At 62.8% G+C, this 56057-nt stretch carries 55 protein-coding genes, 1 tRNA gene and 1 riboswitch (2 of these 57 only partly in view); of the genes, 33 read left to right on the top strand and 23 right to left on the bottom strand.

Annotation, left to right across the window (positions count from 1 at the left end; genetic code table 11):
- A protein-coding gene (hmgA, locus tag AC3WOG_RS03060) for a homogentisate 1,2-dioxygenase (protein ID WP_492576602.1) crosses the window boundary here: on the bottom strand, nt 1–10 show its start. 1337 nt of this gene lie to the left of the window's left edge; 10 of the gene's 1347 nt are visible here — the first part of the coding sequence; it begins with the start codon at nt 8–10; the stop codon falls past the left edge of the window.
- A 47-nt stretch (nt 11–57) separates the two neighbouring features.
- The gene (locus AC3WOG_RS03055; protein WP_492576600.1) at nt 58–1419 is read right to left on the bottom strand and encodes an MFS transporter; all 1362 of its coding nucleotides are present in this window, start codon (nt 1417–1419) and stop codon (nt 58–60) included.
- A gap of 330 nt (nt 1420–1749) precedes the next feature.
- Between AC3WOG_RS03055 and AC3WOG_RS03050 the strand changes: the two genes are divergently transcribed.
- A complete protein-coding gene (locus tag AC3WOG_RS03050) occupies nt 1750–2583 on the top strand; it encodes an EAL domain-containing protein (protein ID WP_492579701.1) in 834 nt (277 codons plus the stop codon).
- A gap of 96 nt (nt 2584–2679) precedes the next feature.
- Here AC3WOG_RS03050 and AC3WOG_RS03045 read toward each other — a convergent pair whose 3' ends face one another.
- Nucleotides 2680–3465 (bottom strand): IclR family transcriptional regulator, encoded by a 786-nt coding sequence (locus AC3WOG_RS03045; RefSeq protein ID WP_492576599.1) that lies wholly within the window; start codon nt 3463–3465, stop codon nt 2680–2682.
- A gap of 83 nt (nt 3466–3548) precedes the next feature.
- Between AC3WOG_RS03045 and AC3WOG_RS03040 the strand changes: the two genes are divergently transcribed.
- Nucleotides 3549–4739: an acyl-CoA dehydrogenase gene (locus AC3WOG_RS03040; protein WP_410833854.1), complete on the top strand. Its 1191-nt coding sequence runs from the start codon at nt 3549–3551 to the stop codon at nt 4737–4739.
- Between the two features lie 105 nt (nt 4740–4844).
- Here the strand turns inward: AC3WOG_RS03040 and AC3WOG_RS03035 are convergent, their stop codons facing one another.
- Nucleotides 4845–5483, bottom strand: a complete 639-nt coding sequence (locus tag AC3WOG_RS03035) for a peroxiredoxin (protein ID WP_492576597.1) — start codon at nt 5481–5483, stop codon at nt 4845–4847.
- Between the two features lie 357 nt (nt 5484–5840).
- Between AC3WOG_RS03035 and AC3WOG_RS03030 the strand changes: the two genes are divergently transcribed.
- From AC3WOG_RS03030 to AC3WOG_RS03020, 3 genes are all read left to right on the top strand, one after another.
- Complete coding sequence (locus AC3WOG_RS03030; protein ID WP_341313142.1) at nt 5841–6143, top strand: ElaB/YgaM/YqjD family protein; 303 nt, start codon at nt 5841–5843, stop codon at nt 6141–6143.
- 139 nt (nt 6144–6282) lie between these two features.
- On the top strand, nt 6283–6669 hold the full coding sequence (locus AC3WOG_RS03025) for a phage holin family protein (protein WP_492576596.1): 387 nt from the start codon (nt 6283–6285) through the stop codon (nt 6667–6669).
- A gap of 106 nt (nt 6670–6775) precedes the next feature.
- A complete protein-coding gene (locus AC3WOG_RS03020) occupies nt 6776–7255 on the top strand; it encodes a DUF3318 domain-containing protein (protein ID WP_492576594.1) in 480 nt (159 codons plus the stop codon).
- A 140-nt stretch (nt 7256–7395) separates the two neighbouring features.
- Here the strand turns inward: AC3WOG_RS03020 and AC3WOG_RS03015 are convergent, their stop codons facing one another.
- The 7 genes from AC3WOG_RS03015 to glyA all read right to left on the bottom strand — a co-directional run bounded on the left by AC3WOG_RS03015 (nt 7396) and on the right by glyA (nt 12206).
- Entirely contained in the window at nt 7396–7827 is a 432-nt protein-coding gene (locus tag AC3WOG_RS03015) for a type IV pilin protein (protein WP_492576593.1), read from the bottom strand.
- Between the two features lie 10 nt (nt 7828–7837).
- Nucleotides 7838–8284 carry a pilus assembly PilX family protein gene (locus AC3WOG_RS03010; protein ID WP_492579700.1) on the bottom strand — a complete coding sequence of 149 codons (447 nt, stop codon included), beginning with the start codon at nt 8282–8284 and terminating at the stop codon, nt 7838–7840.
- Between the two features lie 167 nt (nt 8285–8451).
- On the bottom strand, nt 8452–9258 hold the full coding sequence (locus AC3WOG_RS03005; RefSeq protein WP_492579699.1) for a PilW family protein: 807 nt from the start codon (nt 9256–9258) through the stop codon (nt 8452–8454).
- On the bottom strand, nt 9258–9704 hold the full coding sequence (locus AC3WOG_RS03000) for a type IV pilus modification PilV family protein (protein WP_492576592.1): 447 nt from the start codon (nt 9702–9704) through the stop codon (nt 9258–9260). The genes AC3WOG_RS03005 and AC3WOG_RS03000 overlap by 1 nt, the downstream gene beginning before the upstream one ends.
- Nucleotides 9701–10261, bottom strand: a complete 561-nt coding sequence (locus AC3WOG_RS02995) for a GspH/FimT family pseudopilin (protein ID WP_492576591.1) — start codon at nt 10259–10261, stop codon at nt 9701–9703. Before AC3WOG_RS02995 ends, AC3WOG_RS03000 begins: the two co-directional genes overlap by 4 nt.
- A gap of 208 nt (nt 10262–10469) precedes the next feature.
- Nucleotides 10470–10952: a transcriptional regulator NrdR gene (gene nrdR, locus AC3WOG_RS02990; RefSeq protein WP_115103844.1), complete on the bottom strand. Its 483-nt coding sequence runs from the start codon at nt 10950–10952 to the stop codon at nt 10470–10472.
- A gap of 6 nt (nt 10953–10958) precedes the next feature.
- Entirely contained in the window at nt 10959–12206 is a 1248-nt protein-coding gene (glyA, locus tag AC3WOG_RS02985) for a serine hydroxymethyltransferase (protein WP_492576590.1), read from the bottom strand.
- Nucleotides 12207–12372: 166 nt separating this feature from the next.
- Nucleotides 12373–12481, bottom strand: a riboswitch (ZMP/ZTP riboswitch).
- Between the two features lie 238 nt (nt 12482–12719).
- Here glyA and ydfG point away from each other — a divergent pair.
- From ydfG to AC3WOG_RS02930, 11 genes are all read left to right on the top strand, one after another.
- Entirely contained in the window at nt 12720–13466 is a 747-nt protein-coding gene (gene ydfG / locus AC3WOG_RS02980; RefSeq protein ID WP_492576588.1) for a bifunctional NADP-dependent 3-hydroxy acid dehydrogenase/3-hydroxypropionate dehydrogenase YdfG, read from the top strand.
- Between the two features lie 70 nt (nt 13467–13536).
- On the top strand, nt 13537–14016 hold the full coding sequence (gene ybgC, locus AC3WOG_RS02975) for a tol-pal system-associated acyl-CoA thioesterase (protein ID WP_492579698.1): 480 nt from the start codon (nt 13537–13539) through the stop codon (nt 14014–14016).
- A 155-nt stretch (nt 14017–14171) separates the two neighbouring features.
- The gene (tolQ, locus tag AC3WOG_RS02970) at nt 14172–14849 is read left to right on the top strand and encodes a protein TolQ (RefSeq protein WP_492576587.1); all 678 of its coding nucleotides are present in this window, start codon (nt 14172–14174) and stop codon (nt 14847–14849) included.
- Between the two features lie 10 nt (nt 14850–14859).
- On the top strand, nt 14860–15306 hold the full coding sequence (tolR, locus tag AC3WOG_RS02965; RefSeq protein WP_492576586.1) for a protein TolR: 447 nt from the start codon (nt 14860–14862) through the stop codon (nt 15304–15306).
- On the top strand, nt 15303–16286 hold the full coding sequence (gene tolA, locus AC3WOG_RS02960; RefSeq protein WP_492576585.1) for a cell envelope integrity protein TolA: 984 nt from the start codon (nt 15303–15305) through the stop codon (nt 16284–16286). The genes tolR and tolA overlap by 4 nt, the downstream gene beginning before the upstream one ends.
- 150 nt (nt 16287–16436) lie before the next feature.
- On the top strand, nt 16437–17729 hold the full coding sequence (tolB, locus tag AC3WOG_RS02955) for a Tol-Pal system beta propeller repeat protein TolB (RefSeq protein ID WP_492576584.1): 1293 nt from the start codon (nt 16437–16439) through the stop codon (nt 17727–17729).
- Nucleotides 17730–17762: 33 nt separating this feature from the next.
- Nucleotides 17763–18272 carry a peptidoglycan-associated lipoprotein Pal gene (gene pal / locus AC3WOG_RS02950; RefSeq protein WP_492576583.1) on the top strand — a complete coding sequence of 170 codons (510 nt, stop codon included), beginning with the start codon at nt 17763–17765 and terminating at the stop codon, nt 18270–18272.
- Nucleotides 18273–18291: 19 nt separating this feature from the next.
- Nucleotides 18292–19041 carry a tol-pal system protein YbgF gene (gene ybgF, locus AC3WOG_RS02945; RefSeq protein ID WP_492579697.1) on the top strand — a complete coding sequence of 250 codons (750 nt, stop codon included), beginning with the start codon at nt 18292–18294 and terminating at the stop codon, nt 19039–19041.
- A gap of 187 nt (nt 19042–19228) precedes the next feature.
- Nucleotides 19229–19304: transfer RNA gene (locus AC3WOG_RS02940), tRNA-Lys, on the top strand.
- A gap of 499 nt (nt 19305–19803) precedes the next feature.
- A complete protein-coding gene (locus AC3WOG_RS02935; protein ID WP_492576582.1) occupies nt 19804–20262 on the top strand; it encodes an STM2901 family protein in 459 nt (152 codons plus the stop codon).
- A 1-nt stretch (nt 20263) separates the two neighbouring features.
- Nucleotides 20264–20611: a DUF1493 family protein gene (locus AC3WOG_RS02930; RefSeq protein WP_492576581.1), complete on the top strand. Its 348-nt coding sequence runs from the start codon at nt 20264–20266 to the stop codon at nt 20609–20611.
- A 40-nt stretch (nt 20612–20651) separates the two neighbouring features.
- Here AC3WOG_RS02930 and AC3WOG_RS02925 read toward each other — a convergent pair whose 3' ends face one another.
- The gene (locus tag AC3WOG_RS02925; RefSeq protein ID WP_492576580.1) at nt 20652–21224 is read right to left on the bottom strand and encodes a tyrosine-type recombinase/integrase; all 573 of its coding nucleotides are present in this window, start codon (nt 21222–21224) and stop codon (nt 20652–20654) included.
- A gap of 347 nt (nt 21225–21571) precedes the next feature.
- Here AC3WOG_RS02925 and AC3WOG_RS02920 point away from each other — a divergent pair, with 347 nt between their 5' ends.
- The 4 genes from AC3WOG_RS02920 to AC3WOG_RS02905 all read left to right on the top strand — a co-directional run bounded on the left by AC3WOG_RS02920 (nt 21572) and on the right by AC3WOG_RS02905 (nt 24075).
- Nucleotides 21572–22009, top strand: a complete 438-nt coding sequence (locus tag AC3WOG_RS02920; protein WP_492576579.1) for a hypothetical protein — start codon at nt 21572–21574, stop codon at nt 22007–22009.
- Complete coding sequence (locus tag AC3WOG_RS02915) at nt 21952–22197, top strand: hypothetical protein (RefSeq protein WP_492576578.1); 246 nt, start codon at nt 21952–21954, stop codon at nt 22195–22197. The genes AC3WOG_RS02920 and AC3WOG_RS02915 overlap by 58 nt, the downstream gene beginning before the upstream one ends.
- Before the next feature lie 242 nt (nt 22198–22439).
- A complete protein-coding gene (locus AC3WOG_RS02910) occupies nt 22440–22901 on the top strand; it encodes a hypothetical protein (RefSeq protein ID WP_492576577.1) in 462 nt (153 codons plus the stop codon).
- A 355-nt stretch (nt 22902–23256) separates the two neighbouring features.
- Complete coding sequence (locus AC3WOG_RS02905; RefSeq protein WP_492576576.1) at nt 23257–24075, top strand: mechanosensitive ion channel family protein; 819 nt, start codon at nt 23257–23259, stop codon at nt 24073–24075.
- A 105-nt stretch (nt 24076–24180) separates the two neighbouring features.
- Here AC3WOG_RS02905 and AC3WOG_RS02900 read toward each other — a convergent pair whose 3' ends face one another.
- Nucleotides 24181–24852, bottom strand: coding sequence for a DedA family protein (locus AC3WOG_RS02900; protein WP_492576575.1), 672 nt, complete (start codon nt 24850–24852; stop codon nt 24181–24183).
- Between the two features lie 309 nt (nt 24853–25161).
- On the opposite strand from AC3WOG_RS02900, the gene mutL reads away from it, so the two are divergent.
- Nucleotides 25162–27207, top strand: coding sequence for a DNA mismatch repair endonuclease MutL (mutL, locus tag AC3WOG_RS02895; RefSeq protein WP_492576574.1), 2046 nt, complete (start codon nt 25162–25164; stop codon nt 27205–27207).
- A gap of 43 nt (nt 27208–27250) precedes the next feature.
- Complete coding sequence (gene miaA, locus AC3WOG_RS02890; protein WP_492579696.1) at nt 27251–28198, top strand: tRNA (adenosine(37)-N6)-dimethylallyltransferase MiaA; 948 nt, start codon at nt 27251–27253, stop codon at nt 28196–28198.
- Between the two features lie 952 nt (nt 28199–29150).
- Here miaA and purM read toward each other — a convergent pair.
- Entirely contained in the window at nt 29151–30206 is a 1056-nt protein-coding gene (purM, locus tag AC3WOG_RS02885; protein ID WP_492576573.1) for a phosphoribosylformylglycinamidine cyclo-ligase, read from the bottom strand.
- A gap of 93 nt (nt 30207–30299) precedes the next feature.
- Here purM and AC3WOG_RS02880 point away from each other — a divergent pair, with 93 nt between their 5' ends.
- The 7 genes from AC3WOG_RS02880 (at nt 30300) to panB (ending at nt 36597) form a co-directional block, all read left to right on the top strand.
- A complete protein-coding gene (locus AC3WOG_RS02880) occupies nt 30300–31376 on the top strand; it encodes an AI-2E family transporter (RefSeq protein WP_492576572.1) in 1077 nt (358 codons plus the stop codon).
- A gap of 74 nt (nt 31377–31450) precedes the next feature.
- Nucleotides 31451–32212: a DnaA regulatory inactivator Hda gene (gene hda, locus AC3WOG_RS02875; RefSeq protein WP_492576571.1), complete on the top strand. Its 762-nt coding sequence runs from the start codon at nt 31451–31453 to the stop codon at nt 32210–32212.
- Nucleotides 32205–32891, top strand: a complete 687-nt coding sequence (locus AC3WOG_RS02870) for a histidinol-phosphatase (protein WP_492576570.1) — start codon at nt 32205–32207, stop codon at nt 32889–32891. The genes hda and AC3WOG_RS02870 overlap by 8 nt, the downstream gene beginning before the upstream one ends.
- Nucleotides 32888–34474, top strand: coding sequence for a polynucleotide adenylyltransferase PcnB (pcnB, locus tag AC3WOG_RS02865; RefSeq protein WP_492576569.1), 1587 nt, complete (start codon nt 32888–32890; stop codon nt 34472–34474). Before AC3WOG_RS02870 ends, pcnB begins: the two co-directional genes overlap by 4 nt.
- Before the next feature lie 48 nt (nt 34475–34522).
- On the top strand, nt 34523–35065 hold the full coding sequence (gene folK, locus AC3WOG_RS02860) for a 2-amino-4-hydroxy-6-hydroxymethyldihydropteridine diphosphokinase (protein ID WP_492576568.1): 543 nt from the start codon (nt 34523–34525) through the stop codon (nt 35063–35065).
- On the top strand, nt 35062–35742 hold the full coding sequence (locus AC3WOG_RS02855) for a deoxynucleoside kinase (RefSeq protein ID WP_492576567.1): 681 nt from the start codon (nt 35062–35064) through the stop codon (nt 35740–35742). Before folK ends, AC3WOG_RS02855 begins: the two co-directional genes overlap by 4 nt.
- 39 nt (nt 35743–35781) lie before the next feature.
- Nucleotides 35782–36597, top strand: a complete 816-nt coding sequence (gene panB / locus AC3WOG_RS02850) for a 3-methyl-2-oxobutanoate hydroxymethyltransferase (RefSeq protein WP_492576566.1) — start codon at nt 35782–35784, stop codon at nt 36595–36597.
- Between the two features lie 25 nt (nt 36598–36622).
- Here panB and pabB read toward each other — a convergent pair whose 3' ends face one another.
- From pabB to grpE, 5 genes are all read right to left on the bottom strand, one after another.
- Nucleotides 36623–38509: an aminodeoxychorismate synthase component I gene (gene pabB / locus AC3WOG_RS02845; protein ID WP_492576565.1), complete on the bottom strand. Its 1887-nt coding sequence runs from the start codon at nt 38507–38509 to the stop codon at nt 36623–36625.
- 25 nt (nt 38510–38534) lie between these two features.
- Nucleotides 38535–39677, bottom strand: coding sequence for a molecular chaperone DnaJ (gene dnaJ, locus AC3WOG_RS02840; protein WP_492576564.1), 1143 nt, complete (start codon nt 39675–39677; stop codon nt 38535–38537).
- A 267-nt stretch (nt 39678–39944) separates the two neighbouring features.
- A complete protein-coding gene (gene dnaK / locus AC3WOG_RS02835; protein ID WP_492576563.1) occupies nt 39945–41900 on the bottom strand; it encodes a molecular chaperone DnaK in 1956 nt (651 codons plus the stop codon).
- Nucleotides 41901–42052: 152 nt separating this feature from the next.
- A complete protein-coding gene (locus AC3WOG_RS02830) occupies nt 42053–42490 on the bottom strand; it encodes a thioredoxin family protein (protein ID WP_492576562.1) in 438 nt (145 codons plus the stop codon).
- Between the two features lie 35 nt (nt 42491–42525).
- Nucleotides 42526–43116 (bottom strand): nucleotide exchange factor GrpE, encoded by a 591-nt coding sequence (grpE, locus tag AC3WOG_RS02825; protein ID WP_492579695.1) that lies wholly within the window; start codon nt 43114–43116, stop codon nt 42526–42528.
- 379 nt (nt 43117–43495) lie between these two features.
- Here grpE and AC3WOG_RS02820 point away from each other — a divergent pair, with 379 nt between their 5' ends.
- A complete protein-coding gene (locus tag AC3WOG_RS02820; RefSeq protein ID WP_165848039.1) occupies nt 43496–43657 on the top strand; it encodes a hypothetical protein in 162 nt (53 codons plus the stop codon).
- Here AC3WOG_RS02820 and AC3WOG_RS02815 read toward each other — a convergent pair.
- The 3 genes from AC3WOG_RS02815 to hrcA form a co-directional block, all read right to left on the bottom strand.
- Complete coding sequence (locus AC3WOG_RS02815) at nt 43629–44036, bottom strand: RNA-binding S4 domain-containing protein (RefSeq protein ID WP_341313175.1); 408 nt, start codon at nt 44034–44036, stop codon at nt 43629–43631. The two genes, AC3WOG_RS02820 and AC3WOG_RS02815, sit on opposite strands and share 29 nt — an antisense overlap.
- Before the next feature lie 8 nt (nt 44037–44044).
- Nucleotides 44045–45115 (bottom strand): ferrochelatase, encoded by a 1071-nt coding sequence (gene hemH, locus AC3WOG_RS02810; protein ID WP_492579694.1) that lies wholly within the window; start codon nt 45113–45115, stop codon nt 44045–44047.
- A 165-nt stretch (nt 45116–45280) separates the two neighbouring features.
- Nucleotides 45281–46300, bottom strand: coding sequence for a heat-inducible transcriptional repressor HrcA (gene hrcA / locus AC3WOG_RS02805; protein WP_492576561.1), 1020 nt, complete (start codon nt 46298–46300; stop codon nt 45281–45283).
- Between the two features lie 315 nt (nt 46301–46615).
- Here hrcA and AC3WOG_RS02800 point away from each other — a divergent pair, with 315 nt between their 5' ends.
- The gene (locus tag AC3WOG_RS02800) at nt 46616–47512 is read left to right on the top strand and encodes an NAD kinase (RefSeq protein ID WP_492576560.1); all 897 of its coding nucleotides are present in this window, start codon (nt 46616–46618) and stop codon (nt 47510–47512) included.
- 70 nt (nt 47513–47582) lie between these two features.
- Nucleotides 47583–49253, top strand: coding sequence for a DNA repair protein RecN (gene recN, locus AC3WOG_RS02795; RefSeq protein ID WP_492576559.1), 1671 nt, complete (start codon nt 47583–47585; stop codon nt 49251–49253).
- A gap of 41 nt (nt 49254–49294) precedes the next feature.
- Here recN and glnE read toward each other — a convergent pair whose 3' ends face one another.
- Nucleotides 49295–52141: a bifunctional [glutamate--ammonia ligase]-adenylyl-L-tyrosine phosphorylase/[glutamate--ammonia-ligase] adenylyltransferase gene (gene glnE / locus AC3WOG_RS02790; RefSeq protein WP_492576558.1), complete on the bottom strand. Its 2847-nt coding sequence runs from the start codon at nt 52139–52141 to the stop codon at nt 49295–49297.
- A gap of 132 nt (nt 52142–52273) precedes the next feature.
- Here glnE and AC3WOG_RS02785 point away from each other — a divergent pair, with 132 nt between their 5' ends.
- Nucleotides 52274–56057: the 5' portion of a YhdP family protein gene (locus AC3WOG_RS02785; RefSeq protein WP_492576557.1), read on the top strand. It continues 398 nt past the right edge of the window; 3784 of the gene's 4182 nt are visible here — the first part of the coding sequence; the start codon lies at nt 52274–52276; its stop codon lies beyond the right edge, outside the window.

Below are 56057 nucleotides of genomic sequence, written 5' to 3'. Positions count from 1 at the left end.
GGGTATCCATACAAGGTTCTCCGTTGATACTTGATGTGCCGACGTGAGCTGTCTACGTCAGGCCGTCTGCGGCGCCGCTGGACCGCGTTGCCGCGTCGCGCCGGCCAGCGCGATCACCAGCAGCGCGGAGCACAGCACCGGCACGGCGGCCGCATGAAAGAGCGATGTGTTCGACCAGTTCAGCGCGATCAGTTGCCCGCCGACCAGCGGTCCGATCACCGAGCCGATCCGTCCGATGCCGAGGCTCCAGCCGATGCCGGTCGAGCGCAGCGCGGTCGGATAGAAATGGCCGGCCAGCGCGTTGACTGCCGGCTGTCCGCCGACCACGCAGAAGCCGCCGGCGAACACCACGATCAGAAGCCACGGCAGCGCGTGCGCGACCGTGCCGATGGTGCCGACCGCCAGCGCCGCGCCCGCGAAACACACGAACAGCACGCGCACGAAACCAAAGCGTTCGATGAACCAGCCGAGCAGCAGCGTGCCGACCACGCCGCCCGTCTGCAGCACCGTGCCGACGATCACTGCCGTGCCCGGCGAGTAGCCGGCATCGCGCATCACGGTCGGCAGCCAGTTCGACAGGAAGTACAGATCGATCAGGTTCATGAAGCTGATCGCCCACAGAATCAGCGTGACCGGGCCGCGGCCCGTGCGGAACAGTTCGGCGACCGGCGCGCCGTCGTTGCCTTTCTCACGTACGACGACACGTGTGTTCGCATCGATTGGCAGCGCCGGATCGAACTTCGCGAGCCAACGCAACGCGCGCTCGCGGTGCCCCTTGAGCACCAGAAATTGCAGCGACTCCGGCAATGCGGCGAGCATGGCGAACGCGAGCAGCAAAGGCACCGCGCCGCCGACCCAGAACACCGCGCGCCAGCCATAGGCCGGAATCAGCGCGGCGCTGATAAAGCCGCCGAGCGCCGCGCCCAGCGTGAAGCCGCACGACACCAGCATCATGCGCTTGACGCGGTGCGCGGGCGTCGAGAACTCGCCGACCAGCGCCATCGCGTTCGGCATGATGCAGCCGAGCCCGAGGCCGGTGATGAAGCGCAACGCGATCAGCGCGGAGATCGTCGTGACGAACGGCGTGGCGAGCATCGACAGCGCGAAGAAGAGCGTCGCGCCGATCAGCACCGGGCGGCGGCCGATCCGGTCGGCCAGCACCGACAGGCCCAACGCGCCAAGCAACATGCCGAACAGACTCGCACTGAACACCGGCCCGAGCGCCGCCTTCGACACATGCCATTCGCCGATCACGCTCGGCGCGACGTAGCCCATTGCCTGCGCGTCGAAACCGTCGATCACGAGGCACAGCCCGCATAGCGCAAGCAGCATCAATTGAAAGGCCGGGTGATGCGTTTCGCCGAGCACGCGCTCGACTTCGATCACGTTGGCGGCGGCCGGGGCCGGTTTGGCGCTCATTGGGTTGTCCCCTCATCCTGACTGGATTGTTTGATGGCCACGCCATTGCGGCGAGACAAAAAAGCGCGCCTTCGATGCGGACGCAATCGCCCACCGCAGCAGCGCGGCAATTTACGAATGGTAAAACTAATTACGAATAGTGAAATTAACGTATACCCTGAATGGTCCGCCTGGAAGCCGGAGCGGCCCGTCGCACAAGCGTTCGGCCGATAACGTTATGAGCATTTTGTTCATGTACGCGCGGTGCGGACTGCTACCATCAAGAGACGCGGCAATCGAGTCGCGTTGCCGAGCGCCGAGCGCGCACCTACTGCCATCTATTCGCCCTTCATGATTCCGCCGACCATCCCCGACCTCATTGCCCGCGCCGCCAATCACCCGTTTCTCGGCGAACATCTGGCGATGGGAACAGGCGTGCATGGCGAAACCGCGCTGGCCCAATTCGACGGCATCCAACTCGGCAGCGCCTACGAGCCGATCTTCGATATCAGCGTGCATTCGTTGGCGCAGTCGCTTTCGTCGGGTCCTGAGGGCGTGGACCGTTTCGGCGATGAACTGGGCTTTCAGGCAGTCACGCAGCGTCTCGACGGCGAACCGTTCGACATCGTCGATCCATTCGAGCGCATCGCCGACGATCAGGAACTGGTCGCACTCGACCGCATGTCACGTGCGCTGCACGCAATCAATTTCTTCGGCACGCAGCGGCATGGGCTGCTGTTTTTGCGCGTGCATGAGCGCTTGCTGAAAAGCGTGAAGTACGACCACGGGCGGCATTTTTCGAGCGTGCTGGTGTCGTTCGGACTGAATCCGTCGCGCGTGGTGATCGAGTTGCCGGCGGCGGCGGTCGCGCACAAGACCTTCCTCGGCTATCTGACCAAGAGCTATCAGCGCTACGGTTTCAAGGTGGCGGGCAATCTGTCGAACGCGGGGCAGATTCTGTCGGTGTCCGATACGGCACGGCTCGACTTCATCAAGATGGATGCGGCGGTTGCATTGCGCGACTCGACGGTGAAGCCGCTAGTCGGCTATGCAAACCGGTTGCGGATTCCGCTGATCTTCAATCGCGTGATGGATGGGGTGCAGTTCGATGCGCTGCAACAGTACGATGTGCGCTTCGTGCAAGGGCCGCTGTTCAACGCGCATTATCACGATCGGGCGGCTTAACGCTTTGCGTTGCCGCGGCGTTTTAGTTTGAGTTTGAGTTTGCGTTTGCGTTTGCGTTTGAGTCTGCGTTTTGAAGGCAGCTTCTTACATCGCACTTCAACCCGTATCGCCCAATCGCCGCGCCAATGCTTTCAGGCGCGGCGCCACGTTTTCCCTAAACACCGCCTCTCCCATCGACGACGCCGGCCCGCTGCAACTGAGCACCAGCCAGCGGCCTTCACGCGGCTCGCGAAACGGCACCGCCACCGCATTCACGTCGTCGTGCCACGCGCGGAACGAAAAGCAGCAGCGCTCTCGCGCGAAGGCTTCGATCTCGACTTCAGCATCGGCCACTAACGCCGGGCCGTCTTTGCCGGCTGCCTTTTTCAGTTCGGCCAGCAAGGCCGCGCGCACGTCGGCAGGCTGTATGGCGAGATACGCGCGCCCCATTGAACTCGTCAACATCGACAGCTTCGAACCGGACGCGAGCCCGAGCGTCAGCGCGGTTTCACTGCGGATGGTCTCGAGATAGATCATGTCGAGGCCGTCGCGGCAACCGAGCGATACCGCCGCGCCCACTTCGCGTGCGAACGTGCGCATGTGCGGGCGCGCGAGTTCGAGCGTATCGGTGCCCGACAACAGCGCGAAACCGAGCGACAGCACACCGGCATCGAGCGCATATTTGCCAAGTGTTTCGTCCAGACGCAGATAGCCGAGCACGGTCAGCGTGTAGGCCAGACGGTTGACGGTCGCCTTCGGCAAGCCGGTTCGTTCGACGAAATCGCGGTTGCCGAGCATCGTTTCGCCGGGCTTGAACGCACGCAGCAGATCCAGTCCGCGTGCGAGGGCGACGACGAATTTGCGCTCGTCGAGCGGTTCGGAGAAAGTGGATACAGGCGTCATGAGGTGATACACTCGGTCGTGGTTTGCAAAACATTGTTTCGCATAGCGGAACTCAAGTCAAGCAAGGAATCAGGAGATACGTCATGGCCGAGGCCGCGCAGTTTCACTGGGAAGACCCGTTGCTGCTGGATCAGCAGCTCACCGAAGACGAGCGCATGGTGCGCGACGCCGCCGCCGCGTACTCGCAGGACAAGCTCGCGCCGCGTGTGCTCGAGGCGTTCCGTCATGAGAAGACCGACATCGAGATCTTCCGCGAGATGGGCGAACTCGGTCTGCTCGGTCCGACGATTCCCGAGCAGTACGGCGGCCCCGGTCTGAACTACGTGGCGTACGGCCTGATCGCGCGCGAAGTGGAGCGCGTGGACTCCGGCTACCGGTCGATGATGTCGGTGCAGTCGTCGCTGGTGATGGTGCCGATCTACGAATTCGGCTCGGAAGCGCAAAAGCAGAAGTACCTGCCGAAGCTCGCCACCGGCGAGTGGATCGGCTGCTTCGGCCTGACCGAACCGAACCACGGCTCCGATCCGGGCAGCATGGTCACGCGGGCAAAGAAGGTCGACGGCGGCTACTCGCTGTCGGGCTCGAAGATGTGGATCACCAATTCGCCGATTGCCGACGTGTTCGTCGTGTGGGCGAAGCTCGAAGAGAACGGCAAGGACGCGATTCGCGGCTTCATTCTCGAGAAAGGCTGGAAAGGACTGTCGGCGCCGACCATCCATAGCAAGGTGGGTTTGCGCGCGTCGATCACCGGCGAGATCGTGCTCGACGAAGTGTTCGTGCCGGAAGAAAACCGTTTCCCGGAAGTCAGCGGCTTGCGCGGTCCGTTCACGTGCCTGAATTCGGCGCGCTACGGCATCGCCTGGGGTGCGCTCGGCGCGGCAGAATCGTGCTGGTACACGGCGCGTCAGTACGTGCTGGACCGCAAGCAGTTCGGCCGGCCGCTCGCAGCAAACCAATTGATCCAGAAGAAGCTCGCCGACATGCAAACCGAAATCACGCTCGGCCTGCAAGGCGTGCTGCGCCTCGGCCGGATGAAGGACGAAGGCACCGCGGCAGTCGAAATCACCTCGATCATGAAGCGCAATTCATGCGGCAAAGCGCTGGACATTGCGCGGCTCGCTCGCGACATGCTCGGCGGCAACGGTATTTCGGACGAGTTCGGCATTGCACGGCATCTGGTGAATCTGGAAGTGGTGAACACGTATGAAGGGACGCACGATATCCACGCGCTGATTCTCGGGCGCGCGCAGACCGGGATTCAGGCGTTCTTCTGATGACGCGTTGCTAGTTGGCGTCGCGCAATAAAAAAGGCCGGTTCTTTCGAACCGGCCTTTTTTCGTTGCAGCGCCGCGGCTTTATACCGCAGCTTCCCGCGCAGCTTACTTGTTCGGCTGCGGCGTCATGCGCAGATACGGACGCAGCGCCTTGTAGCCCTTTGGGAATTTCTGCCTGATCACTTCTTCGTCCTTCAACGACGGCACGATCACCACGTCATCGCCCTGCTTCCAGTTGCCTGGCGTAGCGACCGAATGGTTGTCCGTGAGTTGTAGCGAGTCGATCACGCGCAGCACTTCGTCGAAGTTACGGCCGGTGCTGGCCGGGTACGTGATGGTCAGCCGCACCTTCTTGTTCGGATCGATCACGAACAGCGAGCGGACCGTGAGCGTTTCGTTGGCGTTCGGATGGATCATGTCGTACAGCTCGGCGACCTTGCGATTGCCGTCGGCGAGAATCGGAAAGCCGACATTGGCGGCCTGCGTCTCGTTGATGTCCTTGATCCATTCCTTGTGCGACTCGGCGCTGTCGACCGACAAGGCGATCGTCTTCACGTTGCGCTTTTCGAATTCGCCGGCCAGCTTGGCCGTCAACCCCAGCTCGGTCGTGCAGACCGGCGTGAAGTCAGCCGGATGCGAGAACAGCACGCCCCAACTATCGCCCAGCCATTCGTGGAACTTGATGCGGCCGACACTCGACTCCTGTTCGAAATCCGGTGCGATGTCGCCAAGACGTAGACTCATGTTGCAGCTCCTTGATGTATTCGGACATTCCGTGCGAGCGTTCGCCCGCAACGCTCCGCTAAAGCGCGCCTCGCAAAAAATACAGCATACGGGAGCGACGGTACACGGCGAACCAAGATTGCGTCAGTACTTTATGCGTTTTTGTAATTTTCAGTGCCTTGGTGGAAACTTTGCGGGACAGATCGACTCCATCTCAGGCAAACTTTGCTGCACGGTGTCCGTGATAGTGGAATTTTTTGCTCTACCTCAACCGGGAACGGTTCGTGCGGCGGTTCGAACGAATCGGGCACTGCGCTCGCCAGCGGCCGTTTCTTTGGTTACGATTCTCGCGTGGCGTGAAACGAAGGGGAGCTGTCAATGTCGGAAATCAACAAGGAGAGATTGATGTCGGATATCAAAACCGTCCTCGCGGACGCAGAAGATCTATTGAAGCAAGCCGCGAGCGCCACCGGCGAACGGGCGTCGGAATTGCGCGAAACGGCGCTTTCGCGCCTGAAGCAGGCTCGGGAGAAGGCGGCTGACGTGCAGGTCGTCGTGGTCGAGAAAGGCAAGAAGGCTGCCCGCGCCACCGACGACTACGTGCACGAACATCCGTGGGCATCCATCGGCATCGCCGCGGGCGCCGGCGTGCTGCTGGGGCTGTTGATCAACCGCAAATAAAACCTGGTCTCGCTGCCGGACGAATGACGACCGGCACACCAGCGAATCGAGTTGACCGGCGCGTGCCTGGCCGGTCCGCTTCTCTTGGCGCGCTCGTTCCCGCGCGCCGGTTAGGCCATCACGCGCAACGCTCACAGCCATGACGATCGATACACAATCGCAGCGCGGGGAACACAGTCCGTTGCGCCGCATCATCGGTTCCGTGTTTGCCATTCTGCAAACGCGGCTTGAACTGGTCGGCATCGAACTCGCCGAAGAAAAAGACCGTCTATTCGGCGTGCTGTTCCTCGGCCTCGCGGCCTTGATGCTCGCCACGATGGCCTTGATCGCCTTGACGGCGCTGATTGCCATCGCGTTCTGGGACACCTATCGCTGGCAGACGCTCGCCGGCATCACGGTGGTTTACGCCATTGCCGGATTGGCCTGTGCGCTGAAGGCGCGCAGCGGTTTGCGCAATGCGCCGATGACCTTCGAAGCCACGCTTGCAGAGTTCGAAAAGGACCGCGAAATTTTCCGTAAGCCGTGACACGGCCGGGAGCAACGGGTGCTTGAAGCGCCCTGCGCCTTCCGCATCTACCGCGAGCGTCTAGCAGCGCCGTTTTACCGCCCTCCACTACTGCCGCCGACACGCCATGAGCCAAAGCCATTCCGATACCGCTTTCCGCAACACGCGCCGCCAGGTCAAAGATCTGAGCGCGCCGCATCTGCGAGCGTTGCGCAAGGAACTGCTGATGGTGCGCGCCGATGTCGAGCGCGTGGAACTCGCTCAAGCGACCGTCGACCTGCGGCAAGCGGTCACGCATTTCAGCTGGCTCAAATTCATCGTGCCGGGATTCGGCGGCATACGCGCGGGCAGCGGTTCGAAAACTGGCTTCCTGAACGCAGGAACCATCGGCGCGCTGCTCAAACAGTACCCGCTCGTCAGTTCGATTGCGTCGATATTGTTGGCCAAGCCGCTGCGCGCCACTATCCTGGGTAGCGCCAAACCCGTGCTCAAGTGGGGCAGCCTCGCACTTGCCGGTTGGGAAGCGTACCGGATCTGGCAGCAGATAAAGAGCGATCCCAATAAGTCGACCGGTGGCAAAGCGGGGCCTGCCGACGGCGACTCCTGAACCGCGCGGCTACGATGTTCTCCGGATACCTGATTGATTGATCCGCGTGCGGTTTGACTTTGAGTCGGTGGCGCTGAAGGACCTCGGCGCGTTTCTCTGCCCGGCTTGAACTCACTAGCTCGCACTATTTAGCTCGTTCTCTAACTCGTGTTCCAGCATTCGCCGCTTGCCGGCGCCACGCCGTTTGCGCCACTTCTATTGCTTCGCAGACCCGTGGCATCGAGGGTAAAGATGCCGCAGGCGTCGTCCCGCATTGGACCGGCTTCGGTTGGCGCAGCCTCCACTGAGTACCCGCCGTTTGCTTCGTCCGCCGGCAGCACCCGTACCCGATAGACCGGCGTGCCGAATTGCGGCGCATGATCGAAGCCCGGCGGCAAGGTCGCGGCGCTGTCGCCTGTCGCTCCCTCGACAAATTGGGCTGCCCGATAAAGTGCGGATGCTGCATCGATTCGGTGCGTTCGCGCGACGTGGCTCCGGTACGACGGCACCGCAAACACCACTAGCGTCGCGGCTACCGCCAACGCGATCATGAGTTCGAGTAGCGTGAACGCGGATGTGTACGGTTTCGTCATGAACCTCCCCTCAGAATGGCCGTGCGGCAACGCGCCGCCAATGCCGCTCGATTCGCGCGCCATCGATCACGAGTTCCATCTGCAGCCATACCTGAGACTCCCTGGTCCGGCCGAAGCCACGCGCGCTCAGTAAATACGCCTGAGCATTGGCGCGAGTGCCCAGGCGCCACGCTTCGATCAGGCACTGCGGCGCACGCAGCGAGCCGGGCCATTGCGCGATGGGCGTGACGGCGCCTGCTTCAAAGGCGGCTTCGAGCTTCCATTGCGTAGGCTCGCCGGTTGCGGGCGGCGCGGCCGCAATCGGCTCAACTGCTGCAGCGGCAGCGACGTTGCGGGCGCATAAAGTCAGCGCCGAATCGGCAGCGTGAAACGCCTGCAAATAGTCGCGCACGTTAGTCGCGCCGCGTGCCGCCGCTAGCGATGTTTCGAACCAGGCGGCAGAGGTGGTCAACAGCATCGCGGAAATCAGCAGGACAATCGGCAAAACGGCGCCGCCAGTGCGGAGGCGGCAGATGCGATCGGTACGGCTGAGGCGGACGGTGCAAGCGTTCCCGCCTGCCGGATGAGCGCGTCGATATCGCACAGGCAACGCCGCGCGTCGACTCACGTAGCATCGTCTTCCCGTCACAGCGAATCCTCCGCTTGATTACGTATCGCGACTCGCCGCCAGAACGCCTGCCGCACCCGCGTGTCAGCGCCGACGACGCTCGCACCGTCGCAGTCGACGTAGCGCAAACGCCTCCCCAGCGGCGCACCTCGCACGAGTACACAGAGATCGACGGCAACGACCTTCGCCCATTGATCGGCGCTCACCGCCGACGCGTCGATCGCGCTCAGGCCGCCGGCCAGCCAGTACCGGAGCCGCAGGCGCTCGACGCCTTCGACCAGCGGCTGTGCAGAACCAGCCTTGCCGTTACCTTCGCAGTACAACTCCGGTTCGCCCGTCGAGCCGCTGACCCTGGCGAAGTAGCGATTGACGACCGATACGCCCTGGCCACCGAGCGCCGCGCTATTGTTGGTCACTGACTGCCCCAGGCAGTCGGTGGATTGGCCGGTCGCCGATGGCCACGTCGAAATGTTGTCGCCGACATAGCGAACCGCGACGCCGTCGGAATGACTCGCCAACGCCTCGCAGGCGAGACTGTTGTCCGCGCCGACTGGGCGGCCACTCGAACAACCGAACAACGGTGGCGGACTGTTGAACCTGGCTGCATCCGCAGGCACGAAACCGGCCATCTGAAGCTGCTGGCCGATCAGCGTGAGCGCAATCAGGCCGGCTTCGCGGACCCGCACCGAATCGCCCGCGCGCTCGAATGCAATCCGCTGTGTTGTATAGAGCGACACCGCGCCCGCGGTCACCACCAGCCCCAGCGCGATTGCGATCACGAGCTCAACCAGTGTATGGCCGCGTGCAATATGCAAACGCTGCATCATTTCGCAAACGCCAGCGCAACGCATGAGGAGCCTGCGGGAACGTCCGCGCCGCCACAGGACTCGGGCTTGTCGATTACGTCGCCGGAGCGCGGCATGTCGCGCAGCATCGCCCACGTCACGCGCACGACCGACACACCGCCGCTTTCGCGCACAGAGGCCTCGCCGCGTGGCAACAGAGACGCCGCACGCGCGCTCCATTGCCTGACCACAGACTCGCCCGCAGACGGCGCGCACATCGCCTCAGCCACGGAATCGGCTATCCACGCGGCGTGCTCGCGCATTGCCATCGCGCGCGCTTCACGTGCGGTCCACAATTGACCGGCGATCAAGCCGAGAGCGGTCACCGCCATCAGTGCTACGGCGAGCATGACTTCGATCAGCGAGCTGCCGCTGCGCTTTACTGAATAGCGGAGCAACCATGGGTTCAATGAATATCGATTCATGACGACGCTCCGCATGCGCCCTCGACGATCCGCGCACGGCCACCCGCCGCAATACGGATGCAACGCCGCCACTTGTCGCCCTGAGTCGCTTTCGACGGCACGCGCGGCGCGATGTCGAAGCTGCGAAAGGTGCCGATCAATTGCCCGGCCGGCGGCGTGAACGTGAGATTCGTCTGCGTCCCGGTGATGCTGACCGCCGCAAGCTGCGGGTGCGCGCGCAGCAGCGAAAGCGCGCCGCCGCGCTCAGTCAGGACTGCCCAGCCACACGACCAGCCGGTAACGCCATCGCCGCACGCTTGTCCCGCGGCAACACAACGCCGCGCAGCGTCGATCCGGCAGACGGTGACGCGCGCCCCGCGCCGCAATGCTTCGCTGCGCGCATAGGCCAGTGTTGAAACGAGCGCTTTCGCGCGCGCATCGACCCGATCCCGCACGTGCCACGCCACAAAGGACGGTGTCGCCATCACCGCGATCACTGCCAGCAATGCGACGACAACCAGCGTTTCGATAAGCGTAAAACCGCGGCGCGCCCGCAAACAGACTGCGTTCCATTTCATCTGCATCCCTGATCGTTGCAAAGAATGCAGCCAATCTAGCGATTTGGAAACGCGTCAACAATCGGCCGAATGGCCAGCTGGCACTCAGACGCTATCCCGCGCAAAAATGCACGCGTGACGAACCATAACGGGAGCCGAGATGCTGATGCGCGAACCAACACGAGAGAAGAAAACAGAGACTCGAACGCAAGTCCGGGAACAGCGCCAATCAGCGCTTGCGGGGAGGTTTGGGAGGCGAGGAGGCGCGGCGAAATTCTTCGATCACGTCTTCGAATTCGGAGACGTCTTCGAAGCGCCGGTAGACGGACGCGAAACGAACATAGGCAATCGTGTCGAGCGCGCGCAACTCGTTCATCACGAGTTCGCCGAGGCGCTCGCTGCGCACCTCGCGCTCGCCGCTACCGAGCAATTGATACTCGATGCGGGCAACCGCCGCATCGATCTCGTCGGCTGCCACTGGGCGCTTGCGCAACGCCAGTTGCATGCTCGCGACGATCTTGCGGCGGTCGAATTCCGTGCGGCTGCCATCCTTCTTGACGACCGACGGCAACGCCAGCTCGACCCGCTCATACGTCGTAAAACGTTTGTCGCAGGCCGGGCAGCGGCGACGCCGGCGAATCGTCGCGCCGTCTTCGGATACGCGGGAATCCACAACTTGCGTATCGGCGTGCCGGCAGAAGGGGCAGTGCATGACGGCTTAACGGTAGACCGGGAAGCGCTGGGTCAACTCGGCGACCTGCGCGCGCACGCGTTCGATCGTGGCTGCGTCTTCCGGATTGTCCAGCACGTCGGCGATCAGGTTACCCACTTGCTCCGCTTCCTTGACGCCGAAACCGCGCGTGGTCATGGCGGGCGAGCCGAGACGCACGCCGCTCGTGACGAACGGCTTTTCCGGGTCGTTCGGAATCGCGTTCTTGTTGACCGTGATGTGCGCCGCGCCCAGCGCCGCTTCCGCAACCTTGCCGGTAATCTTCTTCGCGCGCAGGTCGACCAGCATCACGTGGCTTTCGGTGCGGCCCGAGACAATGCGCAGACCGCGCTTGACCAGCGTTTCAGCCAGCACGCGCGCGTTTTCGACAACTTGCTGCTGATACGCCTTGAATTCCGGCGACAGCGCTTCCTTGAACGCGACGGCCTTACCGGCGATCACATGCATCAGCGGACCACCCTGAATGCCCGGGAAGATTGCCGAGTTGATCTGCTTTTCGAACTCCGCCTTCATCAGGATCACGCCGCCGCGCGGACCGCGCAGGCTCTTGTGCGTGGTGGTGGTGACGAAGTCGGCGTGCGGCACCGGGTTCGGGTAGACGCCAGCGGCGATCAAGCCGGCGTAGTGCGCCATGTCGACCATGAAGTACGCGCCAACCGACTTCGCGATCTTCGACATGCGTTCGAAATCGATACGCAGCGCGAATGCGGACGCGCCGGCCACGATCAGCTTCGGCTTGTGCTCTTGCGCAAGCTTTTCGGCCGCGTCGTAATCGATGTCTTCGGCTTCGTTCAGCCCGTAGCTCACCACGTTGAACCACTTGCCCGACATGTTGACCGGCGAACCGTGCGTCAGGTGACCACCGTGCGCGAGGCTCATGCCCATGATCGTGTCGCCCGGCTTGAGCATGGCGAAGAACACGCCCTGGTTCGCCTGCGAGCCGGAGTTCGGCTGCACGTTCGCGGCTTCCGCGCCGAACAGTTGCTTGACGCGGTCGATCGCCAGTTGTTCGGCGACGTCCACGAACTCGCAGCCGCCGTAGTAGCGCTTGCCCGGATAACCTTCGGCGTATTTGTTGGTGAGTTGCGAGCCTTGCGCAGCCATCACGGCCGGGCTCGTGTAGTTTTCGGACGCGATCAGTTCGATGTGCTCTTCCTGACGGCGGTTTTCCTGCTCGATGACTGTCCAGAGTTCAGGATCGACGTTGGCGATGGTGCTTTGGGCTCTGTCAAACATACGGATTCCGTTGAGTGTGTTCAGGTTGACCGGATCGTGCGCCGAATCTTGCGTAGAGGGTACGCGGCGCTGCTGGCGGCTGGGCCAGCCCTGACGTGGCGGATGGAGAGACGCCGCACACGCGAGGCAGGACAGCCACCGTCAGCGCAGATAAACGCGCGCGGATCACGGCTGCCCAGGCGAACGGCAAAACGGCACCCTGCGCTTCACGGTGGGTTGCTCCACCTTGAACCCGATTGGTTGTATCGGTTCTATCGCCAGTCACGCAGGGATGAGCGCGTTAGTTTATTGGAAGAGGATCGAATAGGCAACCGCCTTGCTGCCGCCCCGGCGGGCGCTCGCGGGACATGCCGCAGCGCCGGCGTGCGGGTTCCGCAAACGTCTGACAAAAGTTCGCTGGCAAGCCGGGCCGAGCCCCTGCCACAGCCGCTTGTGCGGCTCGTTCATTCTTGCCGCGGCGCCGCATTGGAAGTAGGCTTGGGACCTTTCTCTCTTACCGACCAGGGAACTGCAATGATCGTGTTTGTCACCGGAGCGTCCGCGGGATTCGGCGCTGCTATCGCCCGCGCTTTCGTCAAAGGCGGCCATCGCGTTGTCGCCACCGCGCGTCGTAAGGATCGCCTGCATGCACTAGCCGACGAACTCGGCGACGCGCTTTTGCCGTTCGAACTCGACGTGCGCGACCGCGCGGCCGTCGAAGCCGTGCCGGCCTCGCTGCCGGCCGATTTCGCCGCGATCGACGTGCTCGTCAACAACGCCGGCCTCGCGCTCGGCGTCGAGCCGGCGCAAAAAGCGAGTCTGGACGAGTGGAACACCATGATCGACACCAATTGCACGGGCCTCGTCCAGGTCACGCACGCGTTGCTGCCCGGAATGGTGGCGCGCAACCGCGGCCACATCTTCAACCTCGGCTCGGTGGCCGGCCGCTGGCCGTACGCGGGCGGCAACGTTTATGGCGCGACCAAGGCGTTCGTCCGCCAGTTCAGCCTGAACCTGCGCGCCGATCTGGCCGGCACCGCACTGCGGGTGACCGACATCGAACCGGGCCTGTGCGGCGGCACCGAGTTCTCGAACGTGCGTTTTCGCGGCGACGACGAAAAAGCGGCCAATGTGTACCAGAACGTACAACCGCTGACGGCCGAAGATATCGCCGACTCGATCTACTGGATCGCCACGCGCCCGGCCCACGTCAACATCAACACGATCGAGTTGATGCCGGTGGCCCAATCGTTCGCCGGTTTGGCGATTCATCGCGGCTGAAATCGCGGCTAACGCCCGCCAGGCGGGGCGCACATCTTGAAACAGACCTCGGGGTGTGCGTTCCGGTAAAATGCGCCGCATGAATATGTCGACCAGTCAGCCCGGCACGGAAATCGGCTTCACGTGGCCAATCCGCGTGTATTACGAAGACACCGACGCCGGCGGCATTGTGTTTTATGCGAACTATCTGAAGTTTTTCGAGCGGGCGCGCACCGAATGGCTGCGCGCATGCGGCGTCGACCAGAACCGGCTCGCGGGCGAAACAGGCGCGCTCTTCATCGTGCGCAGCACCGCAGTCGACTACCGGGCGCCGGCCCGGCTCGACGACATCGTCAAGGTAGTCAGCCGGATCGAGCGTCTTGGCCGTGCGTCGGTCGATTTCGCGCAGGAGGCGTGGCGTGACGGCACGCTGCTTGCGGCCGGCTCCATCCGGGTCGGCTGTGTCGAGCGCACCGCGCTGCGGCCGGCCGCGATTCCGCCATCCGTGCTCGCCGCCTTGCGGCGCGGGCCGGACGTGAGCGACGGCGGCATGTCAACGAACAACGTCTGAACCCCGTTGTTACGGGGCCATTGAACTCGTATCGATCAAGCAACACAAAGCATGGTTCGGCTTGCAGTGTCGCCGATGCTTCCGTTTTGCTCACGGCAAGCTTCGGGTGACTTTGCAGCCGGACGCCCCCTTCCGGGACGTTAAAACGAACCTTTATGAACACTACACAAGATCTGTCGATCGTTTCTCTCGTACTCAACGCGAGCCTGCTGGCGCAGGCAGTCATGGCGCTGTTGCTGCTGTTGTCGCTGTTGTCGTGGACTTTCATCTTCCGCAAGTGGTTTGCGATCCGCCGGGCGCGCGTGCAAACTGAACGTTTCGAACGCGATTTCTGGTCGGGCGGCGACCTTCAAGCCCTCTATCAGAGCGCCGCGAACAACCGCCACACGATCGGGGCGCTCGAACGGATTTTCGAGTCCGGCATGCGTGAATTCCTGAAAGGTAAAGAAAAGCGCCTGAACGATTCGGGTGCGATTCTCGATGGCGCACGCCGGGCAATGCGCGCCGCGTTCCAGCGTGAAATGGACGTCCTCGAAGCGAACCTTGCGTTTCTCGCGTCGGTCGGTTCGGTCAGCCCTTACATCGGCCTGTTCGGCACGGTGTGGGGGATCATGAATGCGTTCCGCGGCCTCGCCAACGTGCAGCAGGCCACGCTTGCAAACGTTGCGCCGGGCATTGCCGAAGCGCTGACCGCCACCGCAATCGGCCTGTTCGCGGCAATTCCGGCCGTGGTCGCCTATAACCGTTACGCGCACGATATCGACCGTCTGGCGATCCGCTTCGAGACCTTCATCGAAGAATTCTCGAACATTTTGCAGCGCCAGGCACAGTAAGGAGTCCACGATGGCAGGCTCTCGCCCCTCCAGCATGCGCGGTGGCCGTTCGCGCCGCGCGATGGCCGACATCAATGTCGTGCCGTACATCGACGTGATGCTCGTGCTGCTCGTGATCTTCATGGTGACCGCGCCGCTGGTCGCTCCGTCGATCGTCAATCTGCCGACCGTCGGCGGCGCCGCGCCGCAGCAGCAAACCCCGCCCGTAATCGTCAATATTCGCGCGGACGGCAATATGAGCGTCAAATACAAGGACGACGCGGGCGTGCAGCAGCAGGAAGACATGACAAAGGCCGATCTGAACAGCTTCATCACCGATCGCGCGCAGTCGCACGCTGACCAGCCGGTCGTGATCGCCGCCGACAAAACAGTGAAGTACGAAGTCGTGATGAACGTGATGTCCCAGTTGAAAGCTCGGGGCGTCAAGCGCGTTGGATTGCTCGTCAAATCACAATGATCCGCAAGCATTCCGAAACCCCGCTCCAGCCACCGCGTGAACGCGGCACCGGGCGAGCCTTTGTGTTCGCGCTGGTGATGCATGTGCTGCTCGGGTTCTTCCTGTACCACGGCATTCAATGGCAGAACAGTACGCCCGAAGGCGCGGAAGCCGAACTGTGGACCGAAGTGCCGGATTCGGCGATTCCGCGTCTGCCCCCGCCGCCGCCCGTTCCGGTGGCCCCTGCCCCGCCGCTGCCCGACGAACAGGCCGACATCGCGCTGCAGGAGAAGAAACGCCAGCAACAGGAAGCCGCTCGCCAGGCGCAACTGGCAGAGCAGCAGCGTCAACAGAAGCTGCAGGCTCAGCAGGAAGCCGAGGCCAAGCGTCAGCAACAGCTTGCTGAACAGGCGGCGCAACTTGCCGCGCAGAAAGCCGCGGCTGCCAAACAGAAGCAGCAACAGCAGCAATTGGCCGAGCAGCAAAAGCAGCAGCAATTGAAAGAACAGCAGCAAGAGCAGCAGAAGCAGGCTCAGGCTGACGCGCAGAAGAAAGCCGACGAGCAGAAAGCGGCGAAGGCCAAAGCACAAGCTGATGCTGCCGCGCAAGCGAAGAAGCTCGACGCGGAACGTCGTGCGCGGCTTGCGCAGATGCAAGGCATGGCCGGCGGCGCAGGCTCGACCGGCAACGGACTCGCGAAGAGCGGCACAGGCAGCGGCTCGGGTGGCACGGCGACGTCGCCGGGTTACGCCGACAAGGTGCGCCGTGCGGTGCGTCCGAACATCTCGTGGGGCGGCGAAACGGAGGGTCTGGAGACGGTCATCTCCGTGCGTTGCTCGCCGACGGGTACCTTGCTGAGCGCGACGATTTCGCACGGCAGCGGTAATCCTGCCTGGGACGACGCGGCGCTGCGAGCCGTTCAGCGTTCCGATCCGATGCCTCAGGACATCGACGGCAAGACGCCCGCCAGCTTCAGGATTACGTTGCGGCCGGCCGGCTGATAACGGGGCGGAGCGCAACTTGAAGGCCAGTTGACAGCAGACACAGCGCCCCGCCTGGCGTGGCGCGCCCGGGAACGAATTGGATGTTTTCCGGTCTCTCTGCTGTCGTGAAGTGTTAGTAAAATCGTTTTTTTGGGGAATCCATACAGCATGAGTTTGATGACCAAGCTAGGCCTGCGGACACTTGTAGCGTCGTGCCTGATCGCTGTGGGCGGCGCCGCCCACGCACAACTCAACGTCCTCGTGACGGGCGTCGGGTCCACCCAGTTTCCAATCGCAACAGCGAATTTCGCCAATGAAGCGAACTCGCCGCAGCAGGTCAGCACGATCGTGCGTCAGGATCTGCAGCGCAGCGGCAAATTCACGAACATCGACGCGGGCGGCACGCCGGTTTCCGAAACGGATTCCGTCGATCTCGGCAGCTGGAAGGCCAAGGGTGCCAATGCGTTCGTGTCGGGCAGCGTGAACCGCCTGCCGAATGGCCAGTACGAAGTGCGCTTCAAGCTGTACGACACCGTCAAGGGCGAAAGCCTCGGCGGCCTCGTGCTGGTGAGCCCGGAAAGCGGGCTGCGCATGAGCGCGCACAAGGTCGCGGACTACATTTACGCGAAGCTGATGGGTGGCCGCGGCGCGTTTGCCACGCGCCTGTCGTACGTCATCAAGACGGGTGGCCGTTATCAGTTGCAGATTTCCGATTCGGACGGCCAGGACGCGCATATCGCGCTGTCGAGCCCCGAGCCGATCATCTCGCCGGCGTGGTCGCCTGACGGCACCAAGGTCGCGTACGTTTCATTCGAAAAGAAGAAGCCGATTGTCTATATCCACGATCTGCCCACGGGACGTCGTGTGGTCGTCTCGGACCAGAAGGGCAATAACAGTGCGCCGGCATGGTCGCCGGATGGACGCACGCTGGCCGTCGCGCTTTCGCGCACCGGCAACACGCAGATTTTCGCCGTCAATGCGGACGGCAGCGGCCTGCGCCGCTTGACGCAAGGCAGCTCGATCGACACTGAACCGAGCTTCTCCCCTGACGGCCAGTCGATCTATTTCACCAGCGACCGTGGCGGCGAACCGCAAATCTACAAGATGTCGGCCCAGGGCGAAAACGCCGGCGCCGCGCAGCGCGTGACCTTCACGGGCAGCTACAACACCAGCCCGCGCGTGAGCCCGGACGGCAAGCAGCTCGCGTATATTTCGCGCGTCGGCGGCGGGTTCAAGCTGTTCATCCAGGACCTGCAGGGCAACACGGCCACCGGCCTGACCGATACAACACATGACGAATCGCCGAGCTTCGCGGCGAACGGTCAGTACATTCTTTACGCCACACAGGTGAACGGCCGTGGCGTGTTGGCCGCTGTATCGACCGATGGCCGCACTCGGCAAGTCCTGTCCGTTCAGGGCGGCAGCGTACGGGAGCCGTCCTGGGGCCCGTTTATGCAATAACGTTTATGCAACAACACACAAGGAGAGCAACAAATGATGTCTAAACTTCGTTTCGTATTTGCCGTATTGATGGTCGGTGCGCTGGCCGCATGTCACTCGGGCGTCAAGCTCGATGAAAACGCCAACAAGGGTGGCGCAATCGGTACGCAACCGAACCCGACCGATGTCGCACAAGTCAATGTCGATCCGCTGAACGATCCGAACAGCCCGCTCGCCAAGCGCAGCATTTACTTCGACTTCGACAGCTACTCGGTCAAGGACGACTACCAGTCGCTGCTGCAACAACACTCGCAATACATGAAGAGCCATCCGCAACGCCACGTCCTGATCCAGGGCAACACCGACGAACGCGGCACCAGCGAGTACAACCTGGCACTCGGCCAGAAGCGTGCTGAAGCTGTGCGCCGTTCGCTGTCGCTGATGGGCGTGACTGACTCGGAAATGGAAGCCGTGAGCCTCGGCAAGGAAAAGCCGCAAGCAACCGGTCATGACGAATCGTCGTGGGCACAAAACCGCCGCGCCGACCTCGTGTACCAACAGTAAGTAACGGGTGATGAGCCGAATGACGCATCGTTTCTCCTGGCTGCGGTTTGCCGCAGCGGCCTGTGTCGCGGGCACGGCTTTCGCGGCCGTGCCCGCGCACGCGGGTATCTTCGACGACGATCAGGCCCGTCAGGCCATTCTCGATCTGCGTTCGAAGACCGATAGCCTGTCGAGCCAGCTGTCGGCCGCGCAGCGCACGATCCTCGATCAGTCCAACCGCCTCGACCAGATGAATCAGCAGGTCGCGACGTTGCGTGGACAGAACGAGGACATGGCCAACCAGCTCGCCACGCTGCAGAAGCAGCAGAAGGACTACTACACCGATCTGGACACGCGTCTGAAGAAATTCGAGCCGCAGCAACAGACGGTGGAGGGCGTCCAGGGCGAGGTGCAGCCGGGTGAAACGGAGTCGTTCAATGCGGCCTCACAACAGTTTCGCAGCGGCGACTTCAAGAATGCGGCAGCCTCGTTTCGCAGCTTCATCTCCAAGTTCCCGAACAGCCCCTACCAGCCGACCGCGCAGTACTGGCTCGGCAACGCGCTGTACGCACTGCGCGACTACAAGGGCTCGACGGCAACGTGGCAAGGCGTCGTAAAGAATTACCCGCAGCATCCGCGTGCGCCGGAAGCGCTGCTCGCGATTGCGAACAATCAGCTCGAGCAAGGTCAGAAGGCTGCGGCCAAGAAGACGCTGGAGCAGATCGTCGCGCAATACGGCGGTTCGGACGTCGCGCAAACGGCACAAAGCAAGCTGTCGCAGATCAAGTAGTCGTTTGGCGTTTAGCAGTTAGCGGTAAACGCGTAGTGTCCGCGGTCAAAAGCCACGCGCGCCTCTCGCCGGAAAGCCCGGGGTAGTCATACCTCGGGCTTTTCACTATCCGCAGTGCCGTGCGCCGAAATGGCCGTGACGGGTTGACAGCCCTCAGGGACTATCGCTATAATTTCGCTTCTCTTTTGGGTCGTTAGCTCAGCTGGTAGAGCAGCGGACTTTTAATCCGTTGGTCACAGGTTCGAATCCCGTACGGCCTACCAAAAGATTCAAGGGCTTACACGCGTCTGCGTTGTAAGCCCTTTTCCTCTTGGGGCCCGACTTTGCGCGAGACCTACCAACAGAACATCAAGTACTTCGAGCCGCAATGTAAAGCAAACTACTTTACCGTGGGTAGCTTTACAGTGGGGCCAAACGGGGTACCCTTTACTTCGTGGGGACCCGCCCTCCAGTGACTCTCGGAGGCTCCCATGTGGAAGTGCATCCGCTGTCATCACCTCATCGCCTTCAAGTCTGTCCTCACGGACATTGACTCCTTTGGTATCTACTTCATCTGCCCGTACTGCAAGCGCCGGAATCAACTGGAGAGCTTGGGCCGCATTCGTGGCGCATTGACTCTCAGACAGACCGGACGCTAGGGTCGTCACCCCCTGGGACTTTAATCGGGGGCTGTTGCGGTACCCCAATATCTGACAATTGCGTTTTGACTGCACCATGCAGGCTATGCTAGTTTCGTCCAGTTAAGTTTTCTTCGGACGAAATATGAGCACCCTTACTGCTGCTCCTGCCCCGGTCAACCTATACCGGTACGGCATACACCAGAACCTGACGCCTCCTGAACTGTTCTTCCTCGTCGCCATTGACGAAACCTGCAAGCAGTTGGGGGTGGACGACATTGAGGCGGTGGCGGCGATTCTGGCCGGTCAAAACTGGATTCCTACTCGGGCCAAACCGATGGGGGCTACGAAGGGGACCTCTCTCGCTTCCATCATGTCGCGCCGATATCTCGACTTCAATCTGAGCCGTAAGGTCCTCCCGACTCTCACAAATGCCAGCGTGCGGCGCCTCAAGGTGGTAATGGTTCGAAACCTCGGGACATTCGTCGGCAGGAGTATTCCGGTCGTGGGATGGGTCATTGTCGCTAACGACGTCGTGCGTATCGGCGTCAACTCCGTCATGCACTACAACCGACTCGTGAGCCCGGCAGACAGGATTTTCTGACATGACGAATACCACATGGCTGGAGCTTGAGTCATTCATCAGGAGTGAGACTGGCATTCGAGCAAGCAAACCCGTGAAGCCCTCGGATAGCCTGGAGAACGATCTGGATATCACTGGTGATGAAGCCGATGACTTCATGGGCAAGTTCTTCGAGAAGTTCAAGGTGGAGCCTGGTGACTATGATTTCCGGCGTTACTTCTCAGAGGAGGGGTTCAACCTCTTTGCGATCATTGCCATGCCGTTCTCTAAAAAGAAGCGCGAGAAGTATGACAAGGAGCCGCTGACTGTTGCCATGCTTGAGCGAGCTATCAATTTGGGCGTCTGGGATAGCAAGAAGCTGGGGCTCTAATTAGGGGCTCCACCGCACAGGGTCGTCACCCCCTGGGACTTTATTCCGCGTGCAGCCCGTCGAGCACCGCTGCGGCCTCCAGTCCCGCGCTATCGGGACACAAGTGGGCGTACTTCTTCGTCATGCTCTCGTCGGCGTGGCCCAGCAAGTGCGACACCTTCAGCAGAGAGACGCCCGCCTGAACCAGCCGTGACGCGAAGGTGTCCCGGAAAGTGTGAGGCGTCACCTTGCCCTTCGAGAGGTCCCGGTTCAGCCCGCAGTTGTCGATCGCTCGCTGGATGCCATCCGTCGCATGGCCACGAGGCTTGTCCTCCGTCGTGTACTGCCACCCTGCCGCAGTCATCGCCGGGAACACGTAGCTCTTAGGCCAGGTGAGGTCGGTGGCGATCAGTTGACCGTGCCGAGACTCCTCCAGACCACGGCTAACAACGTCGCCGTTCCTCGTCTCGCGGACCAGGGTTCGCCGGTACCGCTCGATGCCCTTGGCGACCTGGTAGTGCTCCCATTCCCGCTGCGCTTCTAAGTCGTTTGCCCCTACAGGGACGGGGATTGCCGTGGGGAAAAACGTGGGGGCTGTATCTATTTGATCCGATTCGCTAACAGATGCGACCATCGAATTCTCCTTTGCAATCAACGTTGTGTCGCGTCAGCGACGTTCTTTTAATCCGTTGGTCACAGGTTCGAATCCCGTACGGCCTACCAAAAGATTCAAGGGCTTACACGCGTGTGCGTTGTAAGCCCTTTTCTTTTTGCGGCGCACTTCCCCCTCCCCCACACATTCGCCGCAATAGTTCGCGACCCCACAGACTGCCCGCATCGCCCGCACGCATGATCTTTACACGACGCCAATAGAGCGCCCGAAAAAGACCACGAGACCGGGCAGCAAGGCAAAACGACCGCGCCGCCCACACGCCCGGGGGGGCGCCCATGAAAACTACAAAGTTAATCTGGGTAGTAGGTTTGGCGATATCGATCGAAACCGTGTCCGCTCAGGAGATATTCCTTCAGGGCGGCACGCAAGGGGCCGGGATCGGCGCGGCGCTGAACGTCACTTCATGGTTCGGGTTGCACGCCGACTTCAACGCGCTCAATTTCTCGCACAACTTTACGGTGGGCGGGAATCGTTACGAGGATGGCGCGCGCCTTCGCCAGGGTGGTGTCTACGGCGACCTGTTTCCGTGGTCGAACTGCGGCTTCCGCGTCACCGCCGGCCTCCGTTTCACCGACGACGAAGTCAGCGGCAATTCCGTCCCCACAAACGGCACCTATATGTTCAAGGGCAAAACAAGCCGGCGTTTCCCGGCGAGTATGCGACGGCCACCGTCAAATACCCGACCGTCATGCCATACCTGGGCATCGGTTACGGCTTCCAACCCGCAGCGAAAGGATTTGGCCTGATTGCCGAACTCGGCGTCGCTTACGGCATACCCCACGTTTCCTACACGCTGTCGCCAGCCCTCGCTCAGGCGGCCGGCCCGGCGATGAGCCAGGACATCGTCGCGACAGGGTTGCAGCAACTGAGGGACAAAGCCTCGCCCTACCGCTGGTATCCGACACTGCAAGTCGGTGTTTCGTACCACTTCTGATTGCACGCTGGAACCCGTCCGGGACGCATCGGTTTGCGCCGACCAGGCGCGCGAGATAAGTTCGCTGCTGCAAAGCGCCTCTCAAGTAGGCATCGTCGTTTCGACCTAACGCGACATATTCCTACAGTCTGATTCAAACGCACGCATGCGGACGGGAGCGTCATCCGACAACACACCAGCTCAACAAAAGACAATACAACGGACTCCGAACGTTGATATTTATTGAGACGTAAAGACGTGCAATGATCGCCGCCGGTTCTGCGAAACACGCCGCAACGCTGCGTGAGCAGCCGCTTTGGCAACGCCGCAGATTCCTGCGCCTTCATTCCGTCAACATGACCAATTTTCTGTTCGATCTCCTCTCGAACCTGGTTTGTCTAGCGATCGTGCTGGTCGCGTGTCGTCTGTGCAACCGGCTCGTTCCCGACGCCACGCTCAATGGTGCGTATGTTTTCGTCGCACTGGCGTCGGCCGCCTGGCTGCTCGATGCGGCGCTCACCTTTCTGGTGTTCGCCGATGTGCAAAACCGCTACGGCAAGTTCAGTACATCGTCCGCATTCGTCGAGCGTGCCGGCGCGTATGCGCTTGCAGCCGTTGCCGCACTGGCCTGGGGGTATATAGCTCGTCGCACGCGGCCCGCCAAAGCCGGTGACACCTCGACCGTCCGCACCTCCCCCTATTCCGAATCGCATCTGCCGATGTAACCCAACGCGCCGCCCTTAGCACGGTAATTTGCCAGCGGCGACGCCGCGGCAAGAAAGCACACTGATGCGAGGCAAAGGGAAACCCCAGCACCATAGCCGCAAGCGCGACGACAACCACTACAAGCTCACAGGCACGCCTGGCTCAACCCGTTCGAAGTGGAGCCGCCGCGCAGTCCGTTTTCCCCAGCCAGGCAATCCGCATAACAGACAGGAACGGTCCTTGCGCACGCGAGAGCCGTCGGCTATAACTTCCGAAGACCGCGTGTTGCTGCCTACGCCCGTTGCCGGGCATTTGCCGTTGTATTGCGCCACCTCCGTTCAATCAGTCGAAGGCAATTTAACCAACGAGGACATCTTGGATCTCGAAACCGTACGCGTGTTCATCATGACCCGGGGCATCGACCTCGGCACCAAGGTAGTCGGCGCGATCGTCTTGTGGATCGTCGGCCGCTGGATCATTGGCCTGATCACCGGCATGCTCCGCAAGATGCTGGCGCGCAACGGCCGCGTCGATCCCACGCTGGCTCATTACCTCGGTTCGATTCTCGGCGCCCTGCTCAACCTGCTGCTGATCCTTGCGATTCTGCAGGTGTTCGGTGTCCAGACCACCTCGTTCGCCGCGTTGCTCGCCGGTCTCGGCCTCGCGATCGGTACCGCGTGGGGCGGCTTGCTCGCGCACTTCGCAGCGGGCATCTTCATGCAGGTGCTAAGGCCGTTCAAGGTCGGCGATTTCGTCATGGCGGGCGGCGTGACCGGCACAGTCTCGGAACTCGGCCTGTTCGGCACGACCATCGTGACGCCCGACAACGTGACGACCATCGTCGGCAACAACAAGATCTTCTCCGACACGATCTCGAACTACAGCGCGCTGCCGGTGCGGCGCGTCGAGTTGACCGCGAAGATCGCCAACGGCGTCGATCCGACTGACGCGATGAGCCGGCTGAAGACGGCCGTGACGAAGATTCCGAACGTTGCCGAGAGTCCCGCGCCGGACATCGAGGTGCTGAGCTTCACGCCGGAAGGACCGTTGTTGTGCGTGCGGCCCTACACGAACAACAACACTTACTGGCAGGTCTATTTCGACACCAATCGCGCGATCATTCAGACCTTCAAGGATGCCGGCTATCCGACACCGGAAACCCCGCTTGCGCCGCGCGCAGTGAGCTCGCAGTGACCTGAAGGATTGCCTGAGCGAAGGGTTTCTCTGCAATGAAATGAAAACGGCGTCGCGAGTTTCGCGACGCCGTTTGTTCGTCTGGGCCACACGCTATCGGAAGTGTCAGCGGCTGTCCGTCTTGGCTGCGTTCTTGCGCGTCACCTTCCACAGTGCGCCGAGCAGAACCGGCACCACTGCCGCGCCGATACCCACCAGCACGATCACATTCAGGTACTGACGAATGAACGGAATGTTGCCGAAGAAGTAGCCGAGCAACACCAGCAACAACACCCACAACAGTGCACCAACGATGTTGAAAAGCTGAAACCGGCTCACCGTCATCTGCGAGGCGCCGGCAACGAACGGTGCGAAGGTCCGCACTACCGGGATGAAACGCGCCAGCACGATGGTCTTGCCGCCGTGCTTCTCGTAGAAATCATGAGTCTTTTGCAGCGCGGTGCGGTCGAGGAAGCGCTCCAGAAAAGGTATGTGCGAATTGAACACCCGTGGTCCGATGGCCCGCCCGATCATGTAATTGACCGTATTGCCAGAGACCGCCGCCACGAGCAGCAGCACGATCAGCAAACCGATATTCATTCCGCCGGTCGCGCAAAAAGCGCCGCCGATGAACAGCAGCGAATCACCCGGCAGAAACGGCAATACGACAAGCCCGGTTTCGCAAAACACGATCAGAAACAGCACCGCGTAGACCCAGGCGCCGTACTCGTGGATGAAGACTCCCAGAAACTTGTCGATGTGCAAGACAAGGTTTGCGAACTGCAGCAGCGTGTCCAAAAAGCGTCCTTTATAGAGCGAATGTGTGCGAGAGGCGAGAACAGCCGTGTTAGCGGGCCCGCGAGCGATGCGCGGCGAGCGCAAGCTTACCGCCGGAAATTGACCGCGTCATGATACCGAAAGTGCCCGGAAGCGATTAAAAATCTGCGATGGGTAGGCAACTTCGATTCCGTGCGGCGGCTTGGATGCCACGCTCTCCCACCCATGACCGTCTTGCTGCCGGGTCGTATCGCTCGGGTCGCCGGACCACTCAGTCCAGGGTATTCGGCCCGCGTCCGGTTCCTACGCGCGAATCGCTATAATTTCGCCATGTCCGAATTCTCCGAAACGCCCGCCGACACCAACGCCCCGGCCGCAGCTCTCGCCGCCGCGCCCGTCCCACGCCCGTTGCGGGCGATCCAGCCCCTTCCCGACCAGCTGATCAGCCAGATTGCCGCCGGCGAAGTGGTCGAGCGGCCGGCTTCGGTGGTCAAGGAGTTGCTGGAAAACGCGCTCGATGCCGGCGCGCAGACCCTGCGCATCGTGCTCGACGAGGGCGGCGTCAAACGTATCTCGATCACCGACGACGGCTGCGGCATCCCCGAAAGCGAACTGGCGCTCGCGCTGATGCGTCATGCGACCAGCAAAATCCGCTCGCTCGCCGAACTCGAGGCCGTTGCCACGCTGGGTTTTCGCGGTGAGGCGTTGGCGTCGATTGCGTCGGTTGCGGAGATGTTCATCACGAGCCGCACCGCCGATGCGCCGCACGCCGTGCGCATCGACGCGCAAACCGGTGTACTGAGCCCTGCTGCCGGCACCCAAGGCACCACGATCGAAGTCCGCGAGCTGTACTTCAACACGCCCGCGCGCCGCAAATTCCTGAAAAGCGAGCAGACCGAACTCGGCCATTGTCTCGAGCAGATTCGCCGTGCCGCGTTGGCACGGCCGGACGTGGCGATTTCGGTACTGCATAACGGCAAGGCGGTCGAACACTGGAACGCCAGCGAGCCGCCTGTGCGGGTCGCGAAAATTCTCGGCGAGACCTTTGCGACGGCCCATCTACCGCTCGACGAATCGGCCGGACCGCTTGCCGTCTATGGCTGCGCCGGCCTGCCGACCGCGAGCCGCGGACGCGCCGACCAACAGTATTTTTTCGTCAACGGCCGTTTCGTGCGCGACAAGCTGCTCACGCATGCCGTGCGCGCCGCGTATGAAGACGTGCTGCACGGCGACCGGTATCCGTCCTATGTGCTGTTTCTCGATCTGCCGCCTGAAGCGGTCGATGTGAACGTCCATCCGTCGAAGATCGAAGTGCGGTTTCGCGATTCGCGCTCGATTCACCAGTTCGTGTTCCACGCGGTACAGCGCGCGTTGGCGCGGCATGCGGGCGCGTCGCCGGAAACCACGGCGGGCGGGCATGCAGCTCACCTCGAAGCCGCGGCGGGCGGTCCGGCTTCGTTTGGTGCGACGCCGCTCGGAGGCGCGGGTGCTGGCGGCTTCGGCGCGACGGGCACGGGCACGGGCGCTGGTGCAGGTGCAGGTGGTCTCGGTGGTGGATTCGGATCTCAGCAGCCGGGCAATACGTGGATGCGGCAGGCGCGCATGACGCAGGGCACGCTGCCGGTTGCGCAACCGCTGGCCTTTTACGACGCGCTGTTCGGCCGTAAAGACACGAACGCCGGCACCGCCGACGGCGCGACGCTGTTCGAGGCGCGCGACTCCGCAGCCGAAGGGCCGTCGCCGTATAACGCGTCCGCGCCTTATACAGCCCCCGCTTTCCACGCATCCGACGAGCAACCGCTCGGTTTCGCGCTCGGCCAGATTCACGGCATCTATGTGCTTGCGCAGAATGCGCATGGACTGGTGATTGTCGATATGCACGCCGCGCACGAGCGCATTCTGTACGAGCAGTTCAAGAGCGCGCTGTCGGATCGCACGATTGCCGTGCAGCCGCTGCTGATCCCGCAGACGATGCAGGCCGATCCGATCGAAATCGGCACCGTCGAAGAAGAGCGCGACACGCTCGACGCACTTGGCTTCGACCTCGCCGTGCTGTCGCCGACCACGCTCGCGATCCGCGCAGTGCCGGCCTTGCTGAAAGACGCCGATCTGCAGGCGCTCGCGCGCGCGGTCCTAACAGACTTGCACGCGTTCGGCGGCTCGCGTGTGCTGACCGAGCGCCAGCACGAGCTGCTCGGCACACTGGCGTGCCATCACGCGGTGCGGGCGAACCGGCGTCTGACGCTCGATGAAATGAACGCACTGCTGCGCCAGATGGAAGCGACCGAGCGCGCCGACCAGTGCAACCACGGGCGTCCGACCTGGTATCAGTTGACACTGTCCGATCTCGATCGGCTGTTTATGCGCGGGCAATGAGGGTGAGCCTGATCACGTTTCTTCCGCGCGCGCCGGCTTGCCTATGACGTCACGTACTCCCACGCCGGTCCCTTGCCTGCTGGGCCCGACCGCGTCCGGCAAAACCGCTGCCGCGCTGGCTTTGGCCGCACGGCGGCCGGTGGAAATCATCAGTGTCGACTCGGCGCTGGTTTATCGCGAGATGGATATCGGCACCGCGAAGCCGACGGCGGAAGAGCGCGCGCTGGCGCCGCATCATCTGATCGATATTGTCGATCCGGCTGACGCCTATTCGGCGGCGGATTTTCGCACCGACGCGCTGCGCCTGATCGGCGAGATTAGTGCTCGCGGACGGACACCGTTGCTGGTCGGCGGGACCATGCTGTACTACAAGGCGCTGACGCAAGGCTTGAACGACCTGCCTGCCGCCGATGCCGACGTGCGGGCGACGCTCGACGCCGATGCCGCGCGCGAAGGCTGGCCGGCTATGCATGCGCGGCTTGCCGCGGTCGACCCTGTTACCGCTGCGCGCCTCGCGCCGAACGATTCGCAGCGGATTCAGCGTGCGCTCGAGATTTTTATGCTGACCGGGCAGGCGATGTCTGTTTTGCTGGCGGCGCCCCCACGCTTTGATGATGCTGCGCAGGCTTGGCGGTTTGTGCCGATTGCGTTGGAGCCTTCTGATCGGAGCGTGCTGCATGCCCGCATTGAGCGGCGGTTTGATGCAATGTTGGCTGATGGGTTCGTCGATGAAGTGATGAGGTTGCGCGAGCGCGGGGATTTGTCGGCGGAGATGCCGTCGATGCGGTGTGTCGGATATCGGCAGGTTTGGGAATATCTCGATGGAGTGGTCGATTATTCGACCATGCGGGATAAGGGGGTTTTTGCTACCCGGCAATTGTGCAAGAGGCAGCTCACCTGGCTGCGCGGTATGCCTGAGAGGGTTGTGGTTGATTGTTGTGATGCTGGCGCTACCGCGCGGGTTGTTAGTGTTGTTGATGAGTTAATTTGAGGTTTTTTTGCCTGCGCGGCGCTTTGGTTGTTCGCCTGCGGCGGTGGCTTTTTCTTGGCTTTTTTGCCTTCCCCAGCAGGTTGTGTCTGTTTGCCTACGGCGTTGCCTTTCCTTGTTTTGTTTTTGGTTTATTAGCGTTCCCCCTGTGCGGGGGGCACCTACTTTTCTTTGCCTGCCGCAAAGAAAAGTAGGCAAAAGAAAGCGGCTCACACCGCTAGTTTTTAAGCGGGTCCCCTGGCTTGGAGGAGGCAGTGGAGCATCTGGAATCTGTGTTCTCGCGCACTCCGCGCTGGTGACAAGGCCGTCATCCTTCCGGCGGCGCTGCGCGCGCCGTAGCGGTACTTCTTAAAACCGACGGGGCGTGCACGCCTCCGGCATCATCCTTCCGGCCTTGCACTGCGTGTTCGCCGGAACAGTCCGCAAGGGACACCAGTGGTTTTGTTTGCGCGCGCTGGAAGCCGTCGGCTTCGCCTCGGCGCGGCGCCGAAGTGATTTGCGGTTTGTAGATTGCTGGAAAGGTAAAACGCCCGGCGGCTAATTCGGCGGGACGCAGAATATTGCTACGGCTTGAGAAATACCGTACGCGGCGGCCGCCTTAGCGTGGCGCGGAAACGACCAGATGGTTTTGTGAAGTACCGCCAATTGCCGAAACGAGCGGCCGGTTTGATGAAGTACCGCCACGGCGCGCGTAGCGCCGCCGGAAGTATGATGGCCTTGTCACAGGCGCGGAGTGCGCGAGAACACCGATTCCAGATGCGCCACTGCCTCCTCCAAGCCAGGAGACCCGCTTCAAAGCTAGCGGTGTGAGCCGCTTTCTTTTGCCTACTTTTCTTTGCGGCAGGCAAAGAAAAGTAGGTGCCCCCCCGCACAGGGGGAACGCTAATAAACCAATAAGAAAAGAAAAAGCCACCGCCGCAGGCGAACAACCATAGCGCCGCGCAGGCAAAAAGAATCAAACAACTACAGTTTGAGCCTCACCAACCGCGCTCTCGCGAATAACCCCAATCTTCCAAACCTGCTCGCCGGCGGCAGCCAAAATCCCAATAGCCGCATCTGCATCTGCGGCAGAAACAACAACAGCCATCCCGATCCCGCAATTAAACACCCGATGCATTTCAGCATCAGCCACACCACCATGCTTCTGCAACCACGAGAACAACGGCGGCATCGGCCACGCCCGATGATCCAGCTCGGCCGTCAAACCTTCACGCAAAACCCGCGGAATATTCTCAACCAGCCCACCGCCGGTGATATGCGCCATCCCCTTCACGGCAACCTGCTGCATCAACGACAGCAAAGGCTTCACATAAATATGCGTAGGCGCCATCAGCGCATCAGCCAACGGCCGCCCATCGAAATCCGCATTCAAATCAGGCTGAGCCCGCTCAATAATCTTCCGCACCAGCGAAAAACCATTCGAATGAATCCCGCTGGAAGCCAACCCCAGCACAACATCACCCGGGGCAATCGTGCTGCCGTCGATAATCTTGCTCTTTTCGACCGCGCCGACCGCGAAACCGGCCAGATCGTACTCGCCGTCCGGATACATGCCCGGCATTTCAGCCGTCTCGCCGCCGATCAGCGCGCAACCAGCCAGTTCGCAGCCATGCGCGATACCCTTGACGACCGTCGCCGCAGTGCCGACGTCCAGCTTGCCGCATGCGAAATAATCGAGGAAGAACAGCGGTTCGGCACCCTGCACGAGAATGTCGTTGACGCTCATCGCCACCAGATCCTGGCCGACCGTGTCATGCTTGTTCAGTTGAAACGCCAGCCGCAGCTTGGTGCCGACGCCGTCGGTGCCCGACACGAGCACCGGCTCGCGGTATTTCTTCGGCACCTCGAAGAGCGCGCCAAACCCGCCGATGCCACCCAGCACACCGTCGCGCATCGTCTTTTTGGCAAAGGGCTTGATCGCGTCGACAAGGGCGTCGCCCGCGTCGATGTCCACGCCGGCGTCGCGATACGACAAACCTTGGGCGTCAGGGGCGGATTTCGGTTGATTCATGGGGAAGAGCGAGAAGGTCGGTAAAATGCGATTTTACCCGATGCCGGCCGGTTGGCTGGACTTTCACCCGCGCCAACCACCTGGGAAACAATTTTGCAGCAAAACTCTTCGATTCTGACGCCCGTTCAGCGCCGCGCCTTCATCTGGCTAGCCATCGCGCTGGGCGTCGGCATTCTGCTCTGGCTACTGAGCCCGGTCCTCACGCCATTTCTGCTCGGCGCGATTCTCGCGTACATTCTGCAACCGGGCGTCGCGTGGATGGTGCGCCGGCGTGTGCCGCGCAGCCTCGCCGCCTTGCTGATGATGCTGCTGTTCTCGCTGATGATGACGCTGCTCGTGTTGCTGGTGCTAGCCGTCGTCCAGAAGGAAGGCCCGCAGTTGAAGCAGCAGGTACCGGTACTGTTCGCGCATGTCAGCGCATGGCTGCAACCGAAACTCGCGCTGCTAGGCCTCGCCGATTCGCTCGATTTCGCCAGCATCCGCGATCTCGTCATGGGGCAGCTGGAAGGTAGCGCGCAGACCGTCGCGCGCTATGCCTGGACCTCGATCCGCACCAGCGGCAACGTGATGATCACGCTGGTCGGCAACGTCGTGATGGTGCCGCTCGTGCTGTTCTATCTGCTATACGACTGGAACCGTATGCTCGCGCGCATGCAGATCGTGGTCCCGCGCCGTTGGCTCGACAAGACCCTGCAACTCGCACGCGACATGGACCAGATGCTCTCGCAATACCTGCGCGGCCAGTTGCTCGTGATGGGGGTGCTCGCGGTCTTCTACGCGGTCGCGCTGAGCATCGCCGGCTTCGAGATCGCGCTGCCGGTCGGCATCTTTACCGGCCTTGCGGTGTTCATCCCGTACATCGGTTACGCAACCGGTCTGGCGCTGGCGCTGCTCGCGGCACTGCTACAGTTCGGCGACTGGTACGGTTTCGGCGCGGTCGCGGTGATTTACGGCGTCGGCCAGATTGTGGAGAGCTTTTTTCTCACGCCGCATCTGGTCGGCGAACGGATCGGCCTGCACCCGCTCGCGGTAATCTTCGCGTTGCTCGCGTTCGGTCAGCTGTTCGGCTTTTTCGGCGTGCTGCTTGCGTTGCCGGTCAGCGCGATTCTGTCGGTGGCGATGCGCGAGTTACGTCAAAGCTACCTGACGAGCACGCTTTACAACAACTGACTGCTCATTGACTATTTTTGGCCCGATGTACGGGCCATCCGCAGCCTTAGCCTCATTTTCGGCATTAACCTACTGTGCTTCGTCAACTGACGCTCGATCTCGGCACCCCGCCGCCATCGACATTCGACAATTTCTTCGCCGGCGCCAACGCCGAGCTGGTCACGCGGTTGCGCGAGCTGGATAACGCGCTCGCGGCCGGCCCGGTTGCCGATCGCACCTTCTACATCTGGGGCGAGACCGGCAGCGGCCGCACCCATCTATTGCAGGCGCTCGTCCACGAAGCGCCGCCGGGTCATGCGCGCTATGCCGGTCCGCAAAGCAGTCTCGCCGCCTTCACGTTCGACCCGCGCGTCGCGCTGTATGCGGTCGACGATTGCGACGGTTTGTCCGCGGCCCAGCAGATTGCCGTATTCAACCTGTTCAACGAAGTGCGCGCACATCCGACCAGCGCACTGGTCGCCGCCGGCAGCGCCGCGCCGATCGGCATGACGGTGCGCGAAGATCTGCGCACGCGCCTCGGCTGGGGTCTCGTGTTCCATCTCGCGCCGCTGCCGGACGAAGGCAAGGCCGCGGTGCTGAAGCACGCAGCGCGCGAACGCGGCATTGCACTCGCTGACGACGTCCCCGCCTACCTGCTCACGCATTTTCGCCGCGACATGCCGAGTCTGATGGCGCTGCTCGACGCGCTCGACCGCTTCTCGCTCGAACAGAAACGCGCGGTCACGCTGCCGCTGTTGCGCACCATGCTGGCGTCGCCCGACGCCGACGAGCGGCGAACGGCGCCCGCCTCATCCGCGTCACCCGCCGCTTCAAGTAAAATAGGCCCCCATGGCTAATCTCGCACTCTTCGACCTCGATCACACGCTCATCCCCACCGACAGCGACCACGAATGGGGCCGCTTCATGGTGAAACACGGCATGGTCGACGCCGAAAATTTCGCCCGTGAAAACGACCTTTTTTTCGCGGACTACAAAGCCGGCAAGCTCGACATTCACGCCTATCTGATCGCCATGCTCACGCCGCTCGCGAAATACACGCGCGCGCAGCTCGCCGACTTTCACGCGCAGTACATGCACGAAGTCATCAAACCGGCAATCTTTCCCGTCGCGCTGGAACTGGTCAAACAGCATCGTGAGGCAGGCGATCTCTGCTGCGTGGTCACCGCCACCAACGAGTTCATCACCCGCCCGATCGCGCAAGCCTTCGGCGTTCAGGCACTGATCGCCTGCGAAGCGGAAACCGTCGACGGCCAGCCGCATTCGCCGTACACCGGCCGCCCCACCGGCACGCCGAGCTACAAGGAAGGCAAGATCGTCCGTACCGAGGCATGGCTCGCTTCGCTCGGCAAGACCTGGGCAGACTTCGAGCACAGCTATTTCTATAGCGACTCGCACAACGACATCCCGCTGCTCGAAAAGGTCACCGATCCGATCGCGACCAATCCCGACGACACATTGCGCGCCCATGCGCAGGCCAAAGGCTGGCGCATCCTCGAACTCTTTCAACCCACGTGATCAAAAAACTTATCCGCAAGCTATTCGGCCAGGACTCGGCGCCCGCTGACAACACCACGCCCGCCGAAGCCGAAGCCGACGAAACCGGCGGCACATCGGCGCACACCACGTCCGGCGCAGCCAAAGCGCGCCGCAAACCAGCGCCGCGCCCCGCTGCCAAAACCGTACACGATCCCGATGTGCCGGTCATCATTCCGCACGACGTCCACGGCATCGATCCCTCGCTGATTTCGAGGAACGCGATTCGCGTCACCGAAGGTTTGCAGCAGGCCGGCCACCGCGCGTTCATCGTCGGCGGTGCGGTACGCGATCTGCTGCTCGGCATCGCGCCGAAAGACTTCGACGTCGCCACCGACGCCACACCCGAGCAGGTGCAGAAGCTGTTCCGCCGCGCACGCATCATCGGCCGCCGGTTTCAGATCGTGCACGTGCAGTTCGGTCAGGAAATCATCGAAACCTCGACGTTCCGTGCGCTGGTCGATCCGCCCGCAGCCGACGCCGCGCCGCCGCGTCGCCTGAAGCGCGACGAGCTCGATCGCCGCACGCACGCGGTGGACGCAAGCGGCCGCGTGCTGCGCGACAACGTCTGGGGCGAGCAGCACGAAGACGCCACGCGCCGCGACTTCACGATCAACGCGATGTACTACGATCCGGCCACGCAAACCGTGCTGGATTATCACAACGGCATGGCCGACATGCGCGCGCGCCTGCTTCGAATGATCGGCGACCCGTCCACGCGTTATCGCGAAGATCCGGTGCGGATGCTGCGCGTAGTGCGTTTCGCCGCGAAGCTCGACTTCGAAATCGAAGACGCGACCCGCGCGCCGATCGCCAAAATGGCCGATCTGATCAACAACGTGCCCGCCGCGCGTCTGTTCGACGAAATGCTCAAGCTGATGCTGTCGGGTCACGCGCTCGCCTGTTTGAAACGCTTGCGCCAGGAAGGTCTGCATCACGGCCTGCTGCCGCTGCTCGACGTGGTTCTCGAGCAGCCCACCGGCGAAAAATTCATCACGCTCGCGCTCAACAACACGGACGCCCGCGTGCGCGCCGGCAAACCGGTGTCGCCGGGCTTCCTGTTCGCCACGCTGCTATGGCACGACGTGCAGCAGCGCTGGCAGCAATTTGAAGCGAACGGCGAATATCCGGTGCCCGCCTTGCATCGCGCGATGGACGAGGTCCTCGACATGCAAACCGAGAAACTCGCGATCCACAAGCGCTTCTCGTCGGATATGCGCGAGATCTGGGGTCTGCAGCTGCGCCTCGAGAAACGCTCGGGCCGCAGCGCGCTGAAGCTGCTGGAACACCAAAGATTTAGAGCGGGGTATGATTTCCTCCTGTTGCGCTGCGAATCGGGCGAACTCGATGAGTCGGTCGGCGCATGGTGGACGGAGTTCATCGAAGGGGACGTCGCCGCGCGCGAGACATTGCTCACGCAAGGCGGGAAGGACCGGAGCCCGAGAAAACGACGGCGGCGCAGCAGTGGCGCCAGAAACCGCAAAACGGGTGACGGAATGGAGGGCGGCACGCCAGCCGAACGCACAGCCAACGAAGCGGGCCATAACGGTTCACACGAAGACTGAAGCAGCGTTCTCTGAAGCCGTCGAACAAAAGTCGCAGGAAGTTATGCCATGACGGTTGCTTATCTCGGCCTCGGCGCGAATCTCGGGGACGCGCGCCAGACCCTGAAAGACGCGGTGGTGTGCCTCGCACAACAGCACACCATCACCGTGCTCGCCAAGTCGAGCCTCTATCGCACTGCCCCGATCGACGCGGGCGGCGACGACTATTACAACTGCGTCGTGAAGGTCGATACGACGCTCCCCGTGCGCCATCTGCTCGCGCTGTGCCACAAGATCGAGCATCAGTTCGGCCGTGAGCGGCCGTTTCGCAATGCGCCGCGCACGCTGGATCTGGACATCCTGCTATACGGCGATCAATCGATCGACGAAGCCGATCTGATCGTGCCGCATCCGCGTCTGATCGAACGCGCTTTTGCACTCGTGCCGCTCGTCGAAATCGATGCGGCGCTGATCATCCCGCAGCATGGCCGCGCCGATGCACTGCTTGGCAGCGTTGCCGATCAACGTATCGAAAAGGTCAAATCGCCCTGTCAGTGCCCGATGCTCAATGCATTGGCTGCCGGCACCGCGGACAAGGGTCGTTGCGAATGAACACGCCGCCGCTCACCGTCACACCGCCGCACCTGCGTCCGCCAGTCGGCTATCTCGCGATTGAAGGACCGATCGGCGTCGGCAAAACGTCGCTCGCGCGGCGCCTGGCCCAGCGCTGGTCGATGCACGAACTGTTCGAGCGGCCGCAGGACAATCCCTTTCTTGAACGCTTTTATCGCGACACCGCGCGTTATGCGCTGCCCACGCAATTGCATTTCGCATTGCAACGCGCGCAACAGGCGCAAGAAGTTGCCGCGGTGCATCTGTCCGGCTCGCCGCTGATCGCCGATTTCATGACGCAGAAGAACGACATCTTCGCGCGCCTGACGCTGCAGGAAGACGAGTGGCAGCTGTACCGCGCCCTCGCCGCACGAATCGACGTGAGCGCGCCGGCGCCGGATTTCGTCGTCTATCTGCAAGCAAGTCCCGAGGTGCTGTTCGCACGCATTCAGAAGCGCGCGGTGCCGATGGAATTGCAGATCTCCGATGCCTACCTGCACGCGCTGTGCGACGCATACAACGCGTTTTTCTATCACTACGACCACGCGCCGGTGCTGACGGTCAACGCTGAGCATCTGAATCCGCTCGACTCGGACGCGGACCTTGCGCTACTCGCCGATCGCATCGAAACCATGCGCGGCCGCAAGGAATTCTTTGTCAAAGGCACGTCGCTGTAAGCAGCACGGCCTCCTCTTCTTTCCCAACGGATTTTCCCCATGACCTATTTGCAGGAAGCGAGCCGGAACGCCATCACCGTGCCGAAACTGCAGGCGATGCGCGATGCCGGCGAGAAAATCGCCATGCTCACCTGTTACGACGCGAGCTTCGCCGCGCTGCTGGATCGCGCAGGCGTCGACGTGCTGTTGATCGGCGACTCGCTCGGCAACGTGCTGCAAGGCCAGACGACCACCCTGCCGGTCTCGCTCGCGGACATCGCGTATCACACGACGAGCGTGGCGCGGGCGCGGCCGTCGGCGTTAGTGGTCGCCGACTTGCCGTTCGGCACCTATGGCACGCCGGAGGATGCCTTCAGGAGCTCGGTGGAATTGATGCGCGCGGGCGCGCAGATGGTGAAGCTCGAAGGCGGCGAATGGCTCGCGGACACGGTGCGCTGTCTGGTCGAGCGTTCGATTCCGGTATGCGCGCACGTCGGCCTCACGCCGCAATCGGTACACGCGTTTGGCGGCTTCAAGGTGCAAGGCAAAACCGAGGCGGGCGCGAGCCAGTTGCTGCGCGATTCGCTCGCCGTGCAGGACGCCGGCGCGCAACTGATCGTGATAGAAGCGATTCCGACGTTGCTCGCGAGCGAAGTCACGAAGCAACTGCGGATTCCGACGATCGGCATCGGCGCCGGCTTGGACTGCTCGGGTCAGGTGCTGGTGCTGCACGACATGCTCGGGATTTTCCCCGGCAAGCGGCCGCGCTTCGTGAAGGATTTCATGCAGGGGCAGCCGAGCATTCTGGCTGCGGTTGAGGCGTATGTGCGAGCGGTGAAGGACGGCTCGTTTCCCGGGCCGGAACACACGTTCTGACCACCTCAACAGGGAATCGGACTCGTCAGTCCTTAAGCTTTGCCGGTACCGCACCTCGCAGTGCATTGCACACCAGAAGCGCCTCGGCGTTCTGCACGTCGGTTCGACTCAGCACACGCTCAGCGGCGTGAAGGTCGGCGTCATCGAGCAGCACACCCCGCATGATCCCGGGCAATACGCCCGACTCTAGCGGCGGCGTCCACCAGCGCCCCGCCACTTTCACAAACACATTCGACCGACCGCCTTCGGTCAACTCGCCTCGCTCGTTGAAGAACAGCGTGTCGAATGCGCCTTTCGCCTCGGCTTCGCGCCAGCCGCGATCGTATTCCGCGCGACGGGTGGTTTTGTGACGCAGCAGCGGATCGTTCGCGTCGGTTGCGGCAAAACCGTGGTCAGCCGCCAGCCACACGCCGACAGTTGGCTCGGCTAGCGGCGCCAGCACTGCGGCGGTTATTTGCGCCGTTCCGCTTTTGTTCAGGGCAATACGCACGCGGTGCGGCGTCTGCTTCGACAGCACAGCGCATTTCTCCGCGAGCGACGTGCGGATTTCGTTCTCGTCGAATTTGAAGCCCAGCGTCGCGGCGCTAGCCGAGAGTCGCGCGAGATGGCGCGAGAGGTGCCGCACGCCGTCCTCCCGGGTCGCGTACATCGTTTCGAACAGTTCGAAACCCGGCTCGGCGCCGGTCAGAAAACGGGCCTTCAATTGGCACTCCGCATATTCGTCGACAGCGACGCTGTCGAGCACGATACCCGCGCCGACGCCCATCGTGCCATGGCGCCCGCCTTCCTGGACGGCAGCATTCAACGTCAGCGTACGGATCGCGACCGACAGGCAGAAGTCGCCGCAAGCGCTATCGCTCGCATTAGCGACAGGTGCGTCGAGCCAGCCGATCGCGCCGGTGTAGAGACCACGCGGCGTGCTTTCGAGCGCGTCGATCAGTTGCATCGTGCGATGCTTCGGCGCGCCGGTAATCGAGCCGCAAGGAAACAGCGCTCGTATGACGTCGGCAAACGACGTGTGCGCGCGCAATGTCGCTTGCACGGTCGATGTCATCTGCCACACCGACGCATAAGCTTCGACCGAAAACAGCGCAGGTACGTTGACCGAGCCTGTCTGCGCCACGCGTGACAGATCGTTGCGCAACAGATCGACGATCATCACGTTTTCGGCGCGGTTTTTCGGATCGTTGGCGAGGAACTCGGCCGTGTGCCGGTCCTCCACCGGATCATCCGAGCGCGGCGCCGTGCCTTTCATCGGCCGGGCGCGCAGCGTGGCGCCCTCCTTCTGGATGAACAATTCCGGCGAACACGACAGCACCCAGTCGTCGCCCGGCAACGCGATCAGCGCGCCGTACCGCACCGGCTGACGGGCTCTCAAGCGCCGATAGAGTGCCGTTGGCGAGCCAAATACATCGAAACCAAGCCGATACGTGTAGTTGACCTGATAGGAATCGCCCGCGCGCAGGGCGGCATGAATGGCATCGATCGCTTCGTTGAATTGCGGTGGGTCGACGCTCTCACGAACGTTCGCTGTACCCGCCACCGACGCCTCGGCCGCACCACCGTCAAGCTGCACGAGCCACGCATCGACCTCCTCGCGCGACAGCTTCACACAACGGTCGAACAATAAAAAACGCAGCGTGGCATCGCCACGCTGCGTTTTTTTCAATCCCGAACTGAGGACGTCCCCAAGGGCAAGATGGCGGCCGAACTCATAGTCGGCAAGCACAACGGCATGCAAGCCACGCTGCGTTTCCGCGGCCACGGCTTCACACACTGCTTCGAGTTGCGCGGCGCTCGTACAAACCCGCTCGTGCGCAAAACCCGTGTACAGACGACTCGAACGGCGCGCCGCCGTCGCGTCGCAATCGTCGAGCAATGCGAAGACTCCTCCGCGCTCATCTGCCGTCATGCTTACCGCCAACTTCGAACCGCCATTAATCGAAGAAGCTCTTCACCCGGTCGAACCAGCTCTTGCTTTGCGGGCTATGCCGGGCGCCGCCTTCCACCAGCGCCTTCTCGAACTGCTGGAGCAACTCGCGCTGCGACTCGGTGAGCTTGACCGGCGTTTCGACTTGCACGTGCACGTACAGATCACCGGCAATGCTCGAACGCAGCCCCTTGATGCCCTTGCCACGCAGACGGAACGTCTTGCCCGACTGCGTGCCGTCCGGCACCGTGAAGCTGGCGCGGCCGGCAAGCGTCGGCACCTCGATCTCGCCGCCGAGGGCCGCCGTCGTGAACGGAATCGGCATCTGGCAATGCAGATCGTCGCCGTCGCGCTCGAACACCGAGTGCTGCTTGATATGGATCTCGACGTACAGATCGCCCGACGGACCGCCATTGATGCCCGGCTCGCCGTTGCCGGCCGAGCGGATGCGCATGCCGTCGTCGATACCTGCCGGGATCTTCACTTCCAGGGTCTTGGTTTCCTTCACCTTACCCGCGCCGTGGCAATGCACGCACGGTTCAGGAATGTAGGTGCCAGTGCCGTGACACTTCGGGCAGGTCTGCTGGATGCTGAAAAAGCCCTGCGACATCCGCACCGAACCCGAACCGCTACAGGTCGGGCAAGTTTCCGGCTTGGTGCCGGGCTTGGCGCCCGAACCGTGACAGATTTCGCACGATACCCAGCTCGGCACGCGAATCTGCGTGTCGTAGCCGTGCGCGGCCTGTTCCAGCGTGATTTCCATGCTGTAGCGCAGATCGGCGCCGCGATACACCTGCGGGCCCGCGCGACCGCCGCCGCCGCGTGCGGCGCCGCCGGCCGCCTGGCCGAAGATGTCGCCGAAAATATCGCCGAACGCATCGGCAAAGCCGCCGAAGCCTTGCGCACCGGCTCCGCCCATATTCGGATCGACGCCCGCGTGGCCGTACTGATCGTACGCAGCACGTTTTTGCGAGTCCGACAGCATTTCATAGGCTTCCTTCACCTCTTTGAAATGCCCTTCCGAATCCTTGTTGCCCGGATTGCGGTCGGGGTGGTGCTTCATCGCAAGCTTGCGATAAGCCTTCTTGATTTCGTCGTCGCTCGCGTTCTTTGCGACGCCCAGAACCTCGTAGTAATCCCGTTTCGCCATATCGGTTCAACACCACTCGCGCGATGCGGCGCGGTGGCTCCTCTTGAATGCTGGAGTCTCACGACTCGTCCGGCCGTTGTTCACCCCGCTTTTAAGCGGCTTAAACAACGCCCTCCATAAAACAAATGTGCCCGGAGAGCCCAAAAGGCTCGCCAGGCGCGATAACCGCTCTTGCACGTTCATGTCGCCCGAACGGGCGCATTCCCTTGTGCAGCCGGGCCGCACACATCGCTGTGCGCGGCTTTACGGTCGAAATGCGACCTGGCTTTAGTCCTTCTTCACTTCCTTGAACTCGGCGTCGACGACGTCGTCCTGCTGCTGGTGGCTCGCGCCACCCGCCGATGCACCCGCACCTGCCGCACCCGCTGCCGCAGCTTCCGCACCTTGCGCAGCCTGCATGTCGGCGTACATCTTCTCGCCCATCTTCTGCGAGGCGGTCGCCACCACTTCGATCCTGGCTTCGATCGCGGCCTTGTCGCTCGAACCGCTCTTCAGCGTTTCTTCGAGGTCCTTCAGCGCGGCTTCGATCTTGTCCTTCTCGCCGGCGTCCAGCTTGTCGCCGTATTCGGCGAGCGCCTTCTTCGTGCTGTGGACCAGCGCGTCGCCCTGGTTGCGAGCATCGGCCAACTCACGCAGCTTGTGGTCTTCTTCCGCGTTCGCTTCGGCGTCCTTCACCATCTTTTCGATTTCGGCTTCGGACAGACCCGAGTTCGCCTTGATCGTGATGCGGTTTTCCTTGCCGGTTGCCTTGTCTTTCGCGCCGACGTGCAGGATACCGTTCGCGTCGATGTCGAAACTCACTTCGATCTGCGGCGTGCCGCGCGGTGCCGGCGGAATGCCTTCGAGGTTGAACTCGCCCAGCAGCTTGTTGCCGGCTGCCATTTCGCGTTCGCCCTGGAACACCTTGATCGTCACGGCGCCCTGATTGTCGTCAGCCGTCGAGTAGACCTGCGCGTGCTTGGTCGGGATCGTGGTGTTCTTGTTGATCATCTTCGTCATCACGCCACCGAGCGTTTCGATGCCGAGCGACAACGGGGTCACGTCGAGCAGCAGAACGTCCTTGCGGTCGCCCGACAGAACCTGACCTTGAATCGCGGCGCCAACGGCCACGGCTTCGTCCGGGTTCACGTCACGGCGCGGATCCTTGCCGAAGAATTCCTTAACCTTTTCCTGCACCTTCGGCATACGGGTCATACCGCCGACCAGAATCACGTCGTCGATTTCGCCGACCTTCACGCCTGCGTCCTTGATCGCCACGCGGCACGGTTCGATCGTGCGTTCGATCAGTTCTTCAACCAGCGCTTCCAGCTTCGCACGCGTGATTTTCAGGTTCAAGTGCTTCGGACCCGACGCGTCGGCCGTGATGTACGGCAGGTTGATTTCGGTTTGCTGGCTCGACGACAGCTCGATCTTCGCCTTTTCAGCCGATTCCTTCAGGCGTTGCAGCGCGAGCACGTCTTTCGACAGATCGACGCCTTGTTCCTTCTTGAACTCGCCAATGATGTAATCGATGATGCGTTGGTCGAAGTCTTCACCGCCCAGGAACGTATCGCCGTTCGTGGACAGCACTTCGAACTGCATTTCACCGTCGACGTCCGCGATTTCGATGATCGAAATGTCGAACGTGCCGCCGCCCAGGTCATACACCGCGATCTTGCGGTCACCCTTTTCGGCCTTGTCCAGACCGAATGCCAGAGCAGCTGCGGTCGGTTCATTGATGATCCGCTTCACTTCCAGACCGGCGATGCGGCCTGCGTCTTTGGTGGCCTGGCGCTGGCTGTCGTTGAAGTACGCGGGAACCGTGATCACAGCTTCCGTGACCGTCTCGCCGAGGTAGTCTTCAGCAGTCTTCTTCATCTTGCGCAGGACTTCAGCCGAGATTTGCGGCGGTGCCAGCTTCTGATCGCGCACATTGATCCATGCGTCGCCGTTGTCGGCCTTCATGATCTTGTACGGCATCAGGCCGATGTCTTTCTGCACTTCCTTTTCTTCGAAGCGGCGGCCGATCAGGCGCTTGACAGCGTACAGCGTGTTCTTCGGGTTCGTGACCGACTGACGCTTGGCAGGCGCGCCGACCAGAATCTCGCCGTCTTCCATGTAAGCGATGATCGACGGCGTGGTGCGCGCGCCTTCCGAGTTCTCGATCACCTTGACCGAATTGCCTTCCATGATCGCCACGCACGAGTTGGTCGTGCCGAGGTCGATGCCGATGATTTTGCCCATTTTTACTAATCTCCTGACTTTGATCGCTGCGGGAAGCGCCTTTTTGCCCATCTGGCGGTAAGGCACTCCGCCCTCAATTCATACCTGCACTCAACATAAGTGCGTCCGCATCGTTTTCAAGACCTCTTTTACGATGCGGTCTTTAATTTTTTTCAATCGCTCGAACTTTTGCCGCTTTTGTCGCTACCTGGCGCACCGCCGCCGGCACTGGCCGCCCGGATTTTTTCCCGCGCGGCCGCGACCGCTGCCTCGAACTGCCCAAGACCGTGCCGGCCGGTTGCCCGGCCGAGCCACTTGCCACGGTGGAAGAAGAACCATGTGGGCACGCCGTGACGCACGAAGCGGCGGCCCAGTTCACGGTGCTCGTAGACGTTGCTGTGAAACCATCTGAGACCGAGTGCGCGAATCGCGTCCGGCTGCGCCAGCATCGCCTTCTTCGCGATCTCGCAGTTGAAGCAGTCGAGACCCCAGAAAAACACCACGGCCAGTTCATCCCCGGCTTCGGCCAACCCGGCGTCGAACGACTCGGCGTTGAGCCCCACCATGTCGAACGCGGCAAACGCGATTGCGTCGACGGGAATGTTGGCCATAACGGTGCGCGCCGGAGCGAAACGGCTTGTAGCGCTTACTTCGGCGCCGCGACAGTCACGAGCGCCGGACGCAGAACGCGGTCGGCGATCACGAAGCCCTTTTGCAGCACGGCGACGACCGTGTTCGGCTCCTGATCGGCCGGCACCATCGAAATAGCCTGGTGGCGGTGCGGATCGAACTTCTCCCCGACCGGGTTCAGGGCGACGACGCGACCCTTCTCCAGCGCGCCGGTGAGCTGACGCAACGTCAGTTCGACGCCTTCGCGCACCTTCTGCAGGTCGTCGGACGAGTGGGCAACCGCAGCCTCGAGGCTGTCGACCACAGGCAGCAGATGCTCGGCGAAGCTTTCGATCGCGAACTTATGGGCCTTGGCCACATCTTCATGAGCGCGGCGGCGCACGTTTTCGGTCTCGGCCTTGGCCCGCAGGAAGCTCTCCTGCAACTCTGCGATCCTGGCCTGGGCTTCGGCCAGCGCGGCCTCGACGCCCGTTGCCGGCGAGTCGGTGGCAGTAGCGGCGGTTGCCGCCGCGTCCTGCTGGGATGCTGCGGCCTCGGCGGCCTGGCGCTCGGTTTCGTCGGCGGGCGTGGGATTCTGGCTCGTCGGGTTCTCTTGCGTGTTTTCCATGTCGCTGAAAGTCGTTAAAAAGTAAAAGCCAACGGTGGCGGCATCGAGCGGGAACTGGCTCAGTTTGTGCGTTGCAAAAACGCGACAAACAGCACGCCGCGCGCTACCGCGTATCGAAACGGCAGATGGGGCCTGAAACAACCATTTCAAGCGGCTTGCCCGGAACTTTTCGAACCACGGATATGCGGCAGAAATGCCCGGTTACAACCATTATCGTGCCGCAATCAGATTGAGATTGAGTGCGCCCGACAAGTGGCCTATGCTCCAATAAAGCATCGGAAAAGACACGTTAACCCTAATCTGACGTCAACCTTTCCGACATTTTGCAATTCCACCTGATTAGCCCGTTTCCGTCCTGCATCTTCCTGAGGGGAGTACCGTGAAACTGACCTTTGCAATATCGGTGGTCGCATTGGTACTGATCGCGGGCACCACGACCATCTGCATGTCCGGAGCCGTCAACGATCACACCACCGAGTACGGCGGTGTGCACGCGACGATGGAACAGCTGTTCAATCCCCACCTGAAAATTTGTCGATAATGCGTCGATCGCGCTTGGTCGGCCTGCCGTGCAAAACGGCGGCCGGCTCGCGATATGTTTTGCGCCGCTCCTGCTCGACCTGCCGCTTCACCTTGCTCTCTTCGGTTTCCGCATAAAGCGTCTGTGCGACGCTTGCCGGACCGCGCACGTCGCACACGCCCAGCACTTCCACCTGCCAGACAATCCGCTCGATCTCGATTTCGACCAGGTCGCCGACGCGCACGTCCTTAGCCGGCTTGACGCTGGCGCCGCCGATGCGCACGTGCCCTTTGTCGACAGCATCCGCCGCGAGCGAGCGCGTCTTGAAGAAGCGCGCTGCCCAGAGCCATTTGTCGATGCGCAGCCTGGCGCCCGGTTCGGTTGAAACCCTGTAATTCATGAATCCGCCTACGCCCCTGCCGTGTGCGGCACAGGCGCCACCTGCACCGGCCAGCCTTGCAAATTCTGCGCGACGATCTCACCTAGCGCGGCAATCCATGCCTGCGAGGCATTCACGCAGGGAATCCGGTGAAATTCCTTGCCGCCTGCATGCAGGAACTCGTCGCGCACTTCCATGCCGATTTCCTCAATCGTTTCAAGGCAATCGGCGGTAAAGCCTGGACAGAACACGTCGGCCCGCTTCACGCCGGCCGAGCCTAGTTCCTTTAGCGTCGGCGCGGTGTACGGCTGCAGCCATTCGGCGTTGCCGAAACGCGACTGGAAGGTAATCCTGCATTCCACCGGCGTGAGTTCCAGCGCGTGCATCAACAACGCGCCGGTTTGCTGGCACTGCTCGTGGTACGGATCGCCGAGGTCGAGAGTGCGCTTGGGCACGCCATGAAAACTGAGTACCAGCTTGTCGCCCGCCGCGAAATCCGGGCGGCCGTGCTGATGCCAGTAATGGTGCACCTGCGCGGCCAGTGCGGCGATGTACGCCGGATGGTCGGCATACTGGCGCACCGTGCGGATTTCCAGTTGATTGCGCATCCGCTTGAGCGCTGAAAAAGCAGCGTCGAAAGCCGTGGCCGTGGTCGACGACGAATATTGCGGATACATCGGCACCAGCAGCACACGCTCGGCGCCCGCGAGCTTCAGCTGGTTCAGCATGGCCGGAATGCCGGGCGTGCCGTAGCGCATCGCGTAGTCGACCAGCACCGTGTAGTCGTTCAATTGCAGCAGATGGCGCAAACCTTCCACCTGCTTCTCCGTATACACACGCAGCGGCGAGCCTTCAGGCATCCAGACAGCCGCGTACTTCTTGGCCGACGCACGGCCCCGGGACGGCAGAATCAACAGCCGCAGGATCACCTGCCAGATCAAAGCGGGAATTTCGACCACGCGCGGGTCGGACAGGAACTGCGCCAAATAGCGGCGAACCGCGCGCGGCGTCGGCGCGTCGGGCGTGCCGAGATTGATCAGCAGCACGGCGACACGGTGCGACGTGGCGTTCTGCGAAGGCCGCTCGAGATCGAAGCGCATAGGCAACAGGGATAACCGCTTGAGGCGGAAAGTCGGTTTCAGGTGGGATTCATTATAGCGGCGCGGTCCATTGCGGGGTTTGCCAGGACACCCTGGCCATTCGGCCAATTGGCAAGCCGCGCGCCGTCGCGCATCATTTGCAGCACGAACCGCGGTAGCAAATGCTTATTGCTGGCTGAGGGTCAGCGAAAGCAGGCGGGCGGTGATGTCGACAATCGGAATCACACGGCTGTAGGCCATGCGAGTCGGCCCGATCACGCCGAGTGTGCCGACGATCTTGCCGTTCACCTCGTACGGTGCGGTGACGACGCTCATTTCCTCGATCGGCACGAGATTCGACTCGCCGCCGATGAAAATCTGCACGCCCTGGGCGTGACTCGATACATCGAGCAACTGAAGGAGACTGGTCTTTTGGTCGAACACATCGAACAGCTTGCGCAGCCGCGCCATGTCCGACGACAGGTCGGCGACCTCGAGCAGATTGCGCTCGCCGGAGATCAGCACGGTTTCGCCAGTGTCGGATTCGTCGGTGCTGGCCGTGACGGCGGCGTGCATCAGCGTGGTCATGTCGCCGCGCAGCTCGTCGATTTCTTCGCGCAGGCGCCGGCGCACGTCGTCGAACGACAGGCCCGCAAAGTGCGCATTGATGTAATTGGAGGCTTCAACCAGTTGCGACGGAGAGAAGTCGCGCTGGGTCGCCATGATGCGGTTTTGCACGTCGCCTTCGGGCGTCACGATGATCAGCAGGATGCGCTTGTCGGACAGGCGCATGAACTCGATCTGCTTGAACACGTGGCTGCGCCGCGGCGTCAGCACCACGCCGGCGAACTGCGACAGGTTGGACAGCACGCTGGCCGCCGCCGCGACGATTTTCTGCGGCTCGCCGGCCTGCAGCGTAGTCTTCACGGTACGGGTAACGGCTTCCTCGTCGGCGGCGGATTCGACGGTCAACATTGTGTCGACGAACAGCCGGTAGCCGCGCGGCGTAGGAATCCGGCCCGCGGAAGTATGCGGACTGATCACGAGCCCCAGGTCCTCAAGGTCGGACATCACGTTGCGGATTGTCGCCGGACTCAATTCAAGGCCGGAATAGCGCGACAACGTGCGCGAGCCGACCGGCTGACCCTCGGCGATGTAGCGCTCGATCAGCGTTTTGAGGAGGGTTTGTGCGCGGGGATCTAGCATGACGGAAAATTTTAGCTCAATGACGCGACTATCGCGAGCGCTAACGGCGCCAACCGCGCCAGGCACTGCCCAGCGCGCCGCCGGTTGGCGGGGCGGCGCTTTGCATCGGGTCCGGTACTTCGCCCAGCGCCTTGCCAGCGGCCCGTTCGGCGAATCCGCCAGTGGCACGCTGCCCGGCCACAACCCGCACGCGTGTCATCAAGGCTTCACCATTCTAACGATAATCGTGCAACGCGCTGGCAGGCCGCGTTGGCCGGCCCGTTACCGGGTCTGTCTGCGGTTCTTTTCAGGCCCTACCTATGGTGTAATGCCGGCATGCAAGTGACCAGCCAGTTCAAGACCGTCGCGCTCGTCGGGCGCAGCAATACGCCGGGCATCGGCGAGCCGCTGACCGCGCTCGCCTCGTGCATCGCCAGGCGCGGCTTCGACGTCGTGTTCGAAGCAGAAACCGCCGCCGAAATCGGCATCACCGACTATCCGGCGCTGCGTCCCGCCGAGATCGGCGCGCGCGCCGACGTCGCAGTGGTGTTGGGCGGCGACGGCACGATGCTGGGCATCGGCCGCCAGCTTGCGCCGTACCGCACGCCGCTGATCGGCATCAACCACGGGCGGCTCGGTTTCATCACCGACATCCCGATCTCCGACATGAGCGAGATCGTGCCGCAAATGCTGTCCGGCAACTTCGAGCGCGAAGAACGCATGCTGCTCGAGGCGCGCATCGTGCGCGGCGGCAATCCGATCTATCACGCGCTGGCCTTCAACGACGTGGTGGTCAACCGCAGCGGCTTTTCCGGGATGGCGGAGCTGCATGTGTCGGTGGACGGACGCTTCATGTACAACCAGCGCTCGGACGGCCTGATCGTCGCCACACCCACCGGTTCGACCGCCTACGCATTGTCGTCGCAAGGGCCGATCCTGCATCCGCAACTGCAAGGCATCGTGCTGGTGCCGATCGCGCCGCACGCGCTGTCGAACCGGCCGATCGTGCTGCCGGACGACTCGAAGGTCAGCATTCAGATCGTTTCGGGCCGCGAAGTGAATGTCAATTTCGACATGCAGTCGTTCACGTCCCTCGAACTGGGCGACACGATCGAAGTACGCCGCTCGCGTCATACGGTGCCGATGCTGCATCCGGTCGGCTACAGCCATTACGCGACGCTGCGCAAGAAGCTGCACTGGAACGAATACCCGTCGCACGAAGAAGATATCTAGCCCTGAGCGGCCCCGAACGAACCAGCACGACCGCCGCGGCCCGAAACTTTTAGCTCATCAGACGACCTCCATGCTTCGCCACCTCTCGATACGCGACTTCGTCATCGTCGCCGCGCTCGATCTCGAATTCGACAGCGGCTTCACAGTTTTCTCCGGCGAGACCGGCGCCGGCAAGTCGATCCTGATCGACGCACTGGCGCTCGCGCTCGGCGCGCGCGCCGACGCGAGCGTGGTGCGCACCGGCGAGAGCCGCGCCGACATCACCGCCGAGTTCGAGACGCATGCGCAAGTCGAGCAATGGCTCGACGAACAGGCGCTCGGCACAGCGGCCGATGACGGCCATCACGGCGGCACCGTGATGCTGCGCCGTGTGGTGGATGCGAACGGCCGCTCGCGGGCGTTCATCAACGGCACGGCGGCCACGCTCACGCAGTTGCGTGAAGTCGGCGAGATGCTGGTGGATATCCATGGGCAGCATGCGCACCAGTTGCTGATGCGCCCGGACGCGCAACGCGAGCTGTTCGACACGCACGCCGGTCTCACCGAAACCGCGGCAACCGTGACGCGTGCGTGGCGCACGTGGCGCGACAAGGTCCAGGCCGTCGAGCACGCGCAAACCCGCGACCGCGAATTGCAACTCGAACGCGAGCGCCTCGCGTGGCAGCTCACCGAACTGGACAAGCTTGCGCCGCAGCCGGGCGAGTGGGAAGAGGTCAACACCGAGCACCGCCGCCTGTCGCATTCGGCCAACCTGATCGACGGCGTGCAAGGCGCGCTCGGCGCGCTGTCCGAATCGGATGAGGCGATGATCACGCATCTGGCCTCGATCGTCTCGAAGGTGCGCGACCTCGCGGAGATCGACCCGGCGTTGAACGACGTGCTGGCCGCGCTCGAACCGGCCGAGATCCAGTTGCAGGAAGCGGCATATTCGCTGAGCCACTACGCGCAAAAGCTCGAACTCGATCCGGAGCGGCTCGCTCAGGTCGAAAAACGGCTTGATGCATTGCATTCGGCGGCGCGCAAATTCCGCTTGCAGCCGGAAACGCTGCCTGAAGAACACGAAGCGCGCCGCGCGCAACTCGCCGCGCTCGACGCCGCAGCCGATCTCGACAGCCTCCACGCGGCCGAAGCCAAGGCCAGGGAAGATTTCCTCACCGAAGCCAAGAAGCTGTCAAAGGCACGCGCCAAGGCCGGCAAGGCGCTGGGCGCGGCGGTGACCACCGGCATGCAGGAACTGTCGATGAAAGGCGGCAGCTTCGAAGTCGCGCTGGTGCCGCTGCCGGAAGGCGGCGCGCACGGCCTCGAACAGGTCGAATTCCGCGTCGCCGGTCATGCCGGCGTGCCGTTGCGGCCGCTTGCGAAGGTTGCCTCCGGCGGCGAACTGGCGCGGATCAGCCTCGCATTGGCCGTGATCGCCAGCGCGGCAAGCCCCACGCCGACCTTGATCTTCGACGAAGTGGATACAGGAATCGGCGGCGGTGTCGCGGAGGTCGTCGGCCGTTTGCTGCATCAACTCGGTCAGGCGCGCCAGGTGCTGTGCGTGACGCACTTGCCGCAAGTGGCCGCACGCGGCGACCATCATTTCCAGGTGGCGAAAGCGGGCAACGGCCAAGGCGGCACGGTCAGCAGCGTGACCTCGCTCGACCGGACGAGCCGCGTCGAAGAAGTCGCACGAATGCTCGGCGGCCTGGAGATCACCGCGACCACCCGCAAACACGCGAAGGAAATGCTGGCGGCTTAAACGCAAGCGGCCGGGAGATCATCCCGGCCAGCCACGCGCCTTCAGCCGAACACCCGCTTCCACAACGCGAGCACCGCCTCGCGCTCGCTTGCCACCGAGGCCGGCTCGACGCGCGCCTTCTCCATCCCATCCAGACGCAGCTTGTGCTGCAACTTCCGGTAGGTCCGATACGCCGCACCAACCGTCTCCGCCTCCGCTTCGCTCATCAAGCCGAAACGCGACACTTCGCGCAGCAACGCGATGTTGCCGGTATTGCGGATCAGCTCCGGATCGCTCGCCGCGTGCAACAGCACCCAATACTGCACGGTGAATTCGATATCGACCATCCCGCCGCGGTCGTGCTTCAGGTCGAACAGCACCGTATGGTTCGGATGCCCGGCCTCGACGCGCTCGCGCATCTCGACAATTTCCTTCGCGAGCGGCGCGGCCTCACGTGGCGTCGTCAGCACCTGTTCGCGGATCGCTTCGAATTTCGCGCCGATATCGGCGTCGCCCGCGCAGTAACGCGCCCGGCTCAACGCCTGATGTTCCCAGACCCATGCCGTGTTAGCGGCATCGCCTTCGCGCAGCTGATAACGGCGGAACGCATCCAGATCGGTGACGAGCAGGCCTGACTCGCCGTTCGGCCGCAGCCGCAAGTCGACGTCGAACAAGGTGCCGGCGCCGGTCGCGGTCGTCAGCCAGGTGATCAGGCGGCGCGTGTAGGTCGCGTAGACGTCCGCGGCGGCATCGTCGGGATCGTCGTAGAGAAAGATCACGTCGAGGTCGGACGCGTAGCCCAGTTCCTTGCCGCCCAGTTTGCCGTAGGCGATCACCGCGAAGCGCGGCACCTCGCGATGACGTTTGGGCAACTGCTTCCAGACGGCTTCGAGCGTCACGTCGAGCACGGCATCGGCGAGTTCGGACAGCCGATCGCTCACGTGTTCGACGCTCAGCTTGCCGGCGAGATCGATCAGCAGGATGCGGAACACCTCGGCCTGATGCGCGTGGCGCAGCAGGTCCATCTGCTGCTCGACGCCGTCGGCGGCGGCCAGCCGCAAGCGCAGCGTGCGCTTGAACTCGGGCCAGTCGAACGGACTCGCGATCGCTTCGTCGTCGAGCAGTTCGTCGAGCAATTGCGGGTGGCGAATCAGATAGCCGGCGGCCCAGCGCGAACCGCCCAGCACCGACAGCACCCGATGCAGCGCCTGCGGATATTCGGTCAGCAGCGCCAGATACGCGCCGCGCCTGCTCACCGCTTCGAGGAGGTCGAAAAAGCGCGCCACCGTGTCGCCGCGCCGCTCGGCCGGCTCCAGCGTGCGCGCGGCTTCCAGCGCGCGCTGCGCGACGATGTCGAAACGTTGCCGGCTGCGCTCCGCCAGCCCCGCGTAACGCGACGATTGCCACACCGCGCGCAGCCGCGCCAGCAGATCGCCCGGCTCGGCCACGCCCAGTTCGATCAGACGCGCCTGCAACGCGTCGTCCGCGCTGTCGTCGGCGAGCGCGCTGCTCCAGACCCACGCCGCCGCGCCGTCCTCCGGTGCGCCGCAGCCGTCGCGGCCGCTCACCTTGTCGGCGAAAATCTGGTCGAACTGCTGTTCGACGAATTCGCGGTGGGCGTCGAGCTTCGCCATCAGCGCTGCATAGTCGTCGCAACCCATCGCGCGAGCGAGCGCCACGCGTGCTTCGGGATCGACCGGCATCGCGTGGGTCTGCGCGTCGTTGCGGTATTGCAGACGATGTTCGAGCTCGCGCAAGAAGCGGTACGCCTGTGAAAGCTTCACGCAGACCGCCGCATCGATCAGCCCGTGCGTGGCCGCGTGCCGCAGCACCGCGAGCGTCGGCCGCACGCGGAAACCGGCGTCCTGGCCACCGCGGATCAGCTGGAACACCTGCGCGCTGAATTCGATTTCGCGGATGCCGCCGCGACCCAACTTGATGTCGTCGGCCTTGTCGGGCCGCATCGACGCACGGCGCTGCGCTTCCTGGCGAATCTGCAGATGCAGCGCGCGAATCGCGCTGATCACGCCGAAGTCGAGGTAACGGCGATAGACGAACGGCGTGACAATCGCGTCGAGCTGCTTCTGCAACCGCTGCGCGGCATCGCTCGCGCCCTCGGACACGAGCCGCCCCTTGATCCACGCATAGCGCTCCCACTCGCGGCCCTGTACGTAGAAATACTCTTCGAGCATGCCGAGACTGCACACCAGCGGCCCCGAATCGCCATTCGGCCGCAAGCGCATATCGACACGAAACACGTAACCGTCGGCGGTCACTTCCGCCAAAGCGCCGATCAACCGCTTACCGAGACGCGTAAAAAAGTCCTGCACGGCGATCGGCGAACGCTGACCACCCGCGGTCTCACCGTCTTCCTCATAGATGAAGATCAGGTCGATATCCGACGACACATTCAGTTCACGTCCGCCCAGCTTGCCCATCCCGACCACGCCTAACGCGAGCCGCTCGCCTTGCGGTCCGCGCGGCTCGCCGTAAAGCACGTCGAGTTCGGCGGACAAAACCGCCAGCGCGCGCTGAATCGTCGTCTCGGCCAGATCGGTCATTGCACCGGTGACTTCGGCGACATCCGCCTCGCCGGCCAGGTCGCGCTCCATCACGGCGCAAAACACCTCGGTGCGCAATCGGCGCAAGGCCCGTTTGAGTGCATCCTCGCTCAACGCGCCGCCTGCCGCTTCGCTTGCCTCGGCACACAGCGCGTCGAAACGCGCGTCGATGCGCTCGCGCGTGAGCGACGCGGACGCCAGCGCCGCCACCTGCGCCGCGAGTTGCGGACGGGCCGCTGCGGCGCGCGCCGCGTAGTGTGAATAGTTGGAACTCAGGAGAATGGCGTCAGTCATCAAGGGTCTGGCTCGCTCGTTGCTTTGCAGGCGTTGTTCAGTTCGCTGCAGCACACGGGTCCGCCGGCCTCGCGCAAGTCGCGAGACGGCATGCAGACAGGGTTTGCCGGAAGTCCGCCGACGCTATCCCGTGTGTTACATTTCGTCGTTAATTCGCAAAACTACCATACGCCCACCCGCCGCCGCATGTCCGAGCGAAACGAATCCGCCGACCCGCACGAAACCGGACAAGTCCGGCCTGCGAGCCGAAGCGACCACGTCTTGCTGCATCGGACGTCGCACGTGGTGCTGGCGCTCGCACTCGCCCTCTACTTCATCGCGGCGGGTCTGTTTCTCGGTTTGCGTTACGTGCTGCTGCCGCGCATCGATTCTTTCCGGCCGCGTATCGAAGCCACCGTCTCCGACAAGCTGCACACGCAATTCACCATCGGCAAGCTGGCGCCGCATTGGAGTGGATTCCAGCCGGGCATCGACGTCACCGATATCGTCATCCGCGATCACGAAGGCAAAACCGCGCTGACCGTTCCGCACGCCACCGCGACGCTGTCGTGGAAGTCGCTCTGGCAATTTCATCCGGCACTTTCCACGCTGATCGTCGATCAGCCCGACGTGCTGGTTTCGCGCACCAGCGACGGCGTGCTTTCGGTGGCGGGCGTGCCGGTGCCGACCCGGCACAGCGGCAACGATACGCTGTCCACCTGGCTATTGCGCCAGCAGGCAATCGTGGTGCGCGGCGGCGTCCTGCGCTGGCGCGATGCCCTGCACGATGCGCCGGAGCTCGCGCTGCACGACATCCGCCTTGCGATTCTCAACGACGGTTACGATCACCGGCTCGCCCTGCAAGCGCCCGCGGAAGGCCAGGTCCTGCACGGCCCGCTCGATTTCCGCGCGCATTTCAAACACGCGCCGCTCTCCACGATCGGCAAGCCGGTCAACTGGACCGGCCAGGTCTACGTATCGACCGGCCCGGTCGATTTGCCGACGCTCGCGCGCTACGTCAATTTCCCGATCGAGACGTTTGCAGGCCGCATCGACAACGCGATCTGGGCCGATTTCGCCGATGGCCGCATGAAGTCGGCGGGCGGCCAGCTTGCCGGCACGGAAGTCTCGATGCGGGTGCGTCCCACCCAGCCCAAACTGGTCGTGCCGGTTGCCAACTTCTCGTGGCGCCTCGAAGCCGACCAGGGCGACTACAAGCTGCAACTGAGCGATTTGCACGCCGAACTCGGCCAGCCGCCGCTCAACGACGGCACGCCGCTCACCCGCATCCTCGCGCTATCGACGCTGAACGGCCGCTACCGGACGGCCACGCTGCAGCACGGGCAGCTTGTCGGCGTCCGCGGCGACCGCGTCGATCTGGGCATCCTCGCCGAATTCAGCCGCGCGTTGCCGTTGCCGACCCGCTTGCTGAACAGCCTCGTGCGCTTCAACCCACGCGGACTGGTGGCGAACTACGTCATCGAAGTCGAGCGCGGCAAACCGGAGTCAGGCGAAGCGGGCAGCGACCACCGGCCGAGCGGCGCCGAACCGATCGAGCGCTATCGCTTCAAGGGCGATCTGCAAGGCATCAGCGTCGCCGCGCAGGAACCGCCGCCCGGGCTGACGGCGCTGAACCACCCACGCGCCGGCATACCGGGCATCGAAAACCTGTGGGGCAGCGTCGATGCGGACGAAAACCACGGCACGGCGCTTCTCAATACCTCCAACGTCGCGATCACGCTGCCGGGTGTGTTCGACGATCCGCGCCTGAAGCTCGACCACCTGCATGGCCGCGCCGACTGGACCATTACGTCGAAGGCGCCGGGTGAGAACCATCGGGCGTTCACCGTAAAGGTCGCCGACCTCGGCGTCTCCAACGCGGACGTCGCGGCCACCGCCACGGCCAATTACAGCAACCCCGGCCATGGGCGCGGCTCGCTCGATCTGAAAGCCGACTTCCAGCGCGCGCAGGTGACGCGCATCGTCCGCTATCTGCCGACCAGCATCGGCGAAAAGCTGCGCATCTATCTGGGCCATGGGCTGCAAGCCGGTACGTCGCACGGCGCGACTATCGAAGTGCACGGCGATTTGACCAAATTCCCCTACTCGCGCGACCCGGGCGCCGGGCTCTTTCATATCGTCGCGCCGTTCAAGGGCGCCAGATTCGACCCCTCGCCGTTCCCGCCGCGCAAGATGAAGAACGGCACGCCGAACGTGTGGCCGCCGCTGGACGGCATCGACGGGGTGTTCGAACTCCAGCAGAACGTGCTGCGCTTCGATATCGACCGCGCGCATTACAAGCGCGTCGCGCTGACCAGGGTGAGCGGCAAGATCGACGACCTCGGCACCAAGGCGTCGAGCCTTGTCATCAATGGCGATGGGCGCGGACCGCTCGCCGACATGCTCGACTATGTCAACGAAAGCTCGCTCGGCATCATGTCTAAACATGCGACCGAGAAGGTGCGCGCCGAAGGGCCTGCGTCGCTCGCGCTCAAACTGACGGTGCCGCGCACGCCGAAACCGCATATCGCCGTGGACGGCGCGGTCGGCTTCCAGAACAACCGCTTGACGGTCGAGAACGTGCCGCCGCTGTCGCAACTGACCGGCAAGGTGCGCTTCACCGAACATACCGCGCAGGCCGACCGGCTCTCCGGCCAGTTCATGGGCGGCGACGTGCACGCGAATGGCGGGTTGAAGCAGGACGGCACGTACGCGGTGAATGTCGGCGGCCGTATCGCCGTCGACGCGGCGCGCGGTCTCAACCTGCATGGCCCGGCCGAGCAGGTGCTGACACGCATGAGCGGCAGCGCGCCGTACGCGCTCAACGTGCGCGGCGCCCGGGGGCGGTTGCCGGAAGTGACGGCGAATTCCGATCTGACCGGCCTCGCGCTCGACTTCCCGGCCCCGTTCAACAAGCCGGTGGGCACGCCGATGCCGCTGCGCTTTGCCGTCAGCCCTTCGGCGACGGCGAGCGAATCCGGGCTGGAACGCGCCGACCTGACCTTCGGCCCGATCGCCGCCACCTATTTGCTGCGCTACCAGCCGAAAGCGCCGCCGACCGTCGTATTGGGCGCGATCGGCGTGAACCGCCCCGCCGACTTACCGTCCGAAGGCGTGATCGCCGCCGTCGACGTCGAAGCGTTCGACGCCGACGCCTGGCGCGCGCTCGTCACGCAGATGCGCAACAAGGAAGCGCCCGCTGCCCCGCCGGCCGCGCCGAATAGCACCCTCGCACAATTCCTGCCGAGCCGCTTCGCGCTGCACATCGGCACGCTGACGCTGCTCAAGCGCCACTGGGAAAGCGTGATCGTCGGCGCGTCGCATGCGGACGGTAAATGGCAGGCCAATATCGCGTCGAACCAGGTGTCCGGTCACGTCTCGTGGCTGCCGGGCGCCACCAGGGAATCGCCGGGCACGCTACAAGCGCGCTTCGCCCGCGTGGTGATTCCGTCGGCCACTGACAAAGACTTGCTCGGCCAGGCGATCTCGGCGCCGGCGCAGAACATGCCGTCGATCGATCTGGTCGTCAACGAGCTGATCGTGCGCGATCGCAACCTCGGCCGCCTCGAAGTCGACGCGCACAATTTCGACGAAGACGGCGTACCGGTCTGGCAACTCGACAAGCTCGACATCAGCAACCCCGCCGCCACGCTGACCGCCACCGCGAACTGGCGCACCTCGACGGGTCTTGGCAACGCCGCGGACGAAACGACGTCGCGCCGCACCGTGTTCGATTTCAAGCTCGACATAAAGGACGCCGGCGCGCTGCTGGAGCGGGCTGGCCAGCCGCGCACGCTCAAGGGCGGCAGCGGCACGCTGTCAGGCAAGGTGGTGTGGCGCGGCGGCCCGACCGCGATCGACTATCCGACGCTCAACGGCAATCTGGCCGTCGATCTGCGCCATGGCCAGATTCTCAAGGTCGATCCGGGCGTCGCCAAGCTGCTGGGCGTGCTGAGCCTGCAAAGTCTCGCGCGCTTCGCCACGCTCAATT

This window comes from Paraburkholderia sp. FW306-02-B (assembly GCF_058782725.1).
The sequence above is the reverse complement of the archived record's forward strand: the minus strand, read 5'-3'. Positions and strand labels throughout refer to the sequence as shown.

What these genes read in the sequence shown, in the direction of transcription:
- AC3WOG_RS03055 (WP_492576600.1), bottom strand. Translation starts at nt 1,419, where the DNA reads ATGAGCGCCAAACCGGCCCCGGCCGCCGCCAACGTGATCGAAGTCGAG.
- AC3WOG_RS03050 (WP_492579701.1), top strand. Translation starts at nt 1,750, where the DNA reads ATGATTCCGCCGACCATCCCCGACCTCATTGCCCGCGCCGCCAATCAC.
- AC3WOG_RS03045 (WP_492576599.1), bottom strand. Translation starts at nt 3,465, where the DNA reads ATGACGCCTGTATCCACTTTCTCCGAACCGCTCGACGAGCGCAAATTC.
- AC3WOG_RS03040 (WP_410833854.1), top strand. Translation starts at nt 3,549, where the DNA reads ATGGCCGAGGCCGCGCAGTTTCACTGGGAAGACCCGTTGCTGCTGGAT.
- AC3WOG_RS03035 (WP_492576597.1), bottom strand. Translation starts at nt 5,483, where the DNA reads ATGAGTCTACGTCTTGGCGACATCGCACCGGATTTCGAACAGGAGTCG.
- AC3WOG_RS03030 (WP_341313142.1), top strand. Translation starts at nt 5,841, where the DNA reads ATGTCGGAAATCAACAAGGAGAGATTGATGTCGGATATCAAAACCGTC.
- AC3WOG_RS03025 (WP_492576596.1), top strand. Translation starts at nt 6,283, where the DNA reads ATGACGATCGATACACAATCGCAGCGCGGGGAACACAGTCCGTTGCGC.
- AC3WOG_RS03020 (WP_492576594.1), top strand. Translation starts at nt 6,776, where the DNA reads ATGAGCCAAAGCCATTCCGATACCGCTTTCCGCAACACGCGCCGCCAG.
- AC3WOG_RS03015 (WP_492576593.1), bottom strand. Translation starts at nt 7,827, where the DNA reads ATGACGAAACCGTACACATCCGCGTTCACGCTACTCGAACTCATGATC.
- AC3WOG_RS03010 (WP_492579700.1), bottom strand. Translation starts at nt 8,284, where the DNA reads ATGCTGTTGACCACCTCTGCCGCCTGGTTCGAAACATCGCTAGCGGCG.
- AC3WOG_RS03005 (WP_492579699.1), bottom strand. Translation starts at nt 9,258, where the DNA reads ATGCAGCGTTTGCATATTGCACGCGGCCATACACTGGTTGAGCTCGTG.
- AC3WOG_RS03000 (WP_492576592.1), bottom strand. Translation starts at nt 9,704, where the DNA reads ATGAATCGATATTCATTGAACCCATGGTTGCTCCGCTATTCAGTAAAG.
- AC3WOG_RS02995 (WP_492576591.1), bottom strand. Translation starts at nt 10,261, where the DNA reads ATGAAATGGAACGCAGTCTGTTTGCGGGCGCGCCGCGGTTTTACGCTT.
- nrdR (WP_115103844.1), bottom strand. Translation starts at nt 10,952, where the DNA reads ATGCACTGCCCCTTCTGCCGGCACGCCGATACGCAAGTTGTGGATTCC.
- glyA (WP_492576590.1), bottom strand. Translation starts at nt 12,206, where the DNA reads ATGTTTGACAGAGCCCAAAGCACCATCGCCAACGTCGATCCTGAACTC.
- ydfG (WP_492576588.1), top strand. Translation starts at nt 12,720, where the DNA reads ATGATCGTGTTTGTCACCGGAGCGTCCGCGGGATTCGGCGCTGCTATC.
- ybgC (WP_492579698.1), top strand. Translation starts at nt 13,537, where the DNA reads ATGCGCCGCATGAATATGTCGACCAGTCAGCCCGGCACGGAAATCGGC.
- tolQ (WP_492576587.1), top strand. Translation starts at nt 14,172, where the DNA reads ATGAACACTACACAAGATCTGTCGATCGTTTCTCTCGTACTCAACGCG.
- tolR (WP_492576586.1), top strand. Translation starts at nt 14,860, where the DNA reads ATGGCAGGCTCTCGCCCCTCCAGCATGCGCGGTGGCCGTTCGCGCCGC.
- tolA (WP_492576585.1), top strand. Translation starts at nt 15,303, where the DNA reads ATGATCCGCAAGCATTCCGAAACCCCGCTCCAGCCACCGCGTGAACGC.
- tolB (WP_492576584.1), top strand. Translation starts at nt 16,437, where the DNA reads ATGAGTTTGATGACCAAGCTAGGCCTGCGGACACTTGTAGCGTCGTGC.
- pal (WP_492576583.1), top strand. Translation starts at nt 17,763, where the DNA reads ATGATGTCTAAACTTCGTTTCGTATTTGCCGTATTGATGGTCGGTGCG.
- ybgF (WP_492579697.1), top strand. Translation starts at nt 18,292, where the DNA reads ATGACGCATCGTTTCTCCTGGCTGCGGTTTGCCGCAGCGGCCTGTGTC.
- AC3WOG_RS02935 (WP_492576582.1), top strand. Translation starts at nt 19,804, where the DNA reads ATGAGCACCCTTACTGCTGCTCCTGCCCCGGTCAACCTATACCGGTAC.
- AC3WOG_RS02930 (WP_492576581.1), top strand. Translation starts at nt 20,264, where the DNA reads ATGACGAATACCACATGGCTGGAGCTTGAGTCATTCATCAGGAGTGAG.
- AC3WOG_RS02925 (WP_492576580.1), bottom strand. Translation starts at nt 21,224, where the DNA reads ATGGTCGCATCTGTTAGCGAATCGGATCAAATAGATACAGCCCCCACG.
- AC3WOG_RS02915 (WP_492576578.1), top strand. Translation starts at nt 21,952, where the DNA reads ATGCCATACCTGGGCATCGGTTACGGCTTCCAACCCGCAGCGAAAGGA.
- AC3WOG_RS02910 (WP_492576577.1), top strand. Translation starts at nt 22,440, where the DNA reads ATGATCGCCGCCGGTTCTGCGAAACACGCCGCAACGCTGCGTGAGCAG.
- mutL (WP_492576574.1), top strand. Translation starts at nt 25,162, where the DNA reads ATGTCCGAATTCTCCGAAACGCCCGCCGACACCAACGCCCCGGCCGCA.
- miaA (WP_492579696.1), top strand. Translation starts at nt 27,251, where the DNA reads ATGACGTCACGTACTCCCACGCCGGTCCCTTGCCTGCTGGGCCCGACC.
- purM (WP_492576573.1), bottom strand. Translation starts at nt 30,206, where the DNA reads ATGAATCAACCGAAATCCGCCCCTGACGCCCAAGGTTTGTCGTATCGC.
- AC3WOG_RS02870 (WP_492576570.1), top strand. Translation starts at nt 32,205, where the DNA reads ATGGCTAATCTCGCACTCTTCGACCTCGATCACACGCTCATCCCCACC.
- folK (WP_492576568.1), top strand. Translation starts at nt 34,523, where the DNA reads ATGACGGTTGCTTATCTCGGCCTCGGCGCGAATCTCGGGGACGCGCGC.
- AC3WOG_RS02855 (WP_492576567.1), top strand. Translation starts at nt 35,062, where the DNA reads ATGAACACGCCGCCGCTCACCGTCACACCGCCGCACCTGCGTCCGCCA.
- panB (WP_492576566.1), top strand. Translation starts at nt 35,782, where the DNA reads ATGACCTATTTGCAGGAAGCGAGCCGGAACGCCATCACCGTGCCGAAA.
- pabB (WP_492576565.1), bottom strand. Translation starts at nt 38,509, where the DNA reads ATGACGGCAGATGAGCGCGGAGGAGTCTTCGCATTGCTCGACGATTGC.
- dnaJ (WP_492576564.1), bottom strand. Translation starts at nt 39,677, where the DNA reads ATGGCGAAACGGGATTACTACGAGGTTCTGGGCGTCGCAAAGAACGCG.
- dnaK (WP_492576563.1), bottom strand. Translation starts at nt 41,900, where the DNA reads ATGGGCAAAATCATCGGCATCGACCTCGGCACGACCAACTCGTGCGTG.
- AC3WOG_RS02830 (WP_492576562.1), bottom strand. Translation starts at nt 42,490, where the DNA reads ATGGCCAACATTCCCGTCGACGCAATCGCGTTTGCCGCGTTCGACATG.
- grpE (WP_492579695.1), bottom strand. Translation starts at nt 43,116, where the DNA reads ATGGAAAACACGCAAGAGAACCCGACGAGCCAGAATCCCACGCCCGCC.
- AC3WOG_RS02815 (WP_341313175.1), bottom strand. Translation starts at nt 44,036, where the DNA reads ATGAATTACAGGGTTTCAACCGAACCGGGCGCCAGGCTGCGCATCGAC.
- hemH (WP_492579694.1), bottom strand. Translation starts at nt 45,115, where the DNA reads ATGCGCTTCGATCTCGAGCGGCCTTCGCAGAACGCCACGTCGCACCGT.
- hrcA (WP_492576561.1), bottom strand. Translation starts at nt 46,300, where the DNA reads ATGCTAGATCCCCGCGCACAAACCCTCCTCAAAACGCTGATCGAGCGC.
- AC3WOG_RS02800 (WP_492576560.1), top strand. Translation starts at nt 46,616, where the DNA reads ATGCAAGTGACCAGCCAGTTCAAGACCGTCGCGCTCGTCGGGCGCAGC.
- recN (WP_492576559.1), top strand. Translation starts at nt 47,583, where the DNA reads ATGCTTCGCCACCTCTCGATACGCGACTTCGTCATCGTCGCCGCGCTC.